This is a genomic window from Nocardia gipuzkoensis (assembly GCF_021183645.1).
Lineage (GTDB): Bacteria > Actinomycetota > Actinomycetes > Mycobacteriales > Mycobacteriaceae > Nocardia > Nocardia abscessus.
Window position 1 is genome coordinate 2,225,909 of record NZ_CP089225.1, and the last position, 57,671, is coordinate 2,283,579.

Annotated in this window: 48 protein-coding genes and 1 tRNA gene (2 of these 49 running past the window's edge); 28 read left to right on the plus strand and 21 right to left on the minus strand. The window is 68.8% G+C overall.

Annotation, left to right across the window (positions count from 1 at the left end):
• On the minus strand, window positions 1-894 hold the start of the coding sequence (locus LTT66_RS10245; protein WP_233066230.1) for a dynamin family protein. The gene continues 969 nt to the left of window position 1, outside the view; only the first 894 of its 1,863 coding nucleotides appear in the window; it begins with the start codon at window positions 892-894; its stop codon lies off the left edge, out of view.
• Between the two features lie 37 nt (window positions 895-931).
• Entirely contained in the window at window positions 932-4,210 is a 3,279-nt protein-coding gene (locus LTT66_RS10250; RefSeq protein ID WP_233066233.1) for an IniB N-terminal domain-containing protein, read from the minus strand.
• A gap of 297 nt (window positions 4,211-4,507) precedes the next feature.
• Here LTT66_RS10250 and LTT66_RS10255 point away from each other — a divergent pair, with 297 nt between their 5' ends.
• The 6 genes from LTT66_RS10255 to LTT66_RS10280 all read left to right on the plus strand — a co-directional run bounded on the left by LTT66_RS10255 (window position 4,508) and on the right by LTT66_RS10280 (window position 13,995).
• On the plus strand, window positions 4,508-6,271 hold the full coding sequence (locus LTT66_RS10255; protein WP_233066234.1) for an Hsp70 family protein: 1,764 nt from the start codon (window positions 4,508-4,510) through the stop codon (window positions 6,269-6,271).
• Window positions 6,264-8,852, plus strand: coding sequence for a LuxR C-terminal-related transcriptional regulator (locus LTT66_RS10260; protein ID WP_233066236.1), 2,589 nt, complete (start codon window positions 6,264-6,266; stop codon window positions 8,850-8,852). The genes LTT66_RS10255 and LTT66_RS10260 overlap by 8 nt, the downstream gene beginning before the upstream one ends.
• A gap of 46 nt (window positions 8,853-8,898) precedes the next feature.
• On the plus strand, window positions 8,899-10,011 hold the full coding sequence (locus LTT66_RS10265; protein ID WP_233066238.1) for a hypothetical protein: 1,113 nt from the start codon (window positions 8,899-8,901) through the stop codon (window positions 10,009-10,011).
• A 161-nt stretch (window positions 10,012-10,172) separates the two neighbouring features.
• A complete protein-coding gene (locus tag LTT66_RS10270; protein WP_233066240.1) occupies window positions 10,173-11,531 on the plus strand; it encodes a S1 family peptidase in 1,359 nt (452 codons plus the stop codon).
• A 174-nt stretch (window positions 11,532-11,705) separates the two neighbouring features.
• The gene (locus LTT66_RS10275; protein ID WP_233066242.1) at window positions 11,706-12,968 is read left to right on the plus strand and encodes a S1 family peptidase; all 1,263 of its coding nucleotides are present in this window, start codon (window positions 11,706-11,708) and stop codon (window positions 12,966-12,968) included.
• A gap of 139 nt (window positions 12,969-13,107) precedes the next feature.
• Complete coding sequence (locus LTT66_RS10280; protein ID WP_233066244.1) at window positions 13,108-13,995, plus strand: NRDE family protein; 888 nt, start codon at window positions 13,108-13,110, stop codon at window positions 13,993-13,995.
• A 64-nt stretch (window positions 13,996-14,059) separates the two neighbouring features.
• On the opposite strand, the gene LTT66_RS10285 is transcribed toward LTT66_RS10280, so the two are convergent.
• Entirely contained in the window at window positions 14,060-14,764 is a 705-nt protein-coding gene (locus LTT66_RS10285; protein ID WP_233066246.1) for a hypothetical protein, read from the minus strand.
• Between the two features lie 460 nt (window positions 14,765-15,224).
• On the opposite strand from LTT66_RS10285, the gene LTT66_RS10290 reads away from it, so the two are divergent.
• Window positions 15,225-18,362 carry a (Fe-S)-binding protein gene (locus tag LTT66_RS10290; protein WP_233066248.1) on the plus strand — a complete coding sequence of 1,046 codons (3,138 nt, stop codon included), beginning with the start codon at window positions 15,225-15,227 and terminating at the stop codon, window positions 18,360-18,362.
• Window positions 18,363-18,736: 374 nt separating this feature from the next.
• On the opposite strand, the gene LTT66_RS10295 is transcribed toward LTT66_RS10290, so the two are convergent.
• From LTT66_RS10295 to LTT66_RS10305, 3 genes are all read right to left on the minus strand, one after another.
• The gene (locus LTT66_RS10295) at window positions 18,737-19,882 is read right to left on the minus strand and encodes an acyl-CoA dehydrogenase family protein (RefSeq protein WP_233066250.1); all 1,146 of its coding nucleotides are present in this window, start codon (window positions 19,880-19,882) and stop codon (window positions 18,737-18,739) included.
• Complete coding sequence (locus LTT66_RS10300) at window positions 19,882-21,111, minus strand: acyl-CoA dehydrogenase family protein (RefSeq protein ID WP_233066252.1); 1,230 nt, start codon at window positions 21,109-21,111, stop codon at window positions 19,882-19,884. Before LTT66_RS10300 ends, LTT66_RS10295 begins: the two co-directional genes overlap by 1 nt.
• 119 nt (window positions 21,112-21,230) lie before the next feature.
• Window positions 21,231-21,767 (minus strand): YdcF family protein, encoded by a 537-nt coding sequence (locus LTT66_RS10305; protein ID WP_233066253.1) that lies wholly within the window; start codon window positions 21,765-21,767, stop codon window positions 21,231-21,233.
• A 144-nt stretch (window positions 21,768-21,911) separates the two neighbouring features.
• Between LTT66_RS10305 and LTT66_RS10310 the strand changes: the two genes are divergently transcribed.
• Complete coding sequence (locus tag LTT66_RS10310; RefSeq protein WP_233066255.1) at window positions 21,912-23,234, plus strand: UDP-glucose dehydrogenase family protein; 1,323 nt, start codon at window positions 21,912-21,914, stop codon at window positions 23,232-23,234.
• A 152-nt stretch (window positions 23,235-23,386) separates the two neighbouring features.
• Entirely contained in the window at window positions 23,387-24,694 is a 1,308-nt protein-coding gene (locus tag LTT66_RS10315; RefSeq protein ID WP_233066257.1) for an Hsp70 family protein, read from the plus strand.
• Between the two features lie 41 nt (window positions 24,695-24,735).
• Here LTT66_RS10315 and LTT66_RS10320 read toward each other — a convergent pair whose 3' ends face one another.
• The 3 genes from LTT66_RS10320 to LTT66_RS10330 all read right to left on the minus strand — a co-directional run bounded on the left by LTT66_RS10320 (window position 24,736) and on the right by LTT66_RS10330 (window position 28,773).
• Window positions 24,736-26,013: a YibE/F family protein gene (locus tag LTT66_RS10320; RefSeq protein WP_233066259.1), complete on the minus strand. Its 1,278-nt coding sequence runs from the start codon at window positions 26,011-26,013 to the stop codon at window positions 24,736-24,738.
• Window positions 26,014-26,408: 395 nt separating this feature from the next.
• Complete coding sequence (locus tag LTT66_RS10325; RefSeq protein WP_181723009.1) at window positions 26,409-27,662, minus strand: pyridoxal phosphate-dependent aminotransferase; 1,254 nt, start codon at window positions 27,660-27,662, stop codon at window positions 26,409-26,411.
• Window positions 27,663-27,762: 100 nt separating this feature from the next.
• Entirely contained in the window at window positions 27,763-28,773 is a 1,011-nt protein-coding gene (locus tag LTT66_RS10330; protein ID WP_233066261.1) for a tetratricopeptide repeat protein, read from the minus strand.
• A gap of 90 nt (window positions 28,774-28,863) precedes the next feature.
• Between LTT66_RS10330 and LTT66_RS10335 the strand changes: the two genes are divergently transcribed.
• Complete coding sequence (locus LTT66_RS10335) at window positions 28,864-29,142, plus strand: hypothetical protein (RefSeq protein ID WP_233066263.1); 279 nt, start codon at window positions 28,864-28,866, stop codon at window positions 29,140-29,142.
• Between the two features lie 191 nt (window positions 29,143-29,333).
• Window positions 29,334-29,783, plus strand: a complete 450-nt coding sequence (locus tag LTT66_RS10340; protein ID WP_181723011.1) for a hypothetical protein — start codon at window positions 29,334-29,336, stop codon at window positions 29,781-29,783.
• Between the two features lie 75 nt (window positions 29,784-29,858).
• Here LTT66_RS10340 and dcd read toward each other — a convergent pair whose 3' ends face one another.
• Window positions 29,859-30,464: a dCTP deaminase gene (dcd, locus tag LTT66_RS10345; RefSeq protein ID WP_233066265.1), complete on the minus strand. Its 606-nt coding sequence runs from the start codon at window positions 30,462-30,464 to the stop codon at window positions 29,859-29,861.
• 112 nt (window positions 30,465-30,576) lie between these two features.
• On the opposite strand from dcd, the gene LTT66_RS10350 reads away from it, so the two are divergent.
• The 3 genes from LTT66_RS10350 (at window position 30,577) to LTT66_RS10360 (ending at window position 33,613) form a co-directional block, all read left to right on the plus strand.
• Complete coding sequence (locus LTT66_RS10350) at window positions 30,577-31,350, plus strand: SDR family NAD(P)-dependent oxidoreductase (protein ID WP_233066268.1); 774 nt, start codon at window positions 30,577-30,579, stop codon at window positions 31,348-31,350.
• 246 nt (window positions 31,351-31,596) lie between these two features.
• On the plus strand, window positions 31,597-32,349 hold the full coding sequence (locus LTT66_RS10355; RefSeq protein ID WP_233066269.1) for a phosphatase PAP2 family protein: 753 nt from the start codon (window positions 31,597-31,599) through the stop codon (window positions 32,347-32,349).
• A gap of 268 nt (window positions 32,350-32,617) precedes the next feature.
• Window positions 32,618-33,613, plus strand: a complete 996-nt coding sequence (locus LTT66_RS10360) for an aldo/keto reductase (RefSeq protein ID WP_233066271.1) — start codon at window positions 32,618-32,620, stop codon at window positions 33,611-33,613.
• Window positions 33,614-33,741: 128 nt separating this feature from the next.
• On the opposite strand, the gene LTT66_RS10365 is transcribed toward LTT66_RS10360, so the two are convergent.
• Both LTT66_RS10365 and LTT66_RS10370 read right to left on the minus strand, forming a co-directional pair.
• On the minus strand, window positions 33,742-34,272 hold the full coding sequence (locus tag LTT66_RS10365) for a hypothetical protein (RefSeq protein WP_233066273.1): 531 nt from the start codon (window positions 34,270-34,272) through the stop codon (window positions 33,742-33,744).
• 145 nt (window positions 34,273-34,417) lie between these two features.
• Entirely contained in the window at window positions 34,418-34,732 is a 315-nt protein-coding gene (locus LTT66_RS10370; RefSeq protein WP_233066275.1) for a hypothetical protein, read from the minus strand.
• Window positions 34,733-35,715: 983 nt separating this feature from the next.
• Between LTT66_RS10370 and LTT66_RS10375 the strand changes: the two genes are divergently transcribed.
• The 4 genes from LTT66_RS10375 to LTT66_RS10390 all read left to right on the plus strand — a co-directional run bounded on the left by LTT66_RS10375 (window position 35,716) and on the right by LTT66_RS10390 (window position 37,211).
• Window positions 35,716-36,612 (plus strand): helix-turn-helix domain-containing protein, encoded by an 897-nt coding sequence (locus LTT66_RS10375; protein WP_233066277.1) that lies wholly within the window; start codon window positions 35,716-35,718, stop codon window positions 36,610-36,612.
• A gap of 55 nt (window positions 36,613-36,667) precedes the next feature.
• Window positions 36,668-36,808, plus strand: a complete 141-nt coding sequence (locus LTT66_RS10380) for a DUF397 domain-containing protein (RefSeq protein ID WP_408638835.1) — start codon at window positions 36,668-36,670, stop codon at window positions 36,806-36,808.
• On the plus strand, window positions 36,808-37,035 hold the full coding sequence (locus LTT66_RS10385; protein ID WP_233066281.1) for a DUF397 domain-containing protein: 228 nt from the start codon (window positions 36,808-36,810) through the stop codon (window positions 37,033-37,035). The genes LTT66_RS10380 and LTT66_RS10385 overlap by 1 nt, the downstream gene beginning before the upstream one ends.
• Before the next feature lie 102 nt (window positions 37,036-37,137).
• Window positions 37,138-37,211 (plus strand) — tRNA-Gly (locus LTT66_RS10390).
• Between the two features lie 111 nt (window positions 37,212-37,322).
• Here LTT66_RS10390 and LTT66_RS10395 read toward each other — a convergent pair.
• The 6 genes from LTT66_RS10395 to LTT66_RS10420 form a co-directional block, all read right to left on the minus strand.
• Window positions 37,323-38,432, minus strand: coding sequence for a methyltransferase (locus tag LTT66_RS10395; protein WP_233066283.1), 1,110 nt, complete (start codon window positions 38,430-38,432; stop codon window positions 37,323-37,325).
• Window positions 38,433-38,830: 398 nt separating this feature from the next.
• Window positions 38,831-39,346, minus strand: coding sequence for a flavin reductase family protein (locus LTT66_RS10400; RefSeq protein ID WP_233066285.1), 516 nt, complete (start codon window positions 39,344-39,346; stop codon window positions 38,831-38,833).
• Window positions 39,339-39,854 carry an NADPH-dependent FMN reductase gene (locus LTT66_RS10405; RefSeq protein WP_233066287.1) on the minus strand — a complete coding sequence of 172 codons (516 nt, stop codon included), beginning with the start codon at window positions 39,852-39,854 and terminating at the stop codon, window positions 39,339-39,341. Before LTT66_RS10405 ends, LTT66_RS10400 begins: the two co-directional genes overlap by 8 nt.
• Window positions 39,855-39,866: 12 nt before the next feature.
• A complete protein-coding gene (locus LTT66_RS10410; RefSeq protein ID WP_233066289.1) occupies window positions 39,867-41,084 on the minus strand; it encodes an SfnB family sulfur acquisition oxidoreductase in 1,218 nt (405 codons plus the stop codon).
• Window positions 41,084-42,199 (minus strand): dimethylsulfone monooxygenase SfnG, encoded by a 1,116-nt coding sequence (gene sfnG / locus LTT66_RS10415; RefSeq protein WP_233066291.1) that lies wholly within the window; start codon window positions 42,197-42,199, stop codon window positions 41,084-41,086. Before sfnG ends, LTT66_RS10410 begins: the two co-directional genes overlap by 1 nt.
• A 130-nt stretch (window positions 42,200-42,329) precedes the next feature.
• The gene (locus tag LTT66_RS10420) at window positions 42,330-43,721 is read right to left on the minus strand and encodes a styrene monooxygenase/indole monooxygenase family protein (RefSeq protein WP_233066294.1); all 1,392 of its coding nucleotides are present in this window, start codon (window positions 43,719-43,721) and stop codon (window positions 42,330-42,332) included.
• Between the two features lie 99 nt (window positions 43,722-43,820).
• Here LTT66_RS10420 and LTT66_RS10425 point away from each other — a divergent pair, with 99 nt between their 5' ends.
• On the plus strand, window positions 43,821-44,303 hold the full coding sequence (locus tag LTT66_RS10425) for a GAF domain-containing protein (protein WP_233066296.1): 483 nt from the start codon (window positions 43,821-43,823) through the stop codon (window positions 44,301-44,303).
• Between the two features lie 63 nt (window positions 44,304-44,366).
• On the opposite strand, the gene LTT66_RS10430 is transcribed toward LTT66_RS10425, so the two are convergent.
• From LTT66_RS10430 to LTT66_RS10440, 3 genes are all read right to left on the minus strand, one after another.
• Entirely contained in the window at window positions 44,367-45,800 is a 1,434-nt protein-coding gene (locus LTT66_RS10430) for an LLM class flavin-dependent oxidoreductase (RefSeq protein WP_233066298.1), read from the minus strand.
• The gene (locus tag LTT66_RS10435; protein ID WP_233066300.1) at window positions 45,797-47,020 is read right to left on the minus strand and encodes an acyl-CoA dehydrogenase family protein; all 1,224 of its coding nucleotides are present in this window, start codon (window positions 47,018-47,020) and stop codon (window positions 45,797-45,799) included. The genes LTT66_RS10430 and LTT66_RS10435 overlap by 4 nt, the downstream gene beginning before the upstream one ends.
• Before the next feature lie 123 nt (window positions 47,021-47,143).
• The gene (locus LTT66_RS10440; protein WP_233066302.1) at window positions 47,144-47,593 is read right to left on the minus strand and encodes a MarR family winged helix-turn-helix transcriptional regulator; all 450 of its coding nucleotides are present in this window, start codon (window positions 47,591-47,593) and stop codon (window positions 47,144-47,146) included.
• Between the two features lie 528 nt (window positions 47,594-48,121).
• Here LTT66_RS10440 and dpgA point away from each other — a divergent pair.
• From dpgA to LTT66_RS10485, 9 genes are all read left to right on the plus strand, one after another.
• Window positions 48,122-49,264 (plus strand): 3,5-dihydroxyphenylacetyl-CoA synthase DpgA, encoded by a 1,143-nt coding sequence (gene dpgA / locus LTT66_RS10445; RefSeq protein ID WP_228820103.1) that lies wholly within the window; start codon window positions 48,122-48,124, stop codon window positions 49,262-49,264.
• A gap of 33 nt (window positions 49,265-49,297) precedes the next feature.
• Complete coding sequence (dpgB, locus tag LTT66_RS10450) at window positions 49,298-50,002, plus strand: enoyl-CoA-hydratase DpgB (RefSeq protein ID WP_233066304.1); 705 nt, start codon at window positions 49,298-49,300, stop codon at window positions 50,000-50,002.
• Window positions 49,999-51,312 (plus strand): (3,5-dihydroxyphenyl)acetyl-CoA 1,2-dioxygenase DpgC, encoded by a 1,314-nt coding sequence (gene dpgC / locus LTT66_RS10455; RefSeq protein ID WP_233066305.1) that lies wholly within the window; start codon window positions 49,999-50,001, stop codon window positions 51,310-51,312. The genes dpgB and dpgC overlap by 4 nt, the downstream gene beginning before the upstream one ends.
• Window positions 51,309-52,118 (plus strand): enoyl-CoA-hydratase DpgD, encoded by an 810-nt coding sequence (gene dpgD, locus LTT66_RS10460; RefSeq protein WP_233066307.1) that lies wholly within the window; start codon window positions 51,309-51,311, stop codon window positions 52,116-52,118. Before dpgC ends, dpgD begins: the two co-directional genes overlap by 4 nt.
• 31 nt (window positions 52,119-52,149) lie before the next feature.
• Window positions 52,150-53,955 (plus strand): thiamine pyrophosphate-binding protein, encoded by a 1,806-nt coding sequence (locus LTT66_RS10465; RefSeq protein ID WP_233066310.1) that lies wholly within the window; start codon window positions 52,150-52,152, stop codon window positions 53,953-53,955.
• Between the two features lie 67 nt (window positions 53,956-54,022).
• Complete coding sequence (locus LTT66_RS10470) at window positions 54,023-55,099, plus strand: catalase family peroxidase (RefSeq protein WP_233066311.1); 1,077 nt, start codon at window positions 54,023-54,025, stop codon at window positions 55,097-55,099.
• A 4-nt stretch (window positions 55,100-55,103) separates the two neighbouring features.
• The gene (locus LTT66_RS10475) at window positions 55,104-55,661 is read left to right on the plus strand and encodes a cytochrome b (protein WP_233066314.1); all 558 of its coding nucleotides are present in this window, start codon (window positions 55,104-55,106) and stop codon (window positions 55,659-55,661) included.
• Complete coding sequence (locus LTT66_RS10480; RefSeq protein WP_233066317.1) at window positions 55,662-56,816, plus strand: MFS transporter; 1,155 nt, start codon at window positions 55,662-55,664, stop codon at window positions 56,814-56,816.
• Window positions 56,817-56,894: 78 nt separating this feature from the next.
• Window positions 56,895-57,671 carry the 5' portion of an alpha/beta fold hydrolase gene (locus LTT66_RS10485; RefSeq protein WP_233066320.1) on the plus strand. Its footprint extends 165 nt past the window's final position, so the window shows 777 of its 942 coding nt (coding positions 1-777); the start codon lies at window positions 56,895-56,897; the stop codon falls past the right edge of the window.

Here is a 57,671-nt window from a genome sequence, read left to right on the forward strand (position 1 = left end):
GGCCGCGGAGCGGATATCGCGGGCCACGGCGGCGCGGGTGGCCAGCTGATCGCGCGCCACCACCTGGTCACGCAGGAATTCGTAGAGCACGCCGAAGCCGGATTCGACGCCCAGTTGCCGGTCCTGCAACCGCATGGCGTGGCTGCGCAGCAACGAGGACACCGGGATCATCGGCACGTCGAGCCCGGCCCGCGCGAGATGGCCGAGATCGGCCTCGTGCACCTGCCGCCAGTGCGGATACAGGTCGATCTTGGTGAACAGCAGTGCGACCGTCGGGCATAGCTCCCGTACCTGTCGCAGGAAGGCCAGTTCCGGCTCGGTGAGTTCGGTCGACGCGTCCGACAGCACCAGCACCGCGTCCGCGGCGGGCACCATTCCGAGCACGCCCGCGGCATGGGCATTGCCGTGCCCGCCGACGCCGGGGGTGTCGATCAGCACGATGCCGTCGGCCAGCAGCGCGTTGGGTACCTGGACCTCGAGGCGCACGATCCGCCGTCCCTGTGCCAGCGGTGAGCGCGGGTCGATCGCGCCGACCTCCGCGATCGGCACCTCGACCCTGGTCTCCGCGCCGCTGGAGTCGCCGTGCGCCGTGAGCACCAGCTCCGCGCGCGGGTGCGGGCCGTGCGCGAGCAGCATCGGCACCATGGTGGTGGCATCGTCCCCGACCGGGCAGATGTCCAGGTTCAGCAGCGCGTTGACGAAACGGCTCTTGCCCTGGTCCAGCTGTCCGGCGACGACGATGCGCCGGCGCGGGTCGCGGACCCGGTCGGCCGCCACTTCGAGGCGGCCGACCAGATCGTTGCGGCCCGCGGCACGAGCCGCCGCGATGGTTTCACCGAGTACCGACAGCAGCGGTACCGCCGGTGGAGTGGCGTTCGGCGCGGGCGTCCCCATCGCGGTATGGACCTCTTTCCGTGATTGCCGGCAACTGTCAGTGCAGGAATGTATCGCCACCCAGGTCGGCGTTCGCCGAACCGCTGAATTCCGTGCTCGCGTTGGTCTCGCCGAACAGGCCCGAGTCGGCGTGACCGCCGGTCGTGCTGTCCAGGCCCGACCCGAAGGCGCTGGACACGTCCAGCGAGGACCAGGTGTGCGCGGTCGAGCCGACGCTGCCGCCGAGACCGGCGCCCGTGTCCACCGCACCGTGCGCCGCGCCGCTCGCCGAGCCCGCCAGACCGGAGGTCGCGTCCGCCGCGCCGCCGAGACCGGCCGTGGCATCGAGGCCGGAAGTCGCGTGCGAACCCGCGCTGCCGCTGATTCCGCTGTCCAGGCCCGAACCGAAGTGCGCTCCCGCGCTCGACGCGCCTTCGAGACCGGTCGACAGACCCGAACCCAGTCCGGCACCCGCCTGCGCACCGGCATCGATAGCGCCAGTGAGACCGGTACCGGCCTGCGCAGCGCCGTCCACACCGGTGGAGAGGCCTCCGCCGAGACCGGTGGGCAAGCCCGTTTCCAGCCCGGTCGTCGCCTCGATTCCGGCGTCGAGCGCCCCGCCGAGACCGGTTTCCAGACCCGTGCCGAACTGCCCGCCGGTGTTCAGCGAACTCTCCAGTCCGCCGCCGAGTTCAGCTCCGGTGCTCACGGCCGCGCCGAGACCGGTCGCGAGGCCTGCCTCCAGGCCGGTCGCCGCTTGCGTTCCGAGATTTCCGGCACCGCCGATGGCGGACGAGAAGTTGCCACCGAGTCCGGCGGTCAGATTGCCGGAGCCCTGTGCCGCGGTGTCGATTCCTCCGGTGAGCCCGGTCGCCACCTGACCGGTGGCGTCGAGTGCACCACCGAGCCCGGTCTCCAGACCGGAGCCGATCTGAGCGCCCGCGTCGGCAGCTCCGTTCGAACCGGTGGACAGCCCCGCGCCGAGATCGGCACCGGCTTGCGCACCGCCGCCCACGGCAGTGTCCAAACCGGTGGTCACTCCACCAGCTCCGTTCACAGCGCCCTCCAAGCCAGCGCCCAATCCGGCACCCGCCTGGCCACCGGCGCCTAGCGCCGCATCGATGCCGGTGCTCAGACCACCAGCCGCATCGACGGCCCCGTTCAGACCCGCGCCCGCACCGGCACCGAGGCCCGCGGTCAAGTCGGTCGCGGCACCGGCGGCGCCCTCGAGACCCGCCCCCACGCCCGTAGTCACACCGGCAGCGCCATCCAGCCCCGCGCCGATACCCGCCGTCAGGTCATCAGTCGTACCCACGGCGCTCTGCAGACCAGCGCCCAGGCCGGTGGACGCGTCCACAGCACTTTCCAGACCAGCGCCGACACCGGCCTGCGCACCGGCCCCGAGGCCCGCTGTCACGCCACTCGCCGCGTTCACAGCGCCCTCCAGTCCGGCACCAGCCGTGCCGCCCGCACCCAGCGCCGCATCGAGTCCCGTGGACAAGCCGTCGGCCGCGCCGGCACCGAGGCCCGCGGTCAAGTCGGTCGCGGCACCGGCGGCGCCCTCGAGACCCGCCCCCACGCCCGTAGTCACACCGGCACTGGCGTCCAGACCGGCCCCCAGCCCGGAGCCGATCTGAGCACCCGTTTCGGCAGCTCCGTTCAGTCCGGTGGACAGCCCGACACCGAGATCGGCACCGGCCTGCGCACCGCCGCCCAGCGCGGCATCCAAGCCGGTGGTCACTTCACCAGCTCCGTTCACCGCACCGCTCAGCCCGGCACCGATACCCGTCGTCAGGTCGCCGGCGGTGCCAACGGCGCTCTGCAGACCTGCGCCCAAGCCCGTGGTCGCATCCACACCTGTGGTCAGTCCACCCGCCGCGTCGACAGCGCCTTCCAGACCGGCCCCGAGGCCCGCACCCGCACCGAGACCTGCCGTCAGATCGGCCGCCGCACCCGCGGCACCCTCCAGACCCGCGCCCAGGCCCGCAGTCGAATCGACCGCCGCCCCGAGACCACCCTCCAGACCAGCACTCAAGCCCGTGGTGATGTCGGCCGCACCCCCCAAACCAGCGCCCAGGCCCGCAGTCGAATCGACCGCCGCCCCGAGACCACCCCCGAGGCCAGCACTCAAGCCGGTGGTGAGGCCGGTCGCGTCCTCCACAGCGCCTTCCAGACCTGCACCGAGACCCGTGGTGATGTCGGCCGCGCCTCCGATGGCGCTCCCCAGACCTGCGCCGAGCCCGGTCGTCGCGTCGACAGCGCCCTCGAGACCGGCGCCGAGATCAGCGCCCGCCTGCGCACCGCCGCCGAGGCCAGCGGTCAGATCAGTTGCCGCGCCCACGGCGCCTTCCAGGCCCGCACCGAGCCCGGTCGTCGCGTTCACAACACCACCCAGGCCCGCGCCGAGATCAGCGCCCGCCTGCGCACCGGCGCCCAGAGCCGCGTCCACGCCCGTGGTCAGTCCGGCTGCCGCGTCCACCGCTCCCTGCAGTCCCGCGCCGAGCCCGGTCGTCAAACCGGTCGTCGCGTCTACCACGCCCCCGAGGCCGGTCGTCAGTCCGGCCGCCCCGTTCACCGCGCCCTCCAGCCCCGCACCCAGTCCGGTGGTCAGGCCCGCTGCCGCGTCCACCGCTCCCTCGATGCCTGCTCCGAGTCCAGCGCCCGTCCCCAGTGCCGCATCGATGCCGGTCGAGACGCCGGTCTCCAGCCCTGCGCCGAGGTCTCCCGCGCCTTCGAGGTCGACGCCCGCGCCGATCCCGCTGATCACCTGGGCGCCCGCGCCGAGCAGGCCACCCACGGCCGCGGACAGATCGGCGCCCGCGTTCACCACGGTGCCGAGCCCCGCGGCCAGTCCCGCACCCAGCCCCGCGCCGATCTCGAGCCCGGTTTCGATCGCGGTGTTCAGGCCCGCGCCCACATCGACGCCCGTGCCGAGGTCGACACCCGCGCCGAGGTCGACGCCCGTGCCGACACCGAGGTCGACGTCGACGCCGCCACCCGCACCGCCACCCGCACCGGCACCCAGATCGACACCGAGATCCGCCCCCAGATCGACTCCGGCGCCGGCCACCGCCGCCGCACCCACGGTGCTCGCCGCGCCGACCGCCGCCGCCGCGCCGGTCTGCGCGCCCGCCGCCACGATGGCTTGCAGCTGCGACCCGCCGGTGACCAGCGCCGACTCCGCGACCATCGGCGCGCACAGGGTGATGTCCTCGGGGGTCACCGCGCTCAGTCCCGCGGCGGCCAGCGCCTGGGTCGGGTTGGCGCAGTAAGCGACCGCGGCGTCCTGGTTCCGCAGCAGATCGAGGATGAACTCCAGAATCGCGTTGGGTGTCATGAGAATCGTCTCCTGAGTCCCGGCGGACCTCGATGATCCGCAGTCGTTGGAATGCAAATCACGCTAGGAGCGCATCCCGTTACGCCGAAACGGGGCGAACCCCTACGACCGGCCGGGGGCACTCGATAGGGGCGGGAGCGTAATTAGGGGAATTTCCCTAAACGATCCCCTAACGAGGTAACGGCTGATGGCCAGCAACCGACAGAACGGTTGCGTCGGCAACTACAACGCCCAGCGCACCATCTCGGATACACAGCAGCGACACCGGACCAGACAGCTTTTCGAACGGGGTTCTGAATGACACAGCGCCTGGCGCTCGGCATCACTGTCGGGACGTCGAATTCGGTCGCCGTGGCGGCTACGGAAGAGGGCGACGACGGCATCGGCCCGTCCGGCGGCGGCTACCTACGCTCGCATCCGAGCGTGTTGCGGCTGTCGGAAGACATGGCGCCCACGCTCGGCGCGGGCGCTCGCGCCACCGGCCGCCATTCCAGCGACGTCCTGCTGGAGGGCTTCCTCGCCCGGGTCGGCGACCCGGTCGGCATCTTCGCCGAGGACGGCTCCTCGTATTCCGCGCCCGACCTGGTGGCCACCGCGATCGGCTGCCTGGTCGACGAGATCGCCGCCGAGACAGGACAAGACGCCACCCGGGCGATGGTCGCCTGCCACCCGGCGTGGTGGTCGCGGCACACCGTCGACATTCAGCGCGATGCCCTCGAGCGGGCCGGACTCGGCGAGGTGACCCTGGTCCCGGAGCCGACCGCCGCGATCCGCTGGCTCGACGCCGCGCACGGCAGGACCGATGACGGCGCGGTGATCGTCTTCGACCTCGGGGCGAGCGGCTCGACCGTCTCGGTGGTGCGCACCGGCGAGCACGCCAGCCTGCTGGGCACGCCGCTGCGCAACGCCGAGGTCGCCGGAGCGGAATTCGATCTGCTGACCATGCGCTATGTCCTGGCAAATGCCGTGCTCGCCGCGGATTTCGATCCGTTCGATCCGGTGGTGGAACGCGAATTATCGGCTTTGCGGGAGCGCTGCAGAAAAGCGAAAGAAGAGCTTTCCATAAATACCGCGACGGTTGTTCCGGTCCGGGTCGACCCCGCGGATCCGCACGGCAGCACGGTGCGGCTGGTGCGCGGCGAACTGGAAGACCTGCTGCGCGGACCGCTGTTGAGTTCGATGGACCTGATCCGCGACGCGGTGCACCGGGCGGGTCTGGACATCGGCGATGTCGGCCGGGTCCTGCTGACCGGTGGCGGCGGCGCCATCCCGCTGGTCGCCGAATTGATCTCCTCCGAGTTCGGCTTGCCCGTCGTGGCGGCTCCCGACCCGGAGCACACCACGGCACGCGGCGCCGCGCTGCTGGCCGCCGACCTGCTCGCCGCCGAGACCGATCAGCTCCCCATGGTCGACCCGGGCGTCGAGGACGAGACCGTGCCGCAGCCCAGAGCGCTCCCCTCAGCGGACCTGGTGGCCTTGCGCGAGGACCGCCCCGCACGCCGTCGCGCGCCGACCAGCAGGCGGCGTATCGCTGTGGTGGCGGGCGTCGCGGTGGCCATCGGCCTGCTGACCACCGGAACCGTCGCCATCGGCACCGGCATCCAATCCGGCCCGAGCAGTCCCGCCTCGACCCAACAGTCCCCGACCGGCGCCGCACAGGTCGCCGCGACGACCGGAGCACAGACGGGCGATCCGTCCGCGCCGTCCGGGGTCGCCGCCACGAACTCCGCCGGCTCCACCGGCCGACCGAAAACCGAGGCGCCTGGAGCAGGCTCGCCCTCGTCTCCGGCCCAGGGCACCACCGTGGCCGTGGTGAACAGCGAGCCGAGCCCCGATCAACCCGCCCCCGCGCAGGCGGACTCCCCGGCGCCGCAACCCGCGCCCCAGCCGCAGCCCGCACCTGCGCCCGCACCGGCGCCGACCAACCCGTCGCCCCCCACTCAGCAGCAGCCGCGCCCCACGCCGCCGACCGCGCCGAGCCTGCCGACCGGCGTGCTCGGCGACACGCTCGGCACGGTGCTGCGCGCTCCCGGGGAGATCTTGGGAGGCTCCGGTGGCTGATACCGCCTTCGACACTCTCCCGTGCGCCCGCGACATCTTCCGCGAGCTGGACGCCGCCGACGACCAGCCGGTGGTCTACCTCATCCGCGGCCGCTCCCAGACCGGCAAGTCGACCCTGCTCGCGGAGATCCGGGCTCGTCTGCGCGCCCGGGGCATCCCACTGCAGGACGACACCGCCGCCCTCCAGCACGCGCACGCGCGCAACGGCTCGCACCCGGCGACCCGCACGCCGATCGCCGGCCCCACGGCAAGCGTGACGACCGACACCGCCCGCCCGGCCCTGATCATCGACAACGCTCACACGCTCGGCCGGCTCGATCTGGAATACCTGTGCGCCGCCGTGGAATCCGGGCACCGCACCGTGGTGGTCGCCGCACAGCCGCGCCCGCACGACGCGCGGCTGCGGATGCTCGCGGAGGCGGTCGCCCGGCGCGGTCGCGTCGTGGACCTGCGCCCGCTCGGCGTCGCGGATATCGCGCCGTTCGCCAGGGAGCTGGGCATGATGGTGCCGCGCCAGGTCGCTCAGCACATCCACGTGCAGACCGCGGGTATCCGCGGTGGCGTGGTGGCGGCGCTCACGGCGGCCTGCTCGGCGCGGCTGGACGCGGGCATCGCGGCGGTCGATACGGCCGTCGCGGCGTGGGCGCGCGGGTTGCTGGACAACCTCGAGCCCGACCTGCTGGAGACCCTGGTCGTCGCCACCACGGGAACGGGTCTGGATTCCACCGAGCTCACCGAGGTGCTCGGCATGGAGCAGAGCGTCGCGCAAGATCTCATCGACCGCGCGAGGGCCAGTGCCCTGGTGACCGATGCCGACCTGCTGCTCGAACCCGCCGTCGCCCCGCTGCGCACGCTGCTCGGCGACCGCAGGTTCGTCGCGGTCGAGCGCCGGTTGCTCGGCGCCCGGCTGGAGGCGGGCCTGCTGCGCGACCGCACCGCGCTGCAGTTGGCCGAGTCCGGTGTCCGCGACCCGCGTCTGGCCGACTTCCTCATCACCGCCGCGGAGCAGGCCGGTCGCGAAGCGGTTCGCTATTACGCCGCCGCGGCCGCCGCGGGGGCGGAACTCGATCCGATCGCGCTGCGCTGGGCCGAGGCGGCCGCGCGGACCGGCGACGGCGACACCGCCATGCGGCTGGCAGAGCCGATGCTGGCGCGTGCGGGCAGCACCGGCGCCGAGCTCGCGACAGCCGTGCGGATCTGCGCCGCGGTGCTCACCCGCCGGGGGCTGGTGGGGCGCGCGGCGCAGCTGTACACCTGGCTCGGCGACGACCGGGTGGGCCCGGACTGGGCGGTCGGCGCCACGGTGCTGTGCCTGGCGGGTGACGTGGCAGGCGCCGGGGAGATGTCGTCCTCGTCGACGCAATGGCCCCCTACCGAGGCGGGGGCGCACGCGCGGGTGATCGCGACCGCGCTCGCGGACACCATCGCACCGGGCAACAGCACCGCGGCGGCGGTGTCGGCGCTGGTGCAGGCCGCGCACGCGGACGCGGGCGTGGACCGTTTCCTGCCCTGCACGGCGGCCTCCATCGCCACGCTGCTCTCACTCGCCACCGGTGAGCCGCGCCGCGCCCAGGACGCGTTGCGGCGAGCCACCGCGAGTGGGCTGCGCTGCCACCAGCTCGACGTGCTGGCGGCCTGGACGGCGATGCTCGGCGGCGACGAGCGCGCCGCCGCGGCCACGGTGGCCGCGCTGGATCACGACCGACTCGACGTTCGCGACCGGCTGCTCGCCCACGGTGTCGCGGTGGGCCTGGCCAGGCGCAGCGGTGATCACACCGCGCTGGCCCGCGCGTGGCAGGCGGCGTATCCGCTGTTCGACGACGTGCAGGCCGACCTGCTCGCGCTGCTGCCGATCGGCGAGCTGTGGCTGGCCGGTATCCGGATGCGGGACGAACGGCGGATCGCGCCGCTGGTGGACGCCGCGCTCGCGCTGCTGCGCCGGTTGAACGACCCGCCCGCCTGGTCCAATGCCTTCCACTGGTACGGCGTGCAGGCCGCTATCGCGCACGAGAGCCCCGAGGAACTGCTGCCGCACGCGCGAGCACTGAAAGCGGCGGCGGAAGCGGGTGACCGGCACGCCGCCGTGCTCGCCGACGCGGGCCGCACCTGGGTGCTCGTACTGCGCGGCCAAGTCGCGACCGCGCCGGTGCACGCGGCGGTCGCCGCCCTCACCGAGATCGGCATGACCTGGGACGGCGCCCGGCTGGCCAGCGAGGCGGCGCTCGCCGCGGCCGATTCCACCACCGCCACCGCGCTGCTCAAACTGGCCCGCACCGTCCGCGCCGACGCCCGGCCGCAGGAGCCGCAAGCCCGGCCGTCCACACCGGTCTCGCACAACGGCGACGCTCCCCCGCCGACGCCCGCGCCGCCGCAGGCCGCGATCCTCAGCGAACGGGAACGCGAAGTCGCCGAGCTGGTTCTGCTCGGGCTCACCTATCGCGAGATCGGTGCGCGCCTGTACATTTCCGCGAAGACGGTCGAGCACCACGTGGCCCGCATTCGACGCCGGGTCGGTGCCCGTTCCCGTTCGGAGTTATTGTCGATGCTCCGCGCCATGGGACACGGCTCGCTTCTGGTGTGACCGGGTGCGGTTCCGTCGGCGGGAGCCCCGAAGCGAGGTAGGTGAGATGGCCACTGGGGTTGGCCTGCGCGTCGCCGAGGACGCGTGCACTGCGGTGATCGTCACCGATGGCGACGAGGAACCGCGGTACATCGTCCGGGAGTCGATCCTGCACATGTCCGAAGACGGTGACGCCGAATTGGGTGGCCCGGCGTCGGCCGGGCACGCGCATTCGATCACCGGATTCGTGCCCGCGGTCGGTGACCCGGCGGGCATCTCGGTCGACGACGGCGAGGCGTACCGCGCCGAAGACCTCGTCGCGACCGCCCTGTTCTGCTTGATCAACCTGGCCGCCGAGCATCTCAGCGGTCCGGCCGAGTTCTACGCGACGCATCCGGCCGAGTGGACCGCCGAGCACGTGCGGTCGCTGCGTGACGCGCTGGACTACCTCGGTCTGCGCTCGGTGCTGCTGGTCAGCGAGGGCGAGCTGCCCAGCGCCGAAACCGGCGCGGGCGGTGACTCGTTCGCCTACGACGCCGCCCGCGGCGCGCTGGCGGCCGTGCTCGCCACACCCGCGGGCGCCACCCCGCCGGACCCGTCCACCGCGGAGAACTCGACGGTCGACACCATCGTCATCCCGGCGGTGCCGAGCACCGAGGCGCAGCCGCAGGCGTACTCGGCGGCCTTCCCGATCGCCGAGCCGATCGGGGCCGTGGCCGCCGAACCCGAGCCGTCCGAGAAACCAACGCGGGCAGCGGTTCCCGCCCAACAGCCGAGACGTATGCCGTTGCTGATCGCGGGCGCCGCCCTGATCGGGTTGGCGCTCGGCGGCATCGTGGTGGCCCTGCTGTTCCGCGACAGCGGCGACACGCCGGTGCCGCCGCTGCCCGACGCGCAGTCCGAGCAGACGTCGGTCCCCGCTCCGCCCCTGCCGCCGGTCACGTCCGCCACGACGCCCACCACCGCCGAGCCACCCGAGCCGCCGGTGGTGATCACCGAGACCACCACGCCGGAGACCACCACGCCGCCCCCGCCGACCAGCGAGCCGCCGACCACCACGACGCCGCCCACCACCACGCGTTCTTCGACAGTGCGCGGCACGACGACAACCGGATACCCGTTCCCGCAGCTACCGCAGATACCGACCATCCCCGGAATGGGAATACCGAGTAGTCGGTGATTAGTAGCGCCCTTCCCGGGTTTGTGGCCTAGAGTGTTGCGCTGACCGGGTTGTCGGATGAATTTCCTCGCCGGTCGGTTGCAGGACGAAGGCTGTGCGCCAACGGATTCTGCCCGTGGCCACGGATTTAGCTGGCACGTGCGTGCCGACGAAGGGACTTCATGCGCAAGTTGGTGGCGCGTCGCGCCGCGGTCAAGGCTGTCGCCATCGCTTCGACCGTTCTCCTGGCTCCCTTGTTCGGCACGACGACCGCGGCGGCGGTCCCGGACGCGCCCGCACAGCTCGGCGCGGACACCCTGCCACCGGAATTGGTGCAGGCCATCGCGCGGGATCTGCAGATGACCCCGACGGAATACCTCGACCGCGCCGCGCGCGCCCAGCAGCTGCGCGACTATGCGCGCGACTTCCGTTCGGAGCGACCGGATTCCTACGCGGGCGCCTGGATCGGCGCCGACGGCAAGCCCGTCGTCGCGGTCACCTCGCTGGACGCCGCCAAGATCGCCGCGGCCGACGGTTACCAGACCAGGCTCGCCCCGGTGTCGGCGGACAGTCTGGAGACCTCGCTGGTGCAGCTCAACCAATGGGTCACCGGCTTGCCACGCGAGATCTCGCAGGCGATCAACTCCGTGGCCATCGACTTCCTGAACAGTCAGCTGGTGCTCAGCGTCGCCAACACCCCCGCGGGTCACATGCTCAACCTGCCGACCCTGCTGGCGAACATCAAGGTCATCCTGGCGCCGAACAGCGGAGGCCCGGTCGAGCGCAGGCCGATGGGCGGCGACACCTACATCAGCGCGCCCGGCCCGCTCTCCGACTCGTCGCTGCGCGCTGTCGACGTGTGCTCGTTCGGGTTCAACAGCATCGACGCGTCCGGCAACGCGCTGAACATCAGTGCGGGTCATTGCGATCCGAACCTGGGCAAGGGCAACCAGGAGGCCGGCGTCTACCTGCCCAACGTCCGGGACATCCCGGCCAGCCCGGAGCTGGGCACCTTCGTGCGCGCCTCGCTGGGCGGGCAGTCCGCGCTGGACTACTCGGTGATCAAGCTGAACGAGCGCGCGGTGCGTGCGGGCATGGACAAGCCCTCGGTGCGCGGCGCCAACGGCACCACGCTGGCGATCACCGGCACCGCCGACCCGATCACCGGCGCCCCGGTCTGCAAGTCCGGCCAGTCGTCCACCTTCACCTGCGGCTTCGTCGTGGCCGACCGGGTGGAGACCCAGCTCTTCACCGCCGAGGGCGAGAGCAAGACCGTGCGCGGGTTCGCCAGCTCGGCTTGCACGCTCGGCGGCGACAGCGGCGGCGCGATCGTGTCCGGCACGCTGGCGCTGGGCATCACCAGCGGTTCCAACGCCGCGGACGCGCCGAACTGCAACGAGGCCAATATCGCCCTCGCCCAGTACGGCGGCACCGCTTCGCTGGGCATCCCGATCCGGGCGATCCTGGCCGATGTCGACGCCTCCTCCGGCGGCGGGATCGGCAGCGGCATCGCCGTGCGCACCTGGCCGAACGCGAGCTGAGCGCGCGCCCGAAGATGTGGTGATCCACATATCCACGGTCGACGGGCTATGAGGGAGTCGAGAACCGCCAGATGAGTAGGCATACCGCGCCAAACCCCATATAGTCTGCTCATGCTCCTGCCACGTATAGGTCCTCTTCGATCAGCTGCGCGACAGACCGGAATCCGAAAAACAGTGATCGCCGCCTCGGCGGCGATACTGCTGTTCGGGCCCACGGCAGCAGTAGCGACGGCGGAACCCGATCAGGCTCCCGGCCTCCCCGCCGAGTTGGTCGCAGCGGTGACCCGCGATCTGAAGATCTCGCCCGACGAGTACCTGCACCGCGCGGAGCTGGCGCAGCAGGTGGCCGCGTTCGCCACCAGCGCTCAGCGGCAGTACCCGTCCGTGTTCGCCGGCTCCTGGCTGGACGACGCGGGCAAGGCGGTCGTGGCGCTGGCTCAGGGCCCCGGCGCCGAGGAGGCGAAGAAGGCCGCCGAGTCGGCCGGTTTCGAGGTCCGCAACGTCGCCAAGAGCGAAGCGGCCCTGCGTGGCGAGAAGAGCGCCTTCGAACGGTGGCTGGAGGGCCAGCCCGAGGCGGTGCGGTCGCTGGTGCGCGGCGCGGTGGTGGACACCGTGAACAACGCGATCGCGGTGCGCGTCGACCAGGCGGGCCTGCCGATGCCGAACTTCATCGACCCGGCGCGCGTCATCGTGATGGCCCCGCCGGTGGCGGGCGAGCAGGGCACCCTGCAGGCCGGTGAGATCGCCGGTGAGGCGCGCGGCGCCCTCGCGGGCGGCGACGGCTACGCCTCGGTCGCCGGACGCAGCTCGCTGCGTTGCTCGCTCGGCTTCAACGGCACCGACCGCAACGGCAACACGGTGAACATCACCGCGGGCCACTGCAACCCCGACATCCCCTCCGCGGGCAGCGGCAACGCCGCCGGCGTCTACGAGATGAACGGCGAGCGCCTCGGCGCGCAGCTCGGCGTCTTCCAGAAGTCGGTGCTCGGCGAGCAGGACTACTCGATCATCCGGGTCAACGACCAGGCCAAGGACCGCTTCGCCAACAACGGCGTCCGGGCGCCCGGCGCGGCTCCGATCGCGGTCGACGGCGTGGCGACCCCGGTCGTCGGCGCTCCGGTGTGCAAGTCCGGTGCGCGCACCGGCTTCAGCTGCGGCGTGGTCAACGCCGTCGACCAGACCGTGCAGGTCGGCGACCGGGAACTCACCCAGAGCTTCTCCGCCAACATCTGCGCGCTGCCCGGCGACAGCGGCGGCCCGATCGTCACCGGCCGCCTGGCGCTCGGCATCTCCAGCGCGTCGTCGGTCGCGGACTACCCGATCTGCGAGATCCCGAATCTGATCGGCGCTCTGACGGGTAACGTGCCACAGCTGTTCGCGCAGCCGGTGCACGTGGTGCTCTCCGACAACCCGGGGCTGCGCGTACGCACCAACTGACAGCAGGAACGCGAAAGGCCGGCAGCCGCTGAGCTGTCGGCCTTTTCGCCGTCTCAGGGGCTTTTCCACTGCCCTTACGCGGCCCCCTGCGCGGGAAACGCCGCATGCGGGGCGGTACCGGTCCGGCATGCTGGTCGGCATGTGTTTGGTGTTGATCGGCTGGCGCGCACACCCGGAGTACCGGTTGATCGTGGCGGCCAACCGGGACGAGTTCTACACCCGGCCGACCGAGTCCATGCGCTGGTGGCCGGAAGCGCCCGGTCTGCTGGCCGGACGCGATACCGGCGCCGTCGGCCGTGCCGCGGGCGAGCCTCCCGGCACCTGGCTGGGGCTGAGCACCCACCCGCACGGCGACAATCGCTTCGCCGCGGTCACGAATGTGCGCAATCCCGCCGATCAACGCGTCGACGCTCGTTCCAGGGGCGCGCTGCTGATGGACTTCCTGCGCGGGGCCTCCGACCGCGCCCCGGCAAGCGAGTTCCCCGGGCCGGAGAAGTACGTCCTCGACGTCGCCACCGCGCCCGACGACTACAACGGCTACAACCTGGTGGTCTCCGACCTGCGCACGCTGTGGTGGCATTCCAATCGCAGCGCCGCCGAACCGAGCGAGTTGCCTCCGGGCTTCCACGGCCTCTCCAACGGCACGTTCGTCACGTCCGGACCTCCTGCCCTGGCGGAAGCGAATTTGACCGCGCCAGCGCCGATCTGGCCCAAAGTACGGGCCGGGGTGGCGCAACTGCGCGAGGTTGTGCGGACCGAGCCCGGCGCGGTGGACCGCTACTTCGAGGTTCTGGCCGACCGCACCGAAGCCCCCGACGAGCTGTTGCCGCGGACCGGGGTTCCGGACGACATGGAGCGGGCGCTCTCGGCGAGGTTCATCGCGCACACCGTGCACGGCACCAGAGCGAGCACGGTGCTGGTCGTCCGCGAGGACGGTGCGTTCGAGATGGTCGAGCGCTCGTTCGGCAGGCTGGGCGAGGAGCTGGGTGAGATCGTCGTGCGCGGCCTGCTCGATCTCACCGGGTAAACGAACGGCGGCCCGCCCTCCGAGGAGAGCGGGCCGCCGATGATCTGACGAGCGGGTCGAAGCCTTACTTCGGCTTGTCCGCCCACTTCGTGGTGCCTTCCGGCGCCTGCAGCGTGTTGATCAGGTCGATGCCCGCGACGGCCAGCATCGGGCCACCGACGGCCACGGTGCCGAGGATGCCGCCGATACCCGCGCCCGCGATCGCGGCCGGGATGCAGCCGACGCCGAGGAACGGGAGGCCGAGGATGCAGCCGATCACCGCACCGCCGATGACACCGACGGCGGTGCCGAGGAAGCCGCCGACCGCGGTCGCGATACCGAACTGGCTGGCGAACTCGTTCTGCGCGCGCTGGTTCTCGATCGGCGAGGCGATCGGCTGCGCGACGACGTTGACCGTGGTCGCCGGCTTGTCCTTGGGAACGTTGACGTTCTGGTCAGGCGTGAGCTCGAGGACCGTGGCGTCTTCCTTCACGACCGGCTTCACCGGGACGACGGTGTCGGCGACCTTGAAGGCGATCGGCAACGTCAGCACCTCGTTGCCCTGCGAATCCTTGATCTTGTAGACGTCGTCTTCCTTGACGTCCTCGGAGGACTTCGCCAGTTCGAACGTGCCCCCCTTGAGCGTCGTCACGACGGTCTTCTCCACCAGCTTCACCGAGTACCGGATGGGGTCGGCGGCCGGCTCGGCATCGGCATGGGCGGTACCGAGTCCGATGGTCATCGCACCGATGACCATCGCGGCCGCCGCGGTGGTTCTACGGAATTTCATTCAGTTTCCAATCCATCATCAGGTCGTACGTTGCCGCTGGTCCTCAGCACGCGAGAGCTCTATCCAGCAAATCCGGGTGGTCGGCTCCGGATCCTCCCCGAGCAGTGTGAAGACGGTCGCAGCTAACAGAACGTCGTGAGCCTAATAGAACGCCGCGTTTTAAGCGAGATCCCTTATCAGCCATGGGGACTAAGCCAATCCTTACCGACTGGACGGAATGATTGGCCGTTTACGGTGGTGATCGGCCACCCACCAGCGGGATCGGAGGAATTTACTGTGAGATTGATCACAGGCAAATAGGGGGTCAAGCCCCAGCATATGGGGCTATAGCCCAAAAGCCGATCGTACGATGGACATGGTTGTTACTGGCGGGTAACTTACCTCCGGTTAGGATACGAGCGAACCGAGGCGGTAGCCGAACGCAGCCGCACCCGGGGTGCCTCTAAAGAAAGGTCGCGACATGAATGCCCTGACAGTGACGCTGGGCACGATTGGGGCGGCGCTCAGCCTTCTGTGTTGGGCGTCGTTCATCGGCGGCGTCCGCAATATCGCGCGCGCCATCATGATCGGACAGCCCGCGCCGGACCGCTGGCGGCCCTTCTTCCCGCGCTTCAAGCAGATGCTCGTGGAGTTTCTCGCGCACACGCGCATGAACAAATTCCGCACCGTCGGCTGGGCGCACTGGCTGGTGATGATCGGCTTCCTCGGCGGCGCGATGCTGTGGTTCGAGGCCTACGGGCAGACGTTCGACCCGGCGTTCCACTGGCCGCTGATCGGCAACACGGCGATCTACCACCTGTGGGACGAGATCCTGGGCATCGGCACCGTCGTCGGCATCCTCACGCTGATCGTCCTGCGGCAGCTCAACCACCCGCGGTTGCCGGAGCGGCTGTCCCGATTCAGCGGTTCCAAGTTCGCGCCCGCCTACGTCATCGAAGCGATCGTGCTGCTCGAGGGCCTCGGCATGATCTTGGTGAAGGCGGGCAAGATCGCCGCCTACGGCCACGCGAACCCGGCGACCGACTTCTTCACCATGCAGGTCGCCAAACTGCTGCCCGCCAACACCACGATGGTCGCGCTGTTCGCCTTCGTGAAGCTCATGTCCGGCATGGCGTTCCTGTACTTCGTCGGCCGCAACGTCACCTGGGGCGTGGCCTGGCACCGCTTCTCGGCGTTCCCGAACATCTACTTCAAGCGTGAGGAAGACGGCGGCGTCGCGCTGGGCGCGGCCAGGCCGATGATGTCCAAGGGCAAACCGGTCGACATGGAGACCGCCGACCCGGACACCGACACCTTCGGTGCGGGCCGGATCGAGGACTTCACCTGGAAGGGCTGGCTGGACTTCACCACCTGCACCGAATGCGGTCGCTGCCAGTCGCAGTGCCCCGCCTGGAACACCGGTAAGCCGCTGTCGCCAAAGCTGCTGATCATGTCGCTGCGCGACCACGGCTACGCCAAGGCCCCCTACCTGCTGGCGGGTGGCCGCAAGGACATGGGCGGCGACGAAGTCGGCCTGGTCGACGCCGACGGCAACCCGAACGAAACCAAGCTGGCCAAGATCGCCGAGTCCGCCAGGGCCGAGGCCGAGCGGCCGCTGGTCGGCGGCGCCGAGGTCAACGGCATCATCGATCCCGAGGTGCTGTGGAGCTGCACCACCTGTGGCGCGTGCGTCGAGCAGTGCCCGGTGGACATCGAGCACGTCGACCACATCATCGACATGCGCCGCTACCAGGTGCTGATCGAGTCGGAGTTCCCCTCCGAGCTCGCGGGCCTGTTCAAGAACCTGGAGAACAAGGGCAACCCCTGGGGCCAGAACGCCAAGGACCGGCTCAACTGGATCAACGAGCTCGATTTCCAGATCCCGGTCTTCGGTCAGGATGCCGACAGCTTCGACGGCTACGAGTACCTGTTCTGGGTCGGCTGCGCGGGCGCCTACGAGGACCGCGCCAAGAAGACCACCAAGGCGGTCGCCGAGCTGCTGGCCACCGCGGGCGTGAAGTTCATGGTGCTCGGCGCGGAGGAGACCTGCACCGGTGACTCCGCTCGCCGCGCGGGCAACGAGTTCCTGTTCCAGCAGCTGGCGCAGCAGAACATCGAGCTGCTGAACTCGGTGTTCGAAGGCGTCGAGGATCGCAAGAAGAAGATCGTCGTCACCTGTGCGCACTGCTTCAACGCGTTGAACAACGAATACCCGCAGGTCGGCGGCAGCTACGAGGTCGTGCACCACACCCAGCTGCTCAACCGCCTGGTGCGGCAGAAGCAGCTGATCCCGGTGGCCTCGGTGTCGCAGAACGTCACCTACCACGACCCCTGCTACCTGGGCAGGCACAACAAGATCTACAACGCGCCGCGTGAGCTGATGGCCGCGTCCGGCTCGAACCTGGTCGAGATGCCGCGCCACGGCGAGCGATCCATGTGCTGTGGCGCCGGTGGCGCGCGGATGTGGATGGAAGAGCAGCTCGGCAAGCGCGTCAACATCGACCGGGTGGAAGAGGGATTGAGCACCCTCGCCGCGCCTTCTGGTCGCTCCGCAGGCTCCGCTCCTGGGAAAATCGCCACCGGCTGCCCGTTCTGCCGCGTGATGCTCACCGACGGCGTCACCGCGCGCCAGGAGAAGGGCGAGGGCGAAGGCGTCGAGGTGGTGGACGTCGCGCAGCTGATGCTGGACGCCATCGAACGCGTCGAGCCCGCGGTGCTGACCGAGAACCTGACCGTCATCCAGGAGCCGAAGGCGCCCGTGGCGGAACCCGAGCCGGAGCCCGAACCGGTCCCGGCCGCCGAGGCCCCCGCACCGGCCAAGGCCGCGCCGACCGGTGGCGGTCTGGCCATGAAGGGCCCGGCGAAAGCTCCCGGTGGCGGCGGTCTGGCTATGAAGGGCGCCAAGGCGCCCGGCGGAGGCGGTCTCGGCATGAAGGGCGCCGCCAAGGCGCCCGGCGCGAAGGCTCCGGCCGCGGAACCGGCGGAGGCCGAGGCCGGCTCGGCGCCTGCCGCTCCGGTCAAGGGTCTCGCCATGAAGGGTCCGGCGAAGGCTCCCGGTGGTCTCGGGATGAAGGGCGCGGCGAAGGCTCCCGGCGCCAAGGCCGCCGCGGCCCCAGCCGCCGAATCCACGGCCGAGGCTCCGGCTGCCGAAGCGCCCGAGGCCAAGCCGGTCAAGGGTCTGGGTATGAAGGGCGGCGCGAAAGCGCCCGGTGGTGGTCTCGCCATGAAGGGCGCGGCCAAGGCGCCGGGCGCCAAGGCTCCGGCAGCGTCCACGGCACCGGCCGCCGAAGCAGCACCCGCCGCCGAGGCGGCTGCGGAACCGGCCAACGCCCAGCCGACCGAGACGAAGCCGACCGTGCCCGCCAAGGGACTGGCCATGAAGTCCGGCTTCAAGCGGCCGGGCCCCAAGGCCCCCGGCAAAGCGGCCCCGGCCGAACCGGCCACGACGGATGCGGCTCCCGCTGCCGAAACTCCTGCGGCGCAGCCCCAAACCGCGCCCGAACCGGAGCAGTCCAACGGCGTGAACGGCAACGGCAAGCCCGAGGTCGCGCCGCCCGCCGCCAAGCCGGGCGGCCTCGGATTCAAGTCCGGTGCGAAGGCACCGGGCCGGAAGAACTGAACGCGGCACCAGCGATAAGCGCCCGGGTCCTTTCGGACCCGGGCGCTTTCGTTTTCCGTGCCGCTCGCCGCACCACAGGGGTGGGGCGGCCATCCGCGCCGGATCGCCGCTAGGGCCGATATCGACGCATCCGCTCCCATGCTGATCGGGACCGCGCCTCTGCTGTTCGCCGACCGGGAGGCAGGCCCGCCCAGGCGCGAAGTGGTCGGCAGCGCGGTGAGCGCGGTCGTCGCGGCCGTCCTATCGGAATGGTTTCCAGCACCGGCGGGCCGTACACGGCCACCACCGGTGCTCCTGCACGGTGCATCGAGTCCTGCGCCGCTACGAGCCGCCCTGGCCGATCCACCTGGACCGAGTCAGCGGGCGGGGCTGCACTACCTGGTAAGGGCCGCGTACCGCGCGAGATGCTCGTCGGTCGAGCCGAATTCGTGCTCGATCACGGTGAGCCGCTTGAAATAGTGGCCGATCGCCAGCTCCTCGGTCATGCCCATCGCGCCGTGCAGTTGGACGGCGTTCTGCCCGATGAACCGCGCCGCCCTGGCGACGGTTACCTTCGCCGCCGACACGGCGCGCGCCCGCTGCTCAGCTGGGGCGCCCAGCGAATGGACGGCCAGATGCACCGCCGCGATGGCCTGTTCGAGTTCGATGTACATGTCGACCATGCGGTGCTGCAATACCTGGAAACTGCCGATCGGCTGACCGAACTGCTGGCGCTGCTTGGCGTAGTCGATGGTGTCGGCGAGCACTTTCCGCATGCAGCCCACCGCCTCGGCGCAGATCGCCGCGGTCGCCTCAGCGATGGTCGGCTCGATGACGGTCCAGCCGTCGGACTCCGTGCCCAATAGCGCGTCGGCGGGCAGGCGCAGCCCGGTGAACGCGAAATCGGACGCCGTGCGGTCATCGATGGTGCGGTAGGAATGCGCTTCGACGCCCGGCGGGAGCTCGCTCGCGTCGAATTCGACCAGGAACAGCGAGATGCCCGCCTTGTCCCGCCGTTCGCCGGAGGTTCGTGCGGTGATCAGCAGGTGGGTGGCCAGCGGAGCGCCGGTCACCACGGTTTTAGCGCCGTCGAGCACCCAGCCGTCGCCGTCCCGGCGGGCGGTGGTCGACACGTCGTGCAGCGCGTACCCGGAGGTCGGCTCCAGCGCGGCGAACGCGATGCGCGCGTCGCCGGATACGATCCGCCGCAGCACGGCGTCGGCCTGTTCACCACCGGAACGCTCGAGCAGTCCGGCGCCGATCACGACCGTGTCGACGAACGGCTCGACCACCAGCGCCCGGCCGAGTTCCTCGGCGATCACCATGAGCTCGACCGGACCGCCGCCGGTGCCGTCCACCCGCTCGGGCAGGGTCGCGCCGAGAATGCCCAGCTCGTCGGCGAAGCCGCGCCAGACGGCGGGCTGCCAGCCGGTCTCCGATTTCGCCGCGGCGCGGCTCTTCTCCAGGTCGTAGCGGGCGCCGAGGTATCCGGCGATCGCGGAGCGGAGCATCTCCTGCTCCTCGGTAAGCGTGAAGTCCATCAGAGCCCCAATGCTGCTTTGGCGAGGATGTTTCGCTGAATCTCGTTGCTGCCCGCGTAGATCGAGCCCGCTCGGTCGTTGAAGTACCGCAGCGGAGCGACGGCCTGCCAGTCCGCGCCACTGTGATAACCGTCGGCAGGCGGCGCGAACTGGGCGATCGGCCCGCCCGGCATCGTGGCGTGCGGCTGGTACACCCGACCGCTCGGACCCGCCGCCTCCAGCGCCAGTTCGGTGAGCTTCTGGCTGAGTTCGGTGGCGAGGATCTTGAGCATGGACGACGCCGGTCCGGCGTTCTTGCCCTGCGCCATCGCGGAAATCGTGCGAAATTCCAGGATCTCCAGGACCTCGGTGCGAATCCGCAGGTCCGCCAGCTTCGCCGCGAACGCGCGGTCGTCGAGCAGCGGATTGCCGTCCGGTCCCGGCTGCCGCGCCGCCGCGCTCGCGATGTCCTGGGCCATGACCTGCAGCCACGGGGCCGCCGCGCCGCCGCGCTCGTGCACCAGCAAGTACTTCGCGACGGTCCACCCGTCATCGATCCGACCGAGCACGTTGGCCTTGGGCACCCGCACGTTGTCGAAGAAGACCTGGTTCTGCACCTGCTCGCCCGAGGTCATCACCAGCGGGCGGATCTCGATGCCCGGGGAGGTCATGTCGATCAGCAGGAACGTGATGCCCTGCTGTTTCTTGCCGGTGCGTGAGGTGCGCACGAGACAGAAGATCCAATTCGCCTCGGTGGCGTGGGTGGTCCAGATCTTGCTGCCGGTGCACACGAAGTCCTCGCCGTCGTCGACGGCGGCCATGCTGAGCGCGGCCAGGTCCGATCCGGCCTCCGGCTCGGAGTAGCCCTGGCAGAAGAAGACCTCGCCGGTGAGGATGCGCGGCAGATAGAACGCCTTCTGCTCCTCGGTGCCGAACGCGATGATCGCGGGCGCCACCATCTTGATGCCCATCGGCGACAGCGCGGGCGCGCCTGCCAGCGCCGATTCCCGCTGGAAGATGTAGTGCTGGGTCAGGCTCCAGTCGCATCCGCCGTGTTCCACCGGCCACGCGGGCGCCGCCCAGCCGCGCTCGTGCAGGATGTGCTGCCATTCCATGCTCGCCTCGTGGTCGGGATACACGCTCGTCGCCAAGCGCCCGGCCCGCCGCAATTCCGGCGTCAGCTTCGCGGCGAGGAACTCACGCACCTCGTCCCGGAACGCCAGATCCCCCGCTGACCAGTCGTATTCCATCTGCCCTCCCAGAGGGTGTGCACCGTTGCTTCGATGGCGAACATCCCGCCACCTCGAGACAGAATGTACGGCCGCTTCTCTCAGCGAGTCAAACTGACGTCACGCGCCCGCAGATCCGCTCAGCAATCCTCGAAGAGGGCTTTTGCGTAGCCCACGGATTGGTAGGCGTAGTCGTATGCCCAGCGTGGGATGGAGAGGTCGGGTTCGGGGTCGGCGAAGAGGAGCTCTCCGTGCCAGCACTTGCGCAGGATGTAGCGGGCTCGGGAGATATGGGGGGTGAAGGTGACGACGATGACTCGGCGCCAATTGTGGGCGCGGGCGAGGCGGGCGAGTTCGCGGCCCTCGCCCCGGGTGGTGCGCGGCGACGGGTCGAAGCACAAGACCTCGAAGCTGTAGCCGCCGTGGCAGATGCGGTTGAGCACGGGGCTGTTCTCATAGGGGTTGGAGAACACCACGCGAGGCGCGTACCCGTCGTGCGCCAGCCGCAGACCCAGTTGTTCGCGTCCGTCGTGGGCCCCGCCCAGGACGAGAACGGCGTCCGCCCGCGCGGGCGGCTCGGTTCGCGGACGCACATAGACCGGCCACAGCGCGATCGTGGCGACGACGACCGCCAGACCGGCGCCGAGCGCGGTCAGAGCCCACCGATGACGTCGCACCACGTCGATGCTAGCCGGGCGTCACGAACATTCCGCCAGGTCAGCACGCCCGTTCCGGCTATGTCGCCGCATGTACATCTGCTGTTGCCCGGACCCTTGCCTCGCTGACGTGGCGTGGCCATCGGCGAGGCTTACCAATCGATCATGCGATGCACAGTCTTCGGAACCGGGTATCTCGGGGCCACGCACGCGGCGTGCATGGCCGAACTCGGGCACGACGTGATCGGCGTGGACGTGGACCCGGGCAAGGTCGCGAAGCTGTCCGACGGAGTGGTGCCGTTCTACGAACCGGGCCTCGAGGATGTGCTGCGTCGCAACCTCGACGCGGGCCGGTTGCGGTTCACCACCTCCTACGCCGAGGCGGCCGCGCACGCCGACGTGCATTTCCTCGGTGTGGGCACCCCGCAGAAGAAGGGCGAGTACGCCGCCGACCTGAAGTACGTGCACGCGGTGGTGGATACCCTCGCCCCGCTGCTGGAGCGCCCCTCGGTGATCATCGGCAAGTCGACGGTTCCGGTGGGCACGGCGGCCGCGCTCGGAACCCGCGCTCGCGCACTCAGTTCCACCGACATCGAGGTGGCCTGGAATCCGGAATTCCTCCGGGAAGGTTGGGCGGTCAAGGACACGTTGCGGCCGGACCGGCTGGTCCTCGGGGTCGACCGCGAGCGCGCGGCCGCCGGATGGGTCGAGGATCTGGTGCGCGAGATCTACGCCGATCTCATCGCCGCCGAGGTCCCGTTCTTGCTGACCGACTTGGCCACAGCCGAATTGGTGAAGGTCTCCGCCAATGCCTTTCTGGCGACCAAGATATCGTTCATCAACGCGGTGTCGGAGGTGTGCGAAGCCACCGGCGCCGACGTGACCATGCTGGCCGACGCCCTGGGCTACGACGCGCGGATCGGCCGCCGATTCCTCAACGCCGGCCTGGGTTTCGGCGGCGGATGTCTGCCCAAGGACATCCGCGCGTTCATGGCCCGCTCCGGCGAACTGGGCGCCGACCACGCTGTCGCCTTCCTGCGCGAGGTGGACAACATCAACATGCGCCGCCGGGCGAAGGTGGTGGACATGGCCGCCCGCGCCTGCGGCGGCTCGCTGCTCGGAGCCAATGTCGCGGTGCTCGGCGCGGCGTTCAAACCGGAATCCGACGACGTCCGCGACTCCCCCGCGTTGAACGTGGCCGGCATGATCCAGCTGCACGGGGCCGTGGTGACCGTGTACGACCCCAAGGCACTGGAGAATTCGCGCCGGGTGTTCCCCACCCTGAACTACGCGACCTCGGTCGCCGAGGCGTGTGAGCGCGCCGACGTAGTGCTCGTCCTCACCGAGTGGGACGAATTCACCGCCTTGCGCCCTCGCGACCTGGACCGCGTGGTGCGCGCCCGCTCGATCATCGACGGCCGGAACTGTCTCAATCGTGCCACTTGGAGAGCAGCCGGATGGGTGTACGCGGGACTCGGTACACCGTAGAGTTGCGGAGCGAGGCGGGCTACTGCCAGACAGACGACCAGTCCCTGCCTTAAGCACAGCTGATCGCCGACGGTAGGGTCCGTCCAGCGGGTCTCCGCCGGCGGAGGGCGCAGGCTCGCATGTCGTGAAGTGTGAAACGAGATGGGCAGCTGATGAGTTCGGTACTGGGAGTTTCGGTGGGGGCCGGCGCTGTCCGTATGGCGCGACCACACGCCGGTAACCCCCACGGGCATGTCTCCCCGCATTCCTTCGATCTGCAGACCATCCCGGTCATCAACCAGAGTGTGGAAGAAGTGGCGGCCGAAGCCATCGGAGTCACCCTGGAAGCCACGCCGGGGATCGGCGCCACCGCGATCGCGTACCGCAGTGAGCAGCATGCTCGCGCCATTCGCGCGGCCTTGGCCCGCCAGCAGGTGACCAATTACGAACTCGTGCCCGAAGTCGCGGCCGCACTCGAGTTCGCGCAGGCCACGGGCGATATCCGGGGTATCTCGTCGCTGGTCGTCTATGACCTCGGCAGCTCGGGCCTGACGGTGAGCGTGGTCGACACGCAGACTCGTGAAGTACGGCACAGCGAGCGCACCAGCGACATCAGCGGTGACTATCTCGACTCGTTGATTCGTGAGCAGCAGATCGCGTCGGGGCGGATCGCCCACCCCCCGAACGCCGCCGGCCTTGCCGCTCTGGACGCGTTGTGCCGGGAAGCCAAGGAACAGCTGACCACCAACACCGCGGTGGCGCTGCCCAGCGAGCAGGGGCTGGTCCTGCTTGCGCAGGAGAACTTCGAATCGCTCATCATGCTGGCGATCGAGTCGTCGGCGCGGATGGCGCGTGACGTGATCGTGCGCTCGGACCGCCCGGTGCACGGTGTGCTGGCCATCGGAGGCTGCGCCCGGATCCCGTTGGTCGCCAAGGTGCTCGAACGCTGGATGGGCGTGCCGGTGGTAGTGCCGGACAGCCCGGAAACCGTGATGGCGCGCGGCGCCGCCCTGTTGGCCAGACCGGTCCGCAAGGAAGCCCCCGCCGCGAGCGCCGCGCTGGACGACGATCTGTCGCCCGCTTGGTTGTCGGCGCCGGCGCAACGCGGTAAACGTGAGATCAGCGGCGCCGTGCTGACGGTCAGCGCGCTGGCCGTGGTCGCCGCGATCGGGCTCGGCCTCGGCTACGGACCGCAGGTGCTGGAACGAGATTCGCACACCAGTGAGGGCTCGCCGTCGTTATCGCCGACCACCACGCCGCGCACGACCAGTCTGGATCCGCAGGTCGCGGTCGCGCCCGGCACGACGGAGTCGCCCGCGCACGAGTCGGTCGCCGCGCCACCGCCGAACCGGCGGCAGACCACCAGCGAGACGCCGCCGCCCCCCGGCCCGAACACCATTGTGGTACCCGGCCTCCCGCCGATCGTGGTTCCCACGATCCCACCGGAGGTCTTCCCCTTCCCCGCGCCACCGCCACGCTGAAGTCCGAGATGCCCGGGGCGTCTCCCAGCTCATGACGGAGCTCAGACCCTGGCGTGCCGGGCGCGGCGCGCAGGCGGCGGACTCGATTCCTTCACCTTGAACGGGCGCGCCAGCAGCACCGCGATGCCGGTGGTCAACGGCACCGAGAGCGCCAGCGCGATGCCGCCGACCGCCGAGCGCGTGATCTCGATGGCCACCGCGTCGCCGGTCAGCACGTCGCGGATGGACCGCCCCGCCACGCTGAACAGCAGCAACAGCGGCAGCGCCCCACCGGCGTAGGCGAGCACCAGAGTGTAGACGGTGCTGGCGATGTGGTCGCGCCCCACGCGCATGGCGGCGGCGAAGACTTCGCGCCGCGAGGCCGACTCGTCGAGGGCGGCCAGTTCGAACGCGGCCGACGCCTGGGTGATCGTGACGTCGTTGAGCACGCCGAGCGAACCGATGATGAACCCGGCCAGCAACAGGCCGGTGATGCTGACGTGCTCGATGTAGGTGGCGACGTTCGTGTTCTGTTCCTCGGAGAGCCCGGTGAGGCTCGTCATCTCGATCGTGAGCCAGGACAGCACGGCGGCGAGCAGCATCGAGGTCAGTGTGCCGAGCAACGCCGAACTGGTGCGCAGGTTCACCCCGTGCGCCAGGTACAGCACCGCGTACAGAATCAGGGAGCCCGCGACCAACGCGACCGGGATCGCGGGTTTGCCGTCCAGCAGGGCGGGCAGCAGGAACAGCACCAGGACCGCGAAGGCGAACACCAGGCCGAGCAGCGCGCGGACGCCCCGCCAGCGCGCCACCGCGATGATCACCACCACGAAGACCACGACGATCAGTGTGAGCGGCAGCCCGCGCGAGTAGTCCTCGAACGAGTACATCGGCGTTCCGCTGGGATCGGTCTGGCGCACCAGCCGCACTTCGTCACCCGCGCGCAGGTCTGGTTGCCCTGGGCCGGGGGCGATTTCCAGCAGGGTGCGGTTGCCCTTGTGCGGCCCGGACTCGATCGCGATCACGCTGCGCTGACAGGTGTAGGCATTGGAGCGCGGCGGTTCGGGCTTGTCGACGAACACTTTGCCCAGCGACGGACTGCCGCACGGCCCGATGTCCTGCAGGATGACGGTGCCCGCCTCGGTCTGCACCGCGCCGCCGCCCGCGTTCTGCATCGGCAGCGGGATATCGACGTGCTGCTTGCTCGGCCACAGCGCGATCGCCGCGATGACGACGGCGACCCCGATCACGGTGAGTAGCCCGACGACCACGCGCGCCGCCGGGGCGCCGATCGCGATCGGTCCCGAGTGATCGTGGTGATGGTGGTGGTGGTCGCTCACCGCGCTCCTACCTGTCAGATGTGTTTCCGCCCGGAGCGAGCCTAAAGGATTTCATTTTCAAGACCCGCGCGGCGGCTACCGAACACATCAGCGAGTACACGGGTCAGAGCGATTCGATCGCAAAGAAACGGGATTTGGAGGGGGCGGCGGAGAGCAGGGGGATGTCTCCGCCGCCCACAGGGCAGGCGGCCCAGGGGGGTAGGCGGCCTAACCCAAGGCCGGATGTGCCCAGGGGGGGTAGGCAATCCGGCCGGGCACTCAAAGTGCCGAGGACTACTGTACACAAAAGTACTTCTTTTGCGCTAGTTAGTCGCCAAACCCGACAGGTATCCGTACGCCGGGTTTGTTTCCGGGCTGGAAGCGGGGCGATTATATGGCCCGCGGGCTACTTCTCACTACTGGCGATAGCTGGCGAGGAAGTTGCCGAAGCGCTCGATGGCAACGGCGAGATCCCGCGCCCAGGGCAAGGTGACGATCCGGAGATGGTCGTGATCCGGCCAGTTGAAGCCGGTGCCCTGCACCATCAAGATCTTCTCTTGCAGGAGCAGATCCAAGATCAGCTTCGAGTCGTCGTGGATCTCGTACACGTTCGGATCCAGCTTCGGGAACGCGTACAGCGCGCCCTTCGGCTTCACACACGACACTCCGGGAATCATGTTCAACCGCTCCCAGGCGACGTCGCGCTGTTCGAGCAATCTGCCGCCGGGCAGGATCAGATCCTCGATGCTCTGATGACCGCCGAGGGCGACCTGAATCGCGTGCTGCGCGGGCACATTCGGACACAGCCGCGACGAAGCGAGCAGGTCGATGCCCTCGAGGAAACCGGCCGCGTGTTCCTTGGGGCCGGTGATCGCCAGCCAGCCGGATCGGTAGCCCGCGACGCGGTAGGCCTTGGACAGTCCGTTGAAGGTCAGGCACAGCAGGTCGGGCGCCACGGTGGCCAGCGAGATGTGCTTGGCGTCGTCGTAGAGGATCTTGTCGTAGATCTCGTCGGCGAGCAGCAGCAGCTGATGTTTGCGCGCGAGGTCGGCGAGTTGCTGGAGCACTTCGGCCGAGTACACCGCGCCGGTGGGGTTGTTCGGATTGATCACCAGCAGCGCTTTGGTCTTGTCGGTGATCTTCGATTCGATGTCGGCGATATCGGGCTGCCAGCCGTTGGCCTCGTCGCACAGGTAGTGCACGGGAGTACCGCCCGCCAGGCTGGTCATGGCGGTCCACAGCGGATAGTCCGGCGCCGGGATCAGCACCTCGTCGCCGTTGTCCAGTAGGGCCTGCATGGTGATGGTGATCAGCTCGGAGACGCCGTTGCCGAGGTAGACGCCGTCCACGTCGAGCTCGGGGAAGCCCGGAACGAGTTCGTAGCGGGTGACGATCGCGCGCCGCGCCGACAGGATGCCCTTGGACTCGGAGTAGCCCTGGGCGTACGGGAGCGCCGCGATGATGTCGCGCATGATCACGTCCGGCGCCTCGAACCCGAACGGCGCGGGATTGCCGATATTGAGCTTGAGGATGCGGTGGCCCTCGGCCTCCAGCCGTGCCGCGTGCGCGTGTACCGGTCCACGGATCTCGTAGACGACGTTCTGCAGCTTCGTGGACTGCTCCAGAACACGCGGGGGACGGTGCGGATGATGAGGACTCACGCGTCCCATGGTGCCATCCGTCGCAACCGGATAAATCGCGTGTCCGAGCTCGCTACCGAGGCTCGGGCCCACTACGGCGGCTGCGGCGTCGCCGGATGTGACGCGTCACTCAACCAGCCGAGCCGCCCGGCGGGATGCTCTTGGCCGCGGTGGAGCCGCAGAACTCCTCGATCCGCTCGTCCAGCCGGCGGGCTTCGATCGCGTCACGGAAGGCCGGGGCCGCGATCCGCCTGCGCACACCGGTGAGCCGCTCCTCGAGCTGCGCGATGCGCTTGTCCTCGTCGAGGCCGAGCACCGGTTGCAGCGCCTCGGCCGCGCCGTCCAGGCTGCCGTTGATCAGGTGGGCGGCCGCGCAGTCGACCCTGGCCAGGGCTTCCGCTCCGTAGGAGCGCTGGGCGGACGGTCCGTTCGAATACAGCTCGATGGCCCGCTGCGTGGCGGTGAGCGCGGGTTCGGCCTGGCCGAGATGGATATAGGTGGCGCCCGCGTAGTAGTTGGCTTTGGCGGTGTTGAACCCGAAGACGCCGCCCACCTCGTCGTGCAGGGCGTCGGTGGCGGCGATCTCGCGGGCGTCGTCGGCCGCCCGGACGCAGCGGTCGGTGTCCGCGGCGCTGCCCAGCGCCGACCAGATCCGCGCCTCGATGTTGAGCAGTCGCACGTGCGCGGTCGCGGACTCGGCGTACTCCTGCCCGCTCTGGGCGAGCTGGACCGCCCGGCGCGGGCGCTGCGACCAGTACTCGATCAGCGCGTGCATGCCGCGCGTCCAGGCGCGAAGCCCGTTGTGCCCGCACAACTCCGCGTAGGCCCACGCCGCCCGGATCTGCTCGCCCGCCGCGTCGTAGTGACCGAGATCGGTGCTGGCGTTGGCGAGCAGGCCCGAGAGCGTGCCCGCCAGGAGATACAGATGACTGGTGTCGACGGGCCGCTGATGACCTTCCAGCAGCCGGTACACCCGGCGGCGTACCCGCACCATCTCCACCATCATCGGAACCGGCGGGATATGCACGTAGTCGTTCGCGATGCGGGTGACATCCGCGTCGAGCTGTTCCAGCGTGCTCGCACCGACATTGGTGCTTTCGGCCTTGCCGGCGTGCTCGCTGGCCTCGTGGGCAGCCGCCATGATCAGATCCCTCTCCGAAATCGCTGCTAACGCAACACCTCTCATCGCACCGGCGTCTATGAGAGCCAAAAGGTCCGCGTCGCTCGAATAATGAACGCGCTCCGGGGCGTCGGCGCGCGCATCGAATTCCGGCGGGACGGCTCGATCGACCACGGGCTGATCGATCAATGCCGCGAACCGTGCCCGCACCACATCATCGGACCTGGCCAGCGAGGTATCCAGAGCGGCTTGGTTGATCGGTCGTGGATGGACCCGGACGCCCCCGGCTTCCCACTTCGAGACCAAGCGTTCGTGCACGCCCAAATGGGCGGCGAATTCCCTGATGCTCATCCGCTTGGCATCGCGAAGGGCGCGGGCCTCTTTGCCTGACCAATGCCTGACCACGGTGCCATCCCTTCCGAACGAACCCACTCCAGAGTACGAGCGGTTTGTGAGCGCGGCCACAAGTGAAATGCGTTTTCTATCAAAGGCAGCGGAAGGGCAGCGCAAGGCGGGTAGGCGGGCGATGCCGAATCCGGCGGCGGCCCTGGACCATTGAATCGGAAGGCAAGGAGTTCGCCGTGAATGTCGAGAAACTCAGGACCGTGGACGATTGGGTGGCGTTCTATCGGCACGAGTTCGGGCTGCCGGTCACCGAGCGTGGCGGTTTCGCCATGCTGCCGATCACCGGACGCGTCTGCGTCGTCCACCTGCCGACCGTGCGGGCCGAGAAGGTCCGCGCCGCATTGGAACAACAGGGAACGAGGGGTCCCATGTTGGCCAGGCAGATCCGATGGAGCTTCCTCGCCGAGCCCGACAGCCGACCGGGGCCACAGGTGCTCGAGGTGCTCAATCGGCTGGATATCGGCCTGCCCGCCGTCGGCAGCGCCGTGATGTTGCCGACCGGTCTCGGCCGCTGGACCCGGGAAGGGTGCTTCTGGGTCAGCCCGCCGAACCGCGGTGACACGCTTCCACCGCTGTCCGTCATCCTCACTACGGCGCTCGCGGTGGGAGCGGGCGGCGGGGACTGATCACCTCCGCGATCAGTTCCCGCTGCCGCCCGCCGGGTCCGCCTCTACCCCCACAGTCGACGAGGCGGACCCGGTTCAGCTCGAGCGTGATCCGGCGGCGTCGACCGCCGCGGCCGGAATCGGGAAGTTCAGATAGGACCGCGAGGGGGTCGGCCCGCGCTGGCCCTGGTACTTCGAGCCCGCCACGGCACTGCCGTACGGATGCTCGGCCGGGCTGGTCAGCCTGAGCAGGCACAACTGGCCGATCTTCATGCCGGGCCACAACGTGATCGGCAGATTGGCCACGTTGGACAGTTCCAGCGTGATGTGCCCGCTGAAACCGGGATCGATGAAACCCGCGGTCGAGTGGGTCAGCAGGCCCAGTCGGCCCAGGCTGGACTTGCCCTCCAACCGTCCGGCCAGGTCGTCCGGGAGCGTGCACACCTCGAGGGTGGAGCCGAGCACGAACTCGCCGGGGTGCAGCACGAACGGCTCGCCCTCGGTCGGCTCGACCAGGCTGGTGAGTTCGTCCTGCCGCTGCGCGGGATCGATGTGGGTATAGCGGGTGTTGTTGAACACCCGGAACATCCGGTCCAGGCGCACGTCGATGCTCGACGGCTGGATCAGGTTCTCCAGCAGCGGCTCGACGCCGAGACGCCCAGCGGCGATCTCCGCACGGATGTCACGATCGGAAAGCAGCACGCGACGAGCGTAGCGCCTGCTCGGCGGGGCTCCGCAGGCGCACAGTGATAAATAGAGAGAGATATCATCGCATTCATTCGGGCGGCGGCGCCCGCGATCGAAGGGATGCACCATGACCGAGGGCTCGCTGTTCGACCTGACCGGCCACGTCGCCGTCGTCACCGGAGGCAACTCCGGCATCGGTCTCGGGTTCGCCCGCGGGCTCGCGCGGGCCGGGGCCGATCTGTGCATCGTCGGCCGTAACGCCGAGCGCAACCAGGCCGCCGCCGCCGAATTGAGCGCGTCCGGCGGCCGCGTGCTCGCGCTGAGCTGCGACGTGGGCGAAGAACAGCAGGTGATCGACACCTTCGGCCGCGCGACCGCCGAACTCGGCCGCATCGACTCCTGCTTCGTGAACGCCGGTGTCAGTCAAGGTTTCATCCCGTTCGTGGAGACGGATCTCGCGGAATTCCGCCGGGTCACCTCCCTGAACCTCGACGCCGCGTTCGTGACGCTGCGCGAAGCGGCGAAGGTAATGCTCGCGCAGGGCGACGGCGGCAGTCTGGTCGCCACCGCGAGCCTCGCCGCCCACCAGGGCGTTCCGCGCGGGCAGTCCTACGCGGCCAGCAAGGCGGGGCTGATCGCCATGGTCAACTCGATCGCGGTGGAGCTGGCCGAGCACGGCATCCGCGCGAACTCGGTGCTGCCCGGCTGGGTCGAGACGCCGATGACCGAGGGGACCTTCGCCTGGGACCGTTTCCGCGAACGCGTCCACCCGAGGATCCCGGTTCGCCGCTGGGGCCTGCCGAGCGATTTCGAATCCGTCGCCGTCTACCTCGCCAGCCCTGCCAGCGCCTACCACACCGGCGACACCCTTCTGATCGACGGCGGCTACAGCAAGTTCTGACGTCTCCGCGCTGGTCACCGTACGCGCGCGGACGGCCCGCGATGTCCGCCACGAACGAAGTGTCATCCCGACCGCCGCGTCGTCCTCTGTCCCGCCGTGCTGTCGCCCCACCATGCGGGGCATCGCCCCCACCATGCGCGGCATCTCGCCAGCGGATCGCTGCGGCCGGTTCGGTGCCGGGGCACCTCGCGGAGGTGGGAAGCAACTGGGGTCCACTCGTGGCCTCCGACATGGGAACGTGGAGTGGTGACCTCCCTACGCATCCGGAACATCGTCGGGGTGCTCACCGCGTTGCTGGTGGTGTGCGCCGCAGCCCTCACGGCAGGCGTGGTCGGTGACGGCGGTCCCGGCAGGATCGATCGCGGCATTGCCGATTGGGCCATCGCACAGCGCAACGATGCGCTGACACCGATCGCCGTGGTGGTCAGCGTGCTGGGCGGCACGCTCGCCATGACGGCCCTGGCCACCGCGGCCTGCCTCGTGCTGTCCTGGCGAAGGCGCTGGACCTCGGCGACGCTCGTCGCGATCACCGGGCTCGGCGGCGGACTACTGGTCCGCGGCGGCAAGCGGCTGACCGACCGCGACCGCCCGCCCGTCGAGGACCACCTGATCAGCGTGTCCAACCAGGCCTATCCCTCCGGACACGGCATGGGCTCGTTCGTCGTGGTCGGCATCGTCTTGGTGGTCGCGCTCCCCAGCATGCACGGTCCCCTGCTGCGCGCCTGGGCCACGATCGCCGCCGCGGGATTCGTCGTCGCGGTCGGCCTGTCGCGCGTCTACCTCGGCGTCCACTGGACCACCGACGTCCTCGGCGCCTGGTGCTTCGGCGCGCTGTGGCTCATCCTCTGCCTGAGCGTGTATCGCTATTTCGTGCCCGCCGGTGGGCCGGTGGGCGGTCACCGTCGGCGAGATTCCACCGACGGAAGCAGTCAGGACACGACACCGGACGCGTCCATGCCTGGTGACGCCGGAACGCCTTCCGAGTACCGGCGGGCGTAGTTCGCGGAATCGACCCGGTCGTTCGCACACGACGGGGTGGCCGACTCACAGGCAGACGGACCGGATCCGGGTACCCGACAACGTCCGGCTGCCCGCCGAGGTCGAAGGCTTACGTCCAGCACCGGTGCGAGCCTGCTGAACGGGGCACGAGCGCCGAGTTGCCAGGCGCGGACTTCCCCGGCCCGGGCGATCTGTACTTAGCTCACCGGCGTGATACCAGCCTTGTCACGGCCTGCCTACGGCCCCGAATGCGATGCAGACTGCTCGCATGATGCGATACCGACTGTTCGGCCGAACCGGTCTGCGGGTGTCCGAACTCGTGCTCGGCACCATGGCGATCAGCGACGTCGATGAATACCGGCGGATTCTGAACGTCTTCTTCGATGCCGGAGGCAACTTCGTCGACACCGCCTCGGCTTACGGCGCGAGCGAGGAAATGCTCGGCACAGTGCTCGATCGCCGTGACCGCTTCGTCATCGGCACCAAGTACACGCTCACCCGCGACGCGAGCGACCCGAATGCCTCGGGCAACCACCGCAAGAACCTGATCCGATCGCTCGAACAGAGTCTGCGACGGCTGCGCACCGACTACATCGACGTGTACTGGGTGCACGTATGGGACCGGCACACTCCGATCGAGGAGACGGTACGCGCGCTCGATGAGGTCGTACGCACGGGCAAGGTGCTCTACATCGGCATCTCCGATGCCCCCGCATGGGTTGTGGCCCACGCCAACACACTTGCCCATTGCCGGAACCAGACACCGTTCGCCGGTTTGCAGGTGCCCTACAACCTGCTGCAACGCGATGTCGAACGCGAACTGCTACCGATGGCCGAAGCGTTCGGGATGAGCGTCACCACGTGGGCGCCGCTGGCGCGCGGGGTCCTCTCCGGGGCGACGGGACGACGCGCCGACCCCGCCCGATTCACCGATCGGGAACGCGCCGCGGCCGCCGCGGTCGACACCGTCGCAGCCGAACTCGGGGTGCCGTCGGCCCATGTGGCGCTCGCCTGGACCCGGCATCGGTCACCCACCGTCCTGCCGCTCGTCGGCGTCAGCACCGCGGCCCAGCTCGAGCAGAATCTCGGCGCCGTCGACCTCACGTTGTCCGACGAGGTGGCGGACGTCCTCGAGGCGGCAGTTCCCTTCGACCTCGGTTTCCCCGGCGACTTCATCTCCGAATGCGACCGGTCACCCCAGGTCTACGGCGACACGGTGCGGCGTGTCGACACCCACAACCGGCTCAGCGGGATCGCCCCCTGACCGACGGACACCCCGATCCGCCGAGGGCGGGCAGCCGACGTAGGAATCGCAGAACACCGCTCGGCTGTCCGCGCGCCTCACCCCGGCATCCGGTTCGGGCTTCCCCGGCGTCCTTACTCGCTGCGGGATCATCCGGAACCCAGGTCGGCTCGCGCCTGCTCAGCGATCTCGTTGATGCTGGTCTCGTTCACGTACTTCTCGATAGCCGCGAGGCCCACAGCCGCGACCCGTCGCCATTCGTCGTCGTCTGTGAGCCCGCCCGGCCGTTGATCGAGGTGGTTCTTGACGACCATCAAGGAAGTGTCGGCGGGTTCGGACATCAGTGCGCTCAGCTCGCGGTCCCGGCGGGCGAGGGTGGGGCCCATCTCACTGCCCACGATCCGAACGGCAGCTTCGGCGCGCATATGCGCTCGCAGTGGTTCTTCGAGCTTGTTCAACTCCGAGGCTATGGTGGTGTGGTTGGGCGGGCGGGCCAGCAACGCAGCACGAATCCGACCCAGTTGGGCGGCGACGTCCATAACAGAAGCGACATATGCTTCGTGGCGATCCTTCCGCACGGCCTGCGCCGCCGCGTGGCGTTCCTGCCGGTTCATCTCCGTGCTGCTCACATGGGTAGACGCCCACGCCGATACCCCAGCCGAAATCACCGCCGCGGCCACTGCGGTGACCAGCGCGTATCGCCCGTTCCGCGTCGCGACCCGCAGACTGCGCTGAAGTTCCGCCAAGTCGAACGAGGAGGCCGCCGCCGCAGGTCCGGCGGACTTTTGAAGCCTCTTCGGCGCAGCGGTCTCGTCATCCATGAACTCAAATTACGTCGCACGAGGTCTTCGAAGGGGTAGACGCGCAGATAGCCGAGGAGTCGCCGCGATGCCGGATTCCGGCCTCCGCGATCTCTTTCGCGCGCCCGATGTCGTCGGTTGTCTCGGAATACGAGCGGATCAGCCGACCTGTGTCGTCGCCCAGCGTGACCCGCAACGTGCCATCGGCGTGGATGACCCGGATGACGGCACGTCCGCCGTCGAATGGCTTGGTCAACCAGTGGTCCATTGCGGGGCCGCGCAGCCGCCAACCGTCGGTGGCATCGACACCGCGAATCCGGGACCACCCGGAATGCTCCATGTCAGCCCGCCATCGCGGTCGACGGATGCGAAGTGCGGGGATGCTCGCCGCCCGCCCTCGGCCGAGCGGGTGCGCCCACGGCTCCCTGCGCATGCTCGGCGACGGCCGCTCTGGATGCATACGGACGCAGGCACCGTATGCAGCAGGAATCCGAGGTTTCCCGGGTGATCGGGCGAACCAGCAGCCTCGTCCCGCCGAAGTAGCACGCCATTGTCCAAACGGCGGCGGCGACGGCCGCGACAGTGGCCATCACTGATCACCCCCGGTCGAATAGTCATCGGGCATGGACGCTCGGGGCCGCCGCCTGCCGTGTACCTGATCAGCCCAGGCGCGCACCGCAGCGATCACTACCTGCCCCGAGGGACGAAATGGGTTGCGTGGAGGAACTATCCAGTGACGGATCGCTCCAGCTGACGCTGTGGGCGATGGAAGCGCGATGCTCGCCCCGGTCCGTGCGACGTTGACATCCAGACGGAACATCTCGGCGAACAACTTCACATCGCCCAGCTCGATGTCGGGGCGAATCAGGAACGTCCACCTTCCGGACCGTGGGTGCCCCACTATCGGGCCGCCCCCGTTCCCGCGACTCTGCAAGTGAGCCTTCACCGCCTGACCGAGCCGCGGCGGCATCGTGACTCCCCACACGCTGCCCGCGCGAAGGATGATCCGGCCCAACTCGGGCGGATCGATGACGACGGGTAGATCGCAGGTCCGCCGGTAGTACTGACAACGGGACAGTGGGGTGTCCCCGAACGCTCCTTCGTCCATCAGTAGACCTCTGCTCACATCGAAGATGGTGGGTGCGCCGAACGCCGGGATGTGCGCTAGCAACGCCATACCCGCAGGCCACACGCGTCTAGGAGACCATCGAACGATGCGTTCTGGAAGCTTCCTGAACGAATATCAGGAGGTATATGTACCAACTTCAAGTTAGGAGGCAGAATCCAATCCAGAATCGATAGTGAAAGTTAGGAGTATGAACGATGTCCGCTGAAGCAGGTTCGGGCTCGACCATCCCGCGCCGCCTGCTCGCTCGACAGCTTCGAGCGCTCCGCGACCAGGCACGTATCAGTTCCGAGGCCGCGCGGAACGAGATCGGCGTCTCGCAGCAGACCTTCTGGCGCATGGAGACCGGGCAACCCGTAAAGATCAACCGGCTGTTCATCGAGCACCTGTGCAAGATCTACGGGGCTGACGAGAAGACCAAGGCGGCCTTGCTGGCGCTGCGCGATGAAGCTCAGAACAAGAGCTGGTGGCATGCCTACAGTGATGCGATCCCGAAGGACTTCGACTTGTTCGTCAGGCTGGAACAGGCCGCTTCGAGTCTTGTGGGATACCAACCCACGCTTCTGCCCGGCCTGCTACAGACCATCGAGTACCGCCAGGCGCTCATTTGGGTGGAGCGACCGAACATAAGCACAGCGGACGTAAACCTCCGGCTGGAACTCGCTTCGAGGCGACAGGACCGCGTCACTTCGACGATCGCCCCGCTCGACTTGGACGTGATCGTGAATGAGGCCGCACTCAGGCATGCCATTGGCGGTGCAGCAGTGATGACCCCCCAACTGCATCACCTAGCAGAGGTCGGCAGTCGTCCCAACGTCTCGCTACGCATTGTTCCGATCGATGCCCGAACGCATCCGGGCCTCTTCGTCGGTGCGTTCACAATCCTCGAGTTTCCCCCGCACAAAACGACCCATCTGACCGAGCCGCCGGTGGTGTACGTTGAGGGCTACACAGGGGACCTCTACCTGGAGAAAGGCGAAGAGGTCGCACAGTATCGCAAGGCGTTCAGCGACATTGAACGCTCGGCATTGAGCAGAGAGCAAAGTCGCAATCTGTTCCTCGAGATTGCAGAGGAGTACGCCCGTGGACGTTGACCTATCCGGCGCTCACTGGTTCAAGAGTCGGCGCAGCGGACCGTCCAAGGATTGCGTGGAGGTCGCGTTCCTCGGAGGGGGCCACGTCGGCATGCGCGACTCCAAGAACCCCTCCGGCCCGGCGCTAGTGTTCACCCCAAGCGAGTGGGACGCCTTCACTGCTGGCCTCGTACACGGAGAGTTCGACCGGTCGTAGTGACCAACGAGAGTGCGACGGTGATTCCTGACGCAACGGACGCCACCTGGTTCAAAAGCAGCCACAGCGGAGGCCACGGCGATTGCGTCGAGGTCGCATTCCTCCGAGGCGGCAAGATCGGCGTCCGCGATTCCAAAGACCCAACTGGCCCGGCGCTGGTGTTCACACCCAGCGAGTGGGACGCCTTCGCGGCTGGCGTCGCGCACGGGGAGTTCGACCGGCCCTAGCCTCCCAGTTGGACAATCGACGCAGGTCACCGGCTTCTAGCTGGACATTTCCCACCCCGCGCGCGGCTTCTGCTACAGTCTCGGTTGGCGCATCTGCGCCCTGCCGATGTAGTTCAATGGTAGAACTTCTGCTTCCCAAGCAGACAGCGCGGGTTCGATTCCCGTCATCGGCTCCACCGAAGGCCCTGGACCGGCATTCCGCCGATCCAGGGCCTTTCTGCTACCGGCCATACGCCCGGCCCCATCGACATGGCCGAGGCGAATCGCGACCTCTCCGGCATGTCCGCTCACCGGGGTACCAGGCGGTAGAGGGAGGTTGTTTCCGCTGCGCGGGCGGTGGCGAGGGGGGAACCCGGATCGTTCGCTCGGCGGTGGGTAGGGCGGGTCTCGAGTTGGGCGGTTATGCGGAGGTCGGCGGCGGTGATGCGGGTGAGTAGTTCGTCGCGAGTGCGTAGGCCGAGGTGTTCGGGGAGGTCGGAAAGGATCAGCCAGCCTTCGCCGCCTGGGCGCAGATGGGCGCGGAGGCCGGAGAGGTAGTCGTGCAGCATGGACGAGTTCTCGTCGTAGACGCCGCTTTCCAGTGCCGAGGTCGGCGTGCCGGGGAGCCAGGGTGGGTTGCAGACTATGAGGTCGGCCTCGCCGTCCGGGAAGAGAGCCGGGCCGTGCACGTCGACGGACGACAGGCCCAGTCGATCGAGATTGGCGCGGGCGCAGGTCAGTGCGCGAAGGCTGTTGTCCGTGGCGGTGATTCGACTGCATCCGCGGCGGGCCAGGATGGCGGCGAGCACACCGGTGCCGGTGCCGAGATCGAAGGCGATGTCGGCCCGTGCGGGTAGTGGCGCGGCGGCGACGAGGTCGACGTACTCGCCGCGGACCGGGGAGAACACGCCGTAGTGCGCATGAATGCGGTCATCGAGGGCGGGCACGTACACGCCCTTCTCCCGCCACTGCGCCGCACCTAGCACACCGAGCAGGCCGGTTAGCGGGATCATCGTGCTCCCCTGCGGCTCGCCAAACGCCTCGGTGCACGCGCGCCGCACGTCAGGAGCGCGACGCAACGCCAGCGAGTGGTCGTCCTCGAGCAGGACGAGCAGCTTGCCGAGCACTTGCGCCCGACGACGACGCGACGCCCGATAGCGCCGGAACGCTTCGGCCGGGTCGTCGTCCAGCGGACCCTGCCGCTCTACCCGACGCCCCATCGCACGCAATAGTTGCCGCGCATTGTGGAAGTCACCGCGCCACAGCAGGCCGGTCCCTGCGCGCGCCAACCGGCAAGCCGCGTCGGCGGTCGTCGCGTCGTTCACCACCACGATCGAATCAGGCGCCGACGCGCCGTTTTCGGAATGCCAGCGGGCGGTTCGGAATGTGTGGTCTTCGGTCCAGGAAACGGTGGACACCGCGTACTCCTCGTGATCGAACGTGCATGGGCACGACGAGCACTTCGCCGCGGAATCGCGAAAAACTGTGCGGTTATCGCACAGGGGTCAGTCGAGTTGTCTGCCTACGCCCGCGTCGAAGTGCGCGGGAAGTCACCGAGGACCATGCCGAGCGTCATGACCGGACCTTTCCGTAAGAGACCCTCCGAGTCTCCCACAACCCTGATCGACGCCGAATTCCGGTCCAGGGCGACGCCACTGCACGGCCGTGTAAATCGCGGGTCGAAACCGCCGGGTCGCGGGTTGGTTCCTCGCCCGGATCACAGATCCCGCGCACTCGTTGGAGTCGATCGAGCGTGCGCTAGAACGCAGACCGCTCTCCGCAGGTTCGCCATACGCGGATGAGCGCGTCCGTTATCTCAGGCCGCCCCGTTGGCCGGTTCGGCGCGCAACCGACGGAACTTGCTGCCGTGGAAGACCAGCGGGTCGACATCGGCGCGAGTGGCGATGCGGTGGATGCGCAGGATGACGACGGCGTGGTCGCCCGCGGGGACATGGGCTTCCTGGACGCCCTCGATCCAGGCGGACGCGCCGTCGATGAACACGGCGTCGCCCGAGCCGCGGTGCAGCTGGATATCGCGGAAACGGTCGCCGTCGCGGGTGCCGAGGGTGCGGGCGGCGGCCTGCTGGTCGGTGCCGAGCAGGCTCAGGCCGAGGTGGCTCGCGGCGGCGAGCTTCGGCCAGGTGGCCGAGGAGTTCTGCACGCAGAACGAGACCAGGGGCGGGTCGAGCGAGACGGGAACGAACGTGCTCACCGCCAGACCGTGCGGGGTTCCGTCGATTTCGGCGCACACCGCGACGACACCGCTGGGGAAATTCGCAAACGCGCGACGCAGACCGGCTCCGTCGGCGGGAAATTCGAACAGGTCATGCATGATTCGCAGCTTTCGAGCTGTGGGCCAGTGCCTGGGCGACCGAACGCCACCGACCACTGTACCGGTCGATGACGCCGTCCTCGGCGAATGTGCGATCGGACAGGTAGAGCCCGGGCAGCGCGGCGGTGGCCCCGATTTCGACGAGCACGGGCTTCAGCAACAGGTCGGGCGCCAGTGCGTGGGCCGGTCCGGCGCCGAGCATCACCGGCACCGCGAGCACGCCCTCGAGCCCCGTCCCGCCTTCGAACTGTTCGAGGAACAGCTTCAGCAAACCGGTGTAGGTCGCCTTGAAGGTGGGACTGGCGAAGACCACGAGCTCCGACCCGGCCACGGTGCGCACCGCCTCTGCCACCGCCGGATCACCCCAGCTGAGCAGCCCCGGACCGAACTCGACCAAGTCGATCACGGTGGGCTCCACCTCCGGCCGCAGACCCCGCGCGACCAGCGTGGCCGCGGTCAAGGTACGCGAGGCCGGTTTCGGATTCCCGACGACGACAGTGACCGTCATTTTCTCTCCTTTTCAGATCACACCGTGCAGCGGCGGTGCGGCGTCGTGCAGCAGGGCCCGGCCGATGTGCTGGTATTTCCAGCGCACCGGGTCGTGCAGGGTGTGCGTGCGCGCGTTGCGCCAGAAGTGGTGCAGGTTCAGATCCGCGGCGGCGCTGCGCGTTCCGCCGACCTCGAAAAGCGCGGCGGACACGTCGTTGGCGGCGCGGTCGGCCAGCACTTTGGCGGTCGCCACGGCCAGCGACGCCTGGGCGGCGCTGTCGGCGCTCGGATCGGTCCTGGTGGCCGCGTCCACCGCCCATCCGGCCGACGAGAGGGTCGCCTCCGCGGCGGTGACCGCGACCGACAACTCACCGAAACGCTGGATCAGCAGCGGGTCGTCCACCGCGTTCGTCACCCCGGCCTCGAACCACGGACGACTCTTGGTGCGCACGAAATCCGTGGCCGCGCTGAGAGCGCCGCGGGCGATGCCGGTGTCGATGGCGGCGTGCAGCAGCTGCGCGAACGCGCCGTAACCGGTAGGCGCGCGCACCGCGCCGGAGCGGGGAATCACCTGGTCGCCGTCGACCAGCGCCTCCTCGAAGGACACCGTTCCGCTGCCGGTGGTGCGCTGCCCGAGCCCGTTCCAGTCGTCCGCCACGCGCACGCCGGGCGTGTTCGCGGGCAGGTAGGCGATGTACTCGCCGGGCTGGAGGCCACTGTCGCCCGCCGGATCGTCCAGCCTGGTCAGCACCGCGAACAGGTCGGCGAACAGCGATCCGGTGCAGTAGTACTTCACGCCGTCCACGCGGAATCGCTCGCCGACCGGTCGCAACGTGGTGGAGATGTCGGCGATGGTCGCGCCGCCGCGCTCGGATTGCGCGTTGGCGATGCGCCCACCGTCGAGCACCCGCCCGAAGTAGCGCCTGCGCTGCCGCGCCGTACCCGCGAGCCGGAGCAGGTTCACATAGACGAAGTGGCTGTGCGGGATCTGCGCGATGTTGGGGTCGGCCGTGGCGAGGATTCGCGTCACTTCCGCGACCGCGCTCGGTGGCAGATCCGCGCCACCGTAGGCCGCGGGCACGGTGATCGCGAGCAGACCGCTGGCCGCCAGCCGATCGACCTCCGCGTACGGCAGCGCGCGATCCCGGTCGCGCCGCGCGGCCCCCGGCGCGAATTCCGCCGCGAGCCGCTGCGCGACCGCGAACGCCTGTGCCGCCGAGAGCACGCGATCGGCGGCGACCGCGGTCATCAGTTCACCGCCGCGACAGGCCGCTGCGCGGCTTCCAGCTCACGCACCAGCGGGAGCACCTTCGCGCCGAAGTACTCGATCTCCTCCTGGAAGTGCAGGAAGCCGCCGAGGATCAGGTCGACGCCGAGCCGCTTGTAGGCGACGATCCGCTCGGCCACCTGCTCCGGCGTGCCGATCAGCTGGGTGCGGAAACCATCGTTGTACTGCACCAGGTCTTCGAACGTGGAGTCGGCCCACATGCCCTTGCGGTCCTTGGTGGACGCGCCGGCCTGCTGCACCGCGTCGCGGAAGCCCTCGACCGCGGGCTTGTTCGCCTTTTCGATGATCTCCCGCAGGGTGTCGCGGGCTTCGGTCTCGGTGTCGCGGGCGATGATGAAGCCGTTGAGCCCGAATTTCACTTCCCGGTCGTGGGCGCGGGCGACGGCGCGCAGGTCGTCGAGCTGCTCGGTGACGCCGTCGAAGTCCTTGCCGTTGGAGAAGTACCAGTCGGCGTAGCGCCCGCCGTTGCGCCGGGCGGCGGTCGAGTTACCGCCTTGGAAGAGTTCGGGATTCGGGCGCTCCGGTGTGTTCAGCGGCTTCGGCTTCAGGGTGAAGTCCCTGATGCGGTAGAAGTCGCCGCCGTAGTCGACGTTGTCCTCGGTCCAGATCTTGCGGATCACCTCGAGGAATTCCGCGCTGCGCCGGTAGCGCTCGTCGTGCTCGAGCCACGGCTCCCCGAGGGCGGTGAATTCACCGGCGAACCAGCCGGAGACGACGTTGATGGCGAACCGGCCGCCCGACAGGTGGTCGGCGGTGGCGCCGAACTTGGCCAGCACGGCCGGGTGCCACAGCCCGGGATGCACGGCCGCGATGACCTTCAGCCGTTCGGTGGCGCCGAGCAGCGCGAGGCTGAACGAGGTCGATTCGTGCTGGTACTCCGCGCCGTAGGAGGCGGTGTAGCGCACCTGCGAGAGCGCGTAGTCGAAACCGTTGTTCTCTGCGGTCTGCGCGAGCTTCTTGTTGTACTCGAAATCCCAGCTGGTGCGCTGTTCGATCTCGCTGGTGACCAGTCCCCCGCTGACGTTGGGCACCCAGTAGGCGAATCGGATCTGCTCGGCGATCTGCTCCGTGGTCATAGCTGCTCCATGGTTTTCGGGGGGGGTAGCTGTCGGATCGGAGGCCGGACGCCGCGAATGCGTCCGGCGCTCCTTCCACTCCAACACCGGCTCCCGGTCGGGACGAGGTTTTGAATCTGTGCGATTCGGATCAGGCGTCGGCGAGGGCAGGCGAGTAGCTCGACCTGGTGAACGTGCCCGCCGGCGCGAACCGGCCCAGCAGCGCGGCGGCGTCCTCGCCGGTGACCCGGGTGATGAACTCGCCTGCCGCTTCCGGCGAATCCACCGGCAGGAACGGCTGCGGGCGATGCAGCAGGCCCACCAGCGCCGAGGCGAACGCCGGTTCCACGGCCGCCGCGGCGAAGAAGGCGTTGCCGATCTCGCCCAGCTCGGGATCGCTGAGGAACAGCCTGGTCACCTTGTTGGCCGCGTCGCCGCGCGCGGCCAGGAACGCCGCGTACTGGCGTGCGATCCACGCCTCGTCGAACGGTCCGTCGTGCACGGCGGCCGCCGCGACCAGCCGCTGAGCCTGGATCAGGCCGCTCTGCGCGCCCTGCCCCGCGATCGGGTCGTAGGCGATGGCGGTGTCACCGAGCGCGGCGACCACGTGCCCGCCCGCGGTGCGCCCGACACCGGAGCGCACGACCGGACGCACCGCGCCTTTCAACCACGAGTGCGGGTCCTCGGGGATGGTCTGCGTGGCCAGCACCTCCGGCAGATCCCAGTCGATGTAGTCGCGGTAGAGGTCCTGCACGATCCGGTGCGCCGACTCGGCGGAATCCGCGGCGGTGAAACGCTTCTCCCAGTCGCTGCCGGGACGCGCCCAACCGAGGAACGCCCAGCTCGGCCCCGCGTCCTTGTGCAGGTACGGCCCCCACCACCCTTCGCCCTGATCGGCCAGGATGGAGAAGCCGCTGTGCGCGCCGCCCGCGACGCTGCGATGGGCGAAAACGTTCTCGTCGTGGCCGATTCCGGTCACGGTGACGGTGAGCAGCGAGCGCTGCGGCGCGTCGTAGGGGGTGCGCTGCGCGTCGACGGGGAACAGGTCCGACAGACCACCGCGACCGGTCGCGACCAAGGTGAGGTCGTTGGCGGCGGCGATGCCGTCGAGCGTCTCCGGCGTCACCTGCTCGACCACGAACCGGCCGCCGCGCTCCAGGAACGCGGTGAGCCGCTCGTCGGCCTTGAGCCGGGTGTCCACCGCGACGCCGACGAACCCGTCGAAATGACCGTCGAATTGGATCAATTCGGCGCGGTCGGGACCCGGACCCGCGATGCGCACGCTCAGGCCGCTGTGCCGGGGCGCACGCGCGGTGTAGCTGTCCAAGCCCAGAGCGGCCTCGGCCTGCTGGGTCTCACCGAATTCGAGCGCGGTGCCGGTGGCGGGCACGTCGTCACGCAAGGCGCGCTGATCGCGCTCGCTGTAGAGGGTGACGTCGAAACCGTCGTCGAGAAGTCCTAGCGCCGCAGTGACGCCGGTCTGTCCGGCGCCGATAACCGCGGCCGAACGAGTGGAACGGGGTACGGATTGCTGCGATGTCATGCAGGGGATGATGCGATGGCCGCATGGTGCGCGCAGAGCGTTGCGATCACCGAGAATCAATGGGCAGACAGCGAATTCCCAGCGCGTACCATTCGGGCCATGTCGTTTGTCGTCGCCGATCTGACCGGAGACCGCACCGAGCGGTATCGACAGCTCGCCGCGCAGGCGCGGGCGCTGGTCACGGGCGAAACCGATCGTATCGCCAACGCCGCCAATCTCTCCGCGTTGGTCTTCCACGCGTTATCCGATGTGAATTGGGTGGGCTTCTATTTCTACGACGGACGGGAACTGGTGGTCGGCCCCTTCCAGGGCAAACCGGCGTGTGTGCGCATAGCGCTCGGAAAAGGCGTGTGCGGTACCGCCGCGCAGACCGGGGAAACTCAGCTCGTGCCGGATGTCCACCCGTTCGACGGCCATATCGCCTGTGATGCCGACACGCGTTCGGAAATCGTCGTGCCGCTGGTTCGCGACGGTGCGCTCGTCGGGGTCTTCGACCTCGACAGTCCACGCCCCGGTCGCTTCGACGACGTCGATCGCGCGGGTTTGGAAGCGGTAGCCGAAATATTCCTCGCCGCGAGCTGATCGTTCGCCGCGCTGGAAACCGGACGGCGTCGGCGAAGAGGGCTCCGACGCCGCCCGACGATGCTACGAGTGCGCCTCGGCCGTCGCTCCGGGCCGCGAAATCGCCTCCGGCAAGGCGGTCGATCCCGTACCGCCCAGCCGATAGCTCGCACCGCGGTGCTCCGGAGGCAACCGGTCACCCGCGCCGAACAGTGCGTTGCGCAGCGTGCCGGGCACGTACTCCTCGGCGTACGCGCCGCGTGCGGTCAACACCGGAACGACGTGCCGGACGATGTCCTCGAACGTTCCCGGCGTGATCGCGTACGCCACGTTGAAACCGTCCAGATCGGTTTCGGCGGCCCATTCCTGGAGCAGGTCGGCCACCGTCTCGCCGGAGCCGACGAACACCGGGCCCATGCCGCCGATGCCTGCCCACTTACCGATATCGCGGACCGTCCACGCCCTGCCGTCGTCGTCGAATTCCTGGAACGCCGCCACCGCCGACTGGATCGCGTTGCTCTGCACCTGACCGATCGGGGCATCGAGGTCGTAGCGGGACAGATCGATGCCCATCCAGCCGGACATGAACACCAAGCCGCCCTCGACACTGGCGTAGGACAGGTACTCCTCGTGCTTGCGCCGCGCCGCCTCGTCGGTCGCGTCGGTGATGATCGTGGCGAGGGCGTAGACGCGCGCCGCGTCACGGGCGCGGCCCGCCGCTTCGAGCGCATCCCTGATCCGGGAAACCGTCTGCGCCAGGACCCGTTTCGAGGGACCGGCGATGAAGATGGCCTCCGCGTTCTCGGCCGCGAACCGTACGCCGCGCGGCGAGGCCCCTGCCTGATAGATCACCGGCGTACGTTGCGGCGACGGCTCCGAGAGGTGGATGCCCGGCACGGTGTAGTGCGTGCCGCGATGACCGATATGGTGCACCTTGGCCGGGTCCACGTAGACGCCCACGGCCGCGTCGCGAACCACCGCGTCGTCCTCCCACGAGCCTTCCCACAGCTTGTACAGCACCTCGAGGTACTCGTCGGCCTGGTTGTAGCGCTCGTCGTGGTCGAGTTGGTCGGTCGCGCCGAAATTGCGCGCCGCCGACGGCAGGTATCCGGTCACCACGTTCCAGCCGAGCCTGCCGTTGGTGAGATGGTCGAGCGTCGACAGCCGCCGCGCGAACGGATACGGGTGCTCGAATCCGGTGCCGGTGGTAATGCCGAACCCGAGATGCTCGGTGACCGCGGCCATGGCGGAGACCAGCAGCAGCGGGTCGGCCACCGGGATCTGCGCGCCCTGGCGCAGGGCGGCGATGTCGTTGCCGCCGTAGACGTCATAGGTGCCGAGGACGTCGGCGATGAAGATGCCGTCGAAGCGGCCGCGTTCCAGCAGCTTCGCCAGCTCGGTCCAGTAGCCCAGCTCCTTGTAGCGATGCGACTGGTCCTCCGGATGCCGCCACAGCCCGGGTGACTGATGGGCGACACAGTTCATGTCGAATGCGTTGAAGCGGATCCGGCGGGTCACCGCGCGGCTCCGGCAGCCGGTGTGCGTTCGCCCGCGCTCCACGCGAACGGCAGTTCGGTGTCGTTGAGCAGGTGATCGCCGATCGCCCGCGCCTTCTGAATCGCCGGGTTGTGCACCGAGATGGTCCGGGCGTTGCGCCAGTGCCGATCCAACCGCAACTGTTCGGAGACCACCGAAGCGCCGCCCACTTCGAACAGCAGCGTCGTGGCGGGCAGCACCAGATCGATGACCGCGAGCTGGGCGCGAGCCGCGGCGAGTTCGGCCGCCACCAAGGCGCTCTCGTCTTGCGCGCCGCTCGTCAGCACTTGGTCGAGCACGTCGGCGACGGCGAGCACACTGGCTTCGGCGGCGAACGCGGCCGCCGACAGCCGCCCGATCACCTGCTGCACCAGCGGGTCGCGCCGGGGCAGATCGGCCGCGGAGTGGGTGTAGCCGCGGGTGCGCGCCGCGACCCAGTCCCGGACGTCGCGCTCGGCGCGCTTGGCGATGCCCGCGAGCACCGACAGCTGGACCAGTTGCAGGTACGAGGTCGCGTAGGTCGGGCCGGGTGCGCCGTATCCGGGTCCGAGGATCCGATCCTCGGACACCACCACGTCGGTGAATTCCGTGGTGCCGCTGGCCGTCAATCGCTGCCCGAAGCCGTCCCAGTCGTCGTGCTGGCGCACCCCCTCGGCGTTCGCGTCCACCAGCACCCCGACGCGCTCGCCGTCGCGGTCGGCCGCGGCCAGGATGTAGTCCGCGTACAGCGACCCCGTGCTGTAGTACTTCACGCCGTTGAGCAGCCATCGGCCGCCGTCCTCGGTCAGCGTGGTGCGGTAGCGGTCCACCGCGCCGACGCCCGGCTCGGTGATCGCGTTGCCCACCAGCGTGCCCTCGGACACCGCGCGCAGCCAGCGCTCCCGCTCCGGCCCCCGCTCCGCCAGCAACTGGTCCTCGACGAACGAGAAGTGCACGCGCAACGCCTGGGGCAGGTTCGACTCGGCCGCGGCGAGTTCGATGAGCAACCGGAACAGCTGCCGGACGGTGACGCCGTACCCGCCGAACTCGACCGGAACGCGCAGCGCGCCGAACTTCGCCGCGCGCAGCAGGCCGACCTCGTCGTACGGCAGGGAGCGATCGATCTCTCGCGCTACGGCGCCCTGGGCGATCCGGTCGAAGATCGGGCCGAAGATCGCATCCAGTTCGGAGTCGGTAGTGGATTTCGCCTCGGTGGTCGTCATCAGCTCACGATCGCGCACCCCGGCCCGGGGCTCACGGGTTGCGCGCAGCGCGATCGAAATGAGGACCGCAACTTCCGGTCGTCCTACCGGGCCGGTCGCTCAATGCCGATCGGTTCGTCCCTCTCAGTCCGGTGGGAGCCCCGCGAGGTTCTGCAGCAGAGCGAGTGCGCCGGGGTGATCGCCCGGGGCGAGAACCTCGAACAGGACGCGCTGGACCTCGTCGGCTTTCGGGAGCAGCTGCGCGTACTCACGGCGTCCGGTGCGGGTGAGGGCGATCCGCCGTTCCCGCTTGTCGGCGGGGTTGACCGATCGCTTGATCAGGTTCTTACGTTCCAGTGAAGCGGCCGCCTGCGCCATTGTCGAGGTGTCGGTCCGGACGCGGACGGATATCTCGTGCTGCGGCGAGGGCCCGTCGGTGTAGACGACATTGAGAATGGCGAACTGGATCGGCGTGATCGAGTCACCCACGGTGGCATGCCAGATGGAGTTGTGCCGCTGGTAGAGCAGCCTGATCAGGTGTCCCGGCGTCGCCGCGAAGACGTGCGGCGCCGGTGCCGAGGTGAGTGACTCCATTCGCTGATTAGACCACGGCCACATCGGAAGGCGGTCCGGATCGGTCGTTTGACCAGTACAGCTTCCGGCCACTGACGCTCGGCCAATAGTACGTTTACGGACTATCTCAACTCTCCGATCAACGATCGAAAGCTGTTGTGCCCGTGCATTTTTGACAGAACTAGCGATGCACAGCGGCCGACCCCCTAACGTTTTGGGGTTGCCACCCCCGATCGAGCAGGGGTACTGTTCGAAATCGATCGAACTGACGCTTCCAGGTCTGAACCGGAAGCCGGAAGCACCACATAGTCGCTGTGCGACTGTGCCGCATAGATCGATTCTCGGGGGGAATGAGGGGTGGCATACCAATTTATTCGACGTGCCCTGCTCGATGAATGCGTACCGCGCATTCACGGGTAATCAAGGTCCGACTTACTGCCATCGGCAGGCTCCGTCGCTCCGAATGAACGAGCGGCGGAAAAGCATCGCATTTATCGGTCTTTCGCGGCCGCACAACCGCGCGCCTCCAAATCAGCACAGGAACTGAGCATGACGACCATGAGCACCGCCCGGGTCGAAGCACTCGAGCCGAATCTACGCATCCATCCCCCGCAGGCAGCCACCGCACCGAAGTTGCTAGGAGTGGCCACCGCCAACCCGCCGGATCGCTACAGCCAGCGCGAACTCATCGATCTGCTGAAGATCACCGACCCCAAGATCCGTGGCGTCTTCCTCAACGGCGGCATCGAGCAACGACATCTGACCCTGCCCCCACGTGGCGACGACGGCGAATTCCGCGTCGAGACGCAAGCCGAACTCCTGGAGAAACACCGCAGCCAGGGCGTGCGCACCGGCGCCGACGCGATGCGCCGGTGCCTGCGCGACATCGGCCGCGACCTGCACGACGTGCGCTATCTGGTGGCCGTCACCACCACCGGATTCCTGACCCCCGGATTCAGCGCGCTGCTGATCAACGAGGTGGGCCTGGATCCGGATACCGCCCGGCTGGACGTCGTCGGCATGGGCTGCAACGCCGGGCTCAACGGCCTCGCGGCCGTGGCCAACTGGGCCGCCGCCCATCCGGGCGAACTCGCGCTGCTCGTCTGCTCCGAGGCGTGCTCAGCGGCTTACGTTTTCGACGGAACGATGCGCACCGCCGTGGTGAACAGCCTTTTCGGCGACGGCGCGGCGGCGCTGGCAGTACAGGCGGGCGACGGCCCCGGGCCCGATGAGCGGTCGAGGTCGAGCCTGACGCCCACGTTGTTGACCACCAGCAGCTACATGATCCGGCACGCGGTCGGCGCGATGCGCTACGACTGGGACGAGGAAGCGGGGAAGTTCAGCTTCTACCTCGACAAGGAAGTGCCCTACGAGGTCGGCGCGCACGCGGAGATCGTGATCGACAAGTTGTTGCGCGGCAGCGGTCTGCGGCGCAAGGACATCGCGCACTGGACCGTGCACTCGGGTGGCAAGAAGGTCATCGACGCGGTCAAGATCAACTTGGGCCTGACCTCGTACGACCTGCGCCACACCACGGGGGTGATGCGCGATTTCGGCAACCTGTCCAGTGGCTCGTTCCTCTTCTCCTACCAGCGGCTGCTCACCGAAGGCCGAGTCCGTCCCGGCGACTACGGCGTCCTCATGACGATGGGCCCGGGTTCGCAGATCGAAAGCGCTCTGCTCCGCTTCTGACTCAGATCGATCGAACAACACACAGGGGGAACGATGACTACATCCAACTGGTCCGGCACCAACGTCCTGGCCACGGTGATACCGGCCGATCAACCACTGTCTACCGAGCTGATCGACGCGGTGACGGCGATCGCCCTGCGCGCCGAGGACGCCCCTCGCGACCGGCCACACGGTGTCGTCCTGTACATCTCCGGTCCGGAAGCGGGACAAAGTTTCTCGTGGCCGGGCGCCGTGGATATCGGCACCGTCGGCAAGTGGGAAGCCGCCTTGCGACGGCTGGAACAGGCGCCGGCGCCGATCGTCGCCGCCATCGACGGAGACGCCTACGGTCCCGCGGCCGAACTGCTGCTCGTCGCCGACTACCGGATACTGCGTTCCGGGTCGGTTCTCGGATTCGCCACCTCCGATGGAGGCAGCTGGCCGGCAATGGCGCTGCATCGACTGGTCGCCCAGCACGGTGCGGGGCTCGCCAGGACATTCGCGATACAGGGCCGCAGCCTGTCGGCGTCCCAAGCGCTGGAGCACGGCTTGGTGGACGCGGCGATCGATGACGACGCCGAAGCCGAAACCCGCGCGGTGCAAGCAGGTCTGGCCCTGTTCGAGGCGACCGTCGGGACGGAGATCGCCATCAGCAGGCGTCTGGTCCTGGACGCGGCGGTCACCCGATTCGAAGACGCGCTGGGCGCGCATCTGGCTGCCTCCGACCGGGCACTGCGGCGACTCGGGAGCGCGCTGTGACCACACTGCCGCAGTTCATCGGCGACCTCGACTACGACCGGGCCGCGCTTCAGGCCGCCGCCGCCGAATGCGGCCGTGTCCTGGCCGAACTCGCCCCCGTCGCGGACCGCGACGGCGCGCAGGCCGCACGAGCCGCGCAAGCCCTCGACACCCTGCGAGCCCTCCGGCGGGCGTTCTTGCGCACACATCTGTCCGCCGTGTACCTCGCCGCCACCGACAACCTGCGTGCTTCGCCACGGTTGACCGAACTCGCCGCCGCGGTCACCACCGAGTTCCCCGGCCTGCTCCCCGAGCCCGGTCAGCTCGCCGCCGACGCCGCGGCGGCGCAGGCGCACAAGGAAGGCTGGGAGATCGACCAGGGAATCTTCTTCCACGCGGTGTTCTCCGACCCGATCGCGGGCAATCATCTGCTCGACGCGATGCGCAGGCCGACCGGTCGCGCGCGGGCACTGCTGCCGGACTTCGAGCGCACCGGCCGGATCACGCTACCGGCGGCGACGCTGACCCGCTCCGGCCCCACCGCGACCATCACGATCACCAACACGCACTGCCTCAACGCCGAGGACAACCAGCACGTCGCCGACATGGAGACCGCGGTCGACCTGGTACTGCTCGACCAGCGGTCCGAGGTCGGCGTCGTGCGCGGCGGCGAGATGACCCACCCGCGCTACCGCGGCAAACGGGTGTTCAGCGCGGGCATCAACCTCACCGAACTGCACCAGGGCAAGATCTCCTACGTCGAATTCCTGCTCGGCCGGGAGACCGGATACCTCGCCAAGATCCTGCGCGGCCTGTCCACGGTCGACGATTCCGGCGATTGGCCCCCGCGGCTGCACACGAAACCGTGGATCGCCGCGGTGGACACCTTCGCGATCGGCGGCGGGGCCCAACTGCTGCTCGTCTTCGACCGCGTGATCGCCGCCGCCGACAGCTACTTCAGTCTCCCGGCGGCGCAGGAAGGAATCGTGCCCGGCGCGGGCAATCTCCGGCTCGGGCGTGGCTCGACGTACCGGCTGTCGCGCGATGTGATTCTGTGGGGCAGGCGGATCCACGCCACCGAACCCGACGCGCGTTATGTCTTCGACAGCGTCGTCGAACCCGACGCGATGGACGTCGAAATCGACCGCGCTGCCGAGCGGCTCGCCGCCGACGCGGTGGTCGCCAACAAACACATGCTCGTGACCGCCGAGGAACCGCAGGACACGTTCCGCGCCTACCTGGCCGAATTCGCCCTGCACCAGGCGCTGCGGCTGTACGGCGTGGACGTGCTGGCGAAGGTGGGCCGGTTCAGCGCGGGAGCGCGCCGGTGACCGCGCCGCCGGAGCCGGCCACCGTCGTCTACCGCAAGCATGGACGCGTCGCCACTGTCGAACTCGATCGCCCGGAAGTATTGAACGCGATGAATGGGCGCATGCACGCCGAACTCGCGCAGGTATGGGACGACATCGAACGCGACGAGGAAATCTGGGTGGCCGTGCTCAGCGGCCGCGGCGGTCGCGCCTTCTCGGTCGGCCAGGACCTGAAGGAACTGTCCCAGCGCATCGCCCACGGCGATGGATACTCCACGTTCGGCAGCGCGGGCAAACCCGGGCACCCGCGGATCACCGATCGGTTCGGCTTCGCCAAGCCGCTGATCGCGAAAGTGGCCGGATACGCGCTCGGCGGCGGTTTCGAACTCGCTCTCGCCTGCGACATCGTGATCGCCGCCGACAACGCCGAGTTCGGGCTCACCGAGGCCAAACTCGGCCTGATCCCGGGGGCGGGAGGAGTTTTCCGGTTGCCGCGGCAGGCGCCCTATCGGATCGCGCTGGGCCATCTGCTCACCGGTCGCCGGATGACCGCGGCTCGCGCCGCCGAACTCGGCCTCGTCAACGAAGTGGTTCCCGCCGGAGACCTCGACGCGTGCACCGATGCCTGGGTCGCCGACATCCTCGCCTGCGCGCCGCTGTCGGTACGGGCCATCAAGGAGGCCGCGTCCGCTGCCCTGACCATGCCACTGCCCGAAGCGTTCACCGCGCGATACCACTGGGAGACCCTGCGCGCAGGCTCCGCCGACGCCCGCGAAGGGCCACGCGCGTTCACCGAGAAAAGACCACCGATCTGGACCGGCCGCTGAGCCGCGTCACCTATCGAGAAACGAAAGGGCCATGACAGCTACACCGCCCCGCAGGCTGGGCCGCGACATCATCTTCGACTATCTGCGTGACGTCGGCACCGAATACGCCTTCGGCGTGCCCGGCACGCACGAGATTCCGTTGCTGGACGGCACGACCATTCCCGAAAACGGTGTCGAGTACGTGCCGTGCCTACACGAGAACATCGCGCTCGGCGCGGCCATGGGCTATGCCCGGATGTCGGGACGCCCCGGCGCGGCGATCGTCCACATCACCCCCGGCACGGCCAACATCATCGGCAACCTGTTCAACGCCTACCGATCCAACATCCCGCTCATCGTGTTCTGCGGGCAGCAGCACAGCGAGCTGCTGATCCAGGAACCGATTCTGGCCTCCGACCTGGTCCACACCGCCGAGCAGTACACGAAGTGGGCGCACGAGATCCGCAGTGTCGACGAAATGCCGCTGGTGTTGCAGCGCGCTTTCAAAGAACTCCTGGTTCCGCCGTTCCGGCCGGTATTCGTCTCGTTGCCGTGGAACTTCCTGCTCGAAGCGCCCGCCCAGCAGGAGCCGGGGCGGGTGACGCGCATCGCGCACGCGGTAGCCGCCGACGCGTCCGGTGTCACCGACGCCGCGCACCAGCTGGCGAACGCGAAGAACCCGGTGGTGCTCGTCGGGGACGGGGTAGGCGAGGCGAACGCGTGGCCGGAGATCGAGCGCCTGGCCACTGCGCTCGGCGCGGCGGTGTACTCGGAGAACCAGGCCAGCCGGATGAACTATCCGAACGATCTGCCGCACTGGCAGGGCGAACTCGTGCCCACCCAGGACGGGGTGCACATGCAGCTCGCCGATTTCGACACCATCTTCCAGATCGGCGTGAATTCCCAGGCGCAGATCCTGGTGTTCCGCTGGGAGAAGGGCCCGATCATCCCGTCCGCGCTCACACAGGTGACATTGCACAACGATCCGTGGGAGATCGGAAAGAACTCCTATGCCACCGTCGGTGTGCTCGGCGACATCAAACGCAGTCTGCCGCTGATCATCGATGCCGTCGTGGGTCACGCCGCGTATGACGAAGCCGCGGCGGCACAGCGCAATCGGCGGCTCCTCGAACTCGACGCCCGGCGCGACAAGGCGTTCACCGAGGCAGGAGCCACCGTCTCCGGCCACGAGCCCGCGATTCCGGACTACATCGTGCCGATGAAGCTCGCCGAAGTGCAGAAGACACTCGACAAGCCGCTGACCGTGATCAACGAGGACTTCGCGATCTCGGCGGCGATCCAGAAGGCAATCGCCTACGACGCACCCGACGCCTACTTCTGTACTTCCGGCGGATCCCTCGGTTTCTCGCTGCCCGCGTCGATCGGCATCGCCCTAGCCGTGGGCAAGCGCCGCTACGTCGTGACCATAGTCGGCGATGGCTCGGCCCTGTTCCACACCAATTCGTGGTGGACGACCAGCAAATTGGCGCTGCCCGTGCTGTATCTGGTGATGAACAACCACGAGTACAAGACGCTCATGACCGGTCTTTCCGCCCTCGGGCAGATCTACGGCTGGCAGCCGACCAGCGACGCCTGGTACCTGCGGTTGGGCCGGCCTACCCAGGACTTCGCGGAGATCGCCGACACCTTCGATATCGACGGCGAAGTGGTGACCAAGACCGCGAAACTCGCCGATGCGCTGCGGCGCGGGTTCAAGACCCTCGACAAGGGCGAACCCTACGTGATCGACATCCGCATCGCCTCGGCGTCCGCGCCACCGATCGACATGCTGCTGGCCGAGAACCCGGATGTCGACCCGGTTCTGATCGAACGACTCCAGTCCATGGGCCCGCCGTGAGCGGCCGGACCGTCCAGCTGCGCCCGAGCGCCCTGAGCGGGCGCACCGCACACGGAGAAAGGGAAACATGACCGAGGCAAGCCGGCACTCCTTGCGATTGAATCGCCGCACGCTGCTCGGCAGCGCCGCTGTCGCCGCGCTCGGCGCAGCGGGAATCGGAGGATTCTTGTTCACCGAGAGCGTCGTCGGGCCGTGGCGGCTGACGGCGCGCAGATTGGTGGACCGCCTGCAAGACACCGCGGGCGGCTCCTTCCCCGGTTGCCGGCGCAACCACGCCAAAGGGCTCGCCGTCGCCGGGTACTTCGAAAGCAATGGCAACGGCGTCGAACTGTCGAAGGCATCGGTATTCCGAGCGGGGCGCTACCGGCTCGACGGCCGGTTCTCCCTCGCAGGCGGTAACCCGCACATGCCCGACGCGCCGACCGCACCCCGGGGGCTGGGGCTGCGGCTGTTCCTACCCGGCGGGGAGCAGTGGCGGATGGCGATGATCAACGTCCCCGTCTTTCTCGATGCGACCCCCCAGGACTTCTACGACCGCACGCTCGCTTTCGCGCCGGATCCGGCTACCGGCAAGCCCGACCCCGCCGCGATGAGCCGATACGTCGCATCGCGCCCGAAGACCGCCGCCGCGCTGAGCATCATCGAACAGGGCGCTCCACCACCGACTTTCGCGGACACCGCGTTCTTCGGGCTGAACGCCTTCGAGTTCTCCGGCGCTCGCGGCGACACCGTACCGGTGCGGTGGCGACTGGTACCGGACAATCCACCTCGACAAGCGCCGCCCTCGAGCGGCGAGAACGCGCTCTTCGACGGTCTGATCGCCGCCCTGCGGACAGCGCCGCTGCGCTGGAAGTTCCTGGTGGTGGTTGGCGAGCGTGGTATCGACCCCACCGACGACGCCACCAAGGCCTGGCCGCCCGATCGGCGCGAAGTCCAGGTCGGCACGGTTGTCCTGGAACAGGTGCACACCGAATCCGGGCACAACGTGCAGAACGTGAACTTCGATCCGCTCGTGCTGCCCGACGGCATCGCGCCGTCCGATGATCCGCTCCTGCAGGCTCGCTCGGCGGCCTACGCCGAGTCCTTCCGCCGCCGTGCGGGTGAAGCGAAACCCACCGGAGCCGTCGTGGTGAGGGAGGTCTGACCTGATGGCGCTCACCGAACGCACCGCCGACGCCACCCGGTTCGGCGTCACCGCACGAATCCTGCACTGGACGATGGCGGCCTTGATCGTGACGATGATCGGCATCGGCACGGCGATGGTCGGCTACCTCGGCCCTTACAGCCGGCTGCTGTCCTGGCACAAGACCATCGGGCTGATCATTCTGCTGCTGGCGGTCGTCCGTCTCGTCTACCGCCTCCGGCACCGGCCACCACCGCAGATCGAAACCATGGGCGGACCCGAACGGCTCGTCGCCACCGGATCGGAGATCCTGATGTACGCGCTGTTCCTGGCGCAACCGCTAATCGGGTGGGCACTGGTTTCGGCATCCGGGATTCCCATCCAGATCCTCGCGGGACTGCGTGTCCCGGCGATCGCACCGGCCGATCCCGAGCTGTACGCCACGTTGCGGACGCTGCACAGCGTGCTCGCCTACCTGCTGTTGTTCGCGCTGGTGGCCCACGTCTGCGCGGTCGCCTTCCACACAGTGGTCCTGCGCGACGAACTACTTCGCCGCATGACCTTCCCGACCTCGCAGCGATAGATGAGCAGACCGGCCGGCCAGGGAATCGTGCTCGTGGGCACGACTTTGCGTGCCCCTTTGACCTGTGTGGGACCGCTGATGCCGGTGATCACCGGCGACACCGGGCTATCGGACACCCACGCGGGACTGCTCACGGCCCTGCCCCTGCTGATCTTCGCCGTCGTCCCGGTGGCGGTGCTGCGAACCGTCCATCACGGCCTCGACCGGCTCGTGCGGCTGGCGCTGGTCGCGATGCTGGTGGGATTGCTGGTTCGCTCGGCGCCAGGCCAGCTGTGGCTTTTCACCGGGACGGTGGTACTCGCGGTGGCTATCGGGTTCGGGAATGTGCTGCTGCCCGCGATCGTGCGGGACAGCGTCTCCTCCGCGCGGGTCACGGCGGTCACCGGCGCGTGGGTGGCCGGGATGTGTGCCGCGGCTGCGGTTTCGTCGGGGATCGCGGTTCCGCTGGCCGATCTGCTGCCCGGCGGGTGGCGCTCCGCGCTGGCCTCGGCGACGCTGCTGGTCGCGGTGGCCTTGCTGGTGTGGCGGATGCGCGAGGCGCCCGTCCCGGACCCGGCGCTCACCGTGCGCCGGGTGTCGATGCCGTGGCGTTCGCCCTTGGCCTGGCAGGTCAGCGCGTTCATGGGCTTGCAGGCGTTGGGGTTCTACACGACGCTCGCCTGGCTGCCCACCGTGCTCCAGGACAACGGCGTGACCGCCGAGACCGCCGGTTGGTCGCTGTTCGCGTTCCAGATCCTCGGTCTGCTCATGATCAACACGATGCCGTGGCTCGTCCGCACCACCGCGGCGAAACGCCGCCTCGCCATCGCCGCCTCGGCGCTCGCCGCCGTGGGCTTCCTGCTGCTCGCCGTCGACTCCGACTCGGCTCCCCTGGCCATCCTGCTGCTCGGCATCGGCGCCGGTGCCAGCTTGGCCCTGGCCATGGCATTTCAGAGCGAACGCGCCGGCGATGCCATCCAAGCGGCCGCGCTGGCCGCGATGGCGCAGACCGTCGGGTTCGCCATGGCCGCTCTCGGCCCACCGCTGCTGGGCATCCTGCACAGCCGGACGAGCGGCTGGGCAGTAGCACTGTGCGTGCTCACCGCGCTGACCCTCCTCCAGGCGGGCGCGGCGGCCGGAGCCGGGCGGCCCCACCTCGTTCGATCGCGGTGGTGAAACGGGCCACACCCCATCACGTCGGCGGGTGCTGTCTCGTCCTCTGATCGAAGACATCCATCTGCCACGGAGTACCTCATGCGATTCGAATTCCGATTCCGCCGCCTGGCCCTCGGGCTCGCCGCCACACTGACCGCGCTGTTCGCGCAGGCGATTCCGGTCGCCTCCGCCGGGGAACCGCCGAGATCGGACCTGCCCTCGCAGTACCTGACGCGCGTCGAATCCCGTTATGTCGAAACGGATCTAGCTCGGTTCCACTACACCGTCTCGGGTTCCGGATCACCCGTCGTCCTGGTCGCCGGTGGCGGTCTGTGGGGGTACTCCTGGCGGGAGGTGGCCCCCGCGCTCGCCCAGCAGCACACCGTCTACGCGGTCGACCTGCCCAGCCAGGGCTACACCGAATTGCACGACGCCGGTTTCGCCTTCGACCTGCCCGCCATGGCGGACGCCATCGCGACCTTCCTCGACGCCGTCGGCTTGGACCGCGCCGCGCTGGTCGGGCACTCGTGGGGCGGAGCCTGGAGCCTGTACTTCGCCGAACAGCATCCGGAACGCGTCGAGCGGCTCGTGCTGCTGGACTCCCCCGGCCTGGACGCCGAAAAAGCCCCGGTCACACCACTGTTCAAGACGCCAGTGATCGGTGAGCTGGCCACCGATCTCACCACCCGGTCCTTCTACGCCGACAGCATCCGCGGCACGTTCACGAACCAGGATCTCGTCACCGACGAACTGATCGACGAGTTCTACCAGCCGTTCTCTCGGCCCGCCAACCGTAACGGCTTCCTGGCCCTGTGGCGAAACCTCGACTACCGCCTCACCGACGCAGGATTGCACCAGGTGATCGCACCCACCCTG

Bases quoted from the DNA above. Each gene is read 5' to 3' on its own strand.
- LTT66_RS10250 (WP_233066233.1), bottom strand. From the start codon at position 4,210: ATGACACCCAACGCGATTCTGGAGTTCATCCTCGATCTGCTGCGGAAC.
- LTT66_RS10255 (WP_233066234.1), top strand. From the start codon at position 4,508: ATGACACAGCGCCTGGCGCTCGGCATCACTGTCGGGACGTCGAATTCG.
- LTT66_RS10265 (WP_233066238.1), top strand. From the start codon at position 8,899: ATGGCCACTGGGGTTGGCCTGCGCGTCGCCGAGGACGCGTGCACTGCG.
- LTT66_RS10270 (WP_233066240.1), top strand. From the start codon at position 10,173: ATGCGCAAGTTGGTGGCGCGTCGCGCCGCGGTCAAGGCTGTCGCCATC.
- LTT66_RS10280 (WP_233066244.1), top strand. From the start codon at position 13,108: ATGTGTTTGGTGTTGATCGGCTGGCGCGCACACCCGGAGTACCGGTTG.
- LTT66_RS10285 (WP_233066246.1), bottom strand. From the start codon at position 14,764: ATGAAATTCCGTAGAACCACCGCGGCGGCCGCGATGGTCATCGGTGCG.
- LTT66_RS10290 (WP_233066248.1), top strand. From the start codon at position 15,225: ATGAATGCCCTGACAGTGACGCTGGGCACGATTGGGGCGGCGCTCAGC.
- LTT66_RS10295 (WP_233066250.1), bottom strand. From the start codon at position 19,882: ATGGACTTCACGCTTACCGAGGAGCAGGAGATGCTCCGCTCCGCGATC.
- LTT66_RS10300 (WP_233066252.1), bottom strand. From the start codon at position 21,111: ATGGAATACGACTGGTCAGCGGGGGATCTGGCGTTCCGGGACGAGGTG.
- LTT66_RS10310 (WP_233066255.1), top strand. From the start codon at position 21,912: ATGCGATGCACAGTCTTCGGAACCGGGTATCTCGGGGCCACGCACGCG.
- LTT66_RS10315 (WP_233066257.1), top strand. From the start codon at position 23,387: ATGAGTTCGGTACTGGGAGTTTCGGTGGGGGCCGGCGCTGTCCGTATG.
- LTT66_RS10325 (WP_181723009.1), bottom strand. From the start codon at position 27,662: ATGGGACGCGTGAGTCCTCATCATCCGCACCGTCCCCCGCGTGTTCTG.
- LTT66_RS10330 (WP_233066261.1), bottom strand. From the start codon at position 28,773: ATGGCGGCTGCCCACGAGGCCAGCGAGCACGCCGGCAAGGCCGAAAGC.
- LTT66_RS10335 (WP_233066263.1), top strand. From the start codon at position 28,864: ATGAACGCGCTCCGGGGCGTCGGCGCGCGCATCGAATTCCGGCGGGAC.
- LTT66_RS10350 (WP_233066268.1), top strand. From the start codon at position 30,577: ATGACCGAGGGCTCGCTGTTCGACCTGACCGGCCACGTCGCCGTCGTC.
- LTT66_RS10360 (WP_233066271.1), top strand. From the start codon at position 32,618: ATGATGCGATACCGACTGTTCGGCCGAACCGGTCTGCGGGTGTCCGAA.
- LTT66_RS10370 (WP_233066275.1), bottom strand. From the start codon at position 34,732: ATGGAGCATTCCGGGTGGTCCCGGATTCGCGGTGTCGATGCCACCGAC.
- LTT66_RS10375 (WP_233066277.1), top strand. From the start codon at position 35,716: ATGTCCGCTGAAGCAGGTTCGGGCTCGACCATCCCGCGCCGCCTGCTC.
- LTT66_RS10400 (WP_233066285.1), bottom strand. From the start codon at position 39,346: ATGCATGACCTGTTCGAATTTCCCGCCGACGGAGCCGGTCTGCGTCGC.
- LTT66_RS10405 (WP_233066287.1), bottom strand. From the start codon at position 39,854: ATGACGGTCACTGTCGTCGTCGGGAATCCGAAACCGGCCTCGCGTACC.
- LTT66_RS10410 (WP_233066289.1), bottom strand. From the start codon at position 41,084: ATGACCGCGGTCGCCGCCGATCGCGTGCTCTCGGCGGCACAGGCGTTC.
- sfnG (WP_233066291.1), bottom strand. From the start codon at position 42,199: ATGACCACGGAGCAGATCGCCGAGCAGATCCGATTCGCCTACTGGGTG.
- LTT66_RS10420 (WP_233066294.1), bottom strand. From the start codon at position 43,721: ATGACATCGCAGCAATCCGTACCCCGTTCCACTCGTTCGGCCGCGGTT.
- LTT66_RS10425 (WP_233066296.1), top strand. From the start codon at position 43,821: ATGTCGTTTGTCGTCGCCGATCTGACCGGAGACCGCACCGAGCGGTAT.
- LTT66_RS10435 (WP_233066300.1), bottom strand. From the start codon at position 47,020: ATGACGACCACCGAGGCGAAATCCACTACCGACTCCGAACTGGATGCG.
- LTT66_RS10440 (WP_233066302.1), bottom strand. From the start codon at position 47,593: ATGGAGTCACTCACCTCGGCACCGGCGCCGCACGTCTTCGCGGCGACG.
- dpgA (WP_228820103.1), top strand. From the start codon at position 48,122: ATGACGACCATGAGCACCGCCCGGGTCGAAGCACTCGAGCCGAATCTA.
- dpgB (WP_233066304.1), top strand. From the start codon at position 49,298: ATGACTACATCCAACTGGTCCGGCACCAACGTCCTGGCCACGGTGATA.
- LTT66_RS10465 (WP_233066310.1), top strand. From the start codon at position 52,150: ATGACAGCTACACCGCCCCGCAGGCTGGGCCGCGACATCATCTTCGAC.
- LTT66_RS10470 (WP_233066311.1), top strand. From the start codon at position 54,023: ATGACCGAGGCAAGCCGGCACTCCTTGCGATTGAATCGCCGCACGCTG.
- LTT66_RS10475 (WP_233066314.1), top strand. From the start codon at position 55,104: ATGGCGCTCACCGAACGCACCGCCGACGCCACCCGGTTCGGCGTCACC.
- LTT66_RS10480 (WP_233066317.1), top strand. From the start codon at position 55,662: ATGAGCAGACCGGCCGGCCAGGGAATCGTGCTCGTGGGCACGACTTTG.